This is a genomic window from Flavobacterium fluviatile (assembly GCF_010645065.1).
In the GTDB taxonomy this organism is placed as follows: Bacteria; Bacteroidota; Bacteroidia; order Flavobacteriales; family Flavobacteriaceae; genus Flavobacterium; species Flavobacterium fluviatile.
The window spans coordinates 57,672-115,342 of the sequence record NZ_JAADZW010000002.1; the positions used below are offsets into that span (position 1 = coordinate 57,672).

Consider the following 57,671-nt stretch of genomic DNA (forward strand, 5'->3'; position numbering starts at 1 on the left):
AACGCAGTCCACCGGAGAGCGTAAGTTGAGTGAATTGTCTAAAGAAGAACTTTTTGATAAATTACAGAATTATAAAAAATTACTGGATAATGGTTTAATTCTCCAGGGAGAATATGACACTTATAAAAAAGAAATTTTAAGTTATATGTAATAAAAAAATCCGAAGCTTAAACTTCGGATTTTTTTAGTTTATATCTTTTTTGCTTACCATTCATTGACTTTATTGGCATCCATTTTTAAGAATATAAAAAGCAAAATGGTAAATCCCCACAAACCTGAGCCTCCATAAGAGAAGAAAGGCAGAGGTACGCCGATTGTTGGAAAAATACCGACTACCATGGCAATATTTACAAAGAAATGAATGAATAAAATACCGGCAACACAATATCCGTATACCCTGCTGAATTTTGTTTTTTGCCTTTCGGCTAAATAAATTATTCTTAGAAGCAATCCGGCAAATAAGGCGATAACAATAAAGGAACCAACAAACCCCCATTCTTCACCCACAGTTGTAAATATATAATCAGTATGCTGTTCCGGTACAAAACCACCTTTTGTCTGAGTTCCTTCTAAAAAACCTTTTCCAAGCCAGCCCCCGGATCCGATAGCAATTTCCGATTGATTAGTGTTGTATCCGATACCTTTCATATCGACAGTTTTTCCCAGCAATATGTTGAAACGGTCTCTGTGATGCTGCTTAAATACATTTTCAAAAACATAATTTACAGAGAAAACAAAAGCCGAAATAATGGCCAGAAGTATTGTGCTTAATAGAAAATTGCGGTCAACAGCTCTTCCTTTAAAATGTATGATAATCAGTACTGCTAATGCAAGTAAAATTACAACATACGGTTCTAAAATGAGTGTTAATACAAATAAAAGAATCGTTATAAAACCTGTCCAGATATACCACACAGGAAGTCCTTCCCGATGTAAAACAATAATGAAAATACTATAAATCAAAGCACTCCCGGGATCAGGCTGAGGTAAAATCAAAATTACAGGCAATAATATGATGGAAAGAGCCTGAATTTGACGATTCGTTTCTTTAAGATTAATTTGTGTATCGCTCAGATATTTGGCTAATGCCAATGAAGTAGCCGCTTTTGCAAATTCTGAAGGCTGTAGTGTAAAACTTCCTATTGCATACCAGCACCTTTGTCCTGCAATTGTTTTTCCAAAGAGAAATAATCCGGCCAGTGATAATAAGGAAACGCCAAAAATGATACTGGCATATTTTTCATAAAATTTACCATCAACAAACAGCACAACAAAAATTAATGGTATAGTACAGGCGATAAATATTAACTGCTTTTCATAGGTTCCTTCTGTTGAGGATAATGATGAGGAATATATATTTAGCCAGCCCAAAATAACCAGGACAATATAGATAATAACACTTATCCAGTCAATATTATTTTTTACGCTTTGATTTTTCATTTTAAATGAATCCCTGATTAATTTCGTTTGATGGAATCTGTTTTAGTTTTTGGAATTACTCTTTTGCTTTTTGCAATAGAGTCTTTTCGTTTAATTTCTAACCTGGCAACATTTGCAATGGAATCTTTTATTCTTATTTCTTTTTTAACACTTTCAGAAAGGCCGCCTAATTTTGCGTATTCACTTTGAAGACTTTTGTTTAAAACCCTGACTTCCAAATCAGTTCTGGAAATTTTCTTTTTTAAATATTTTTCTATCATTAAACTGGCAATAGGTCCGGCAATCGAGGCTCCAAATCCACCATTTTCAATCATAATCGCAATCGCAATTTTTGGATTGTCTTTTGGAGCAAATGCAACAAATATGGAGTGATCTTCAAGCTGGACTCTTTTACCGCCAATTTTTGCAAAATTTTCAGCTGTACCGGTTTTTCCACAAATGTCAATACCTTCAACTTTTAACCTGCTTGCGGTTCCCATATTATAAACATCAAATAAGCCGCTTATGATTGGAGGGAAATATTTCTTGTCTATGGATGTTGTGTGCTTTGTTGTAAATTTTGCATCAATTTTTTTTCCTTCAATCTTTTTTATGATGTGAGGAGTGTAATAATATCCCTGATTCGCAATTGTTGCCATCATATTTGCCAGCTGAATTGGCGTCATTACAACTTCTCCCTGCCCAATAGCATTGGAAACAATAGCTGTACTTCTCCAGCCGCCATTAGGATACATTCGTTTATAGGTTTTAGAAGTTGGAATTTTTCCTCTTTTTCCGGTTGGTAGATCATAACCCATAAATTCACCTAACCCAAAAGTTTTAAGGTGATTACTCCATACATCTACAGCAGCAGCTGGTTTTGTATATTTATTAATTGTTCGCATGTAAGCTGTTGCAAAATAACTGTTACAGGACTGGTAGATGGCTCTGTGCAATTGCAATTGTCCTCCACTGCAGTGACATCTCATAAATCGTCCTCTTGCATAACTGAAACCATGATGACAGGAAACAGAAAAGTTTTCATCAACCACTCCTTCCTGCAATGCCACGAGTCCTGTTAAAATTTTAAAAGGAGAACCGGGTGGATATTCTGCCAAAAGTCCTCTGTCGTATAGGGGTTTTGCTATAGAATCGTGGTATAAAAGTGTATAATTTTTAGAACGCTGTCTCCCGACTAAGATGCCCGGATCGTATGATGGAGCGGTTACTAGTGCTAATATTTCCCCTGATTTAGGTTCAAGAGCCACAATACCGCCTCTTTTATTGATCATCAATTCTTCACCGTATTTTTGAAGTTCAGCATCGATAGTTAAATTAATGTCTTCTCCCTGGACAGCGATAGTGTCATATTTTCCGTCTTTATAAGAACCAATTTCTCTGTTGTATTTGTCTTTTTGGATATATTTTACACCTTTTATACCTCTGAGTATTTCTTCATAACTTTCTTCAACACCTTGCCTGCCAATTAAATCACCGCTATTGTAATAAGGGTTTTTTGCAATCTGTCTTTCATTTACCTGTGTGATAAAACCAAAAATATTAGCGCCACAATCAACTTCATAATCGCGCAGGGAACGTTTCTGAAAATAGAAGCCTTCGTATTTTCTGATTTTTTCCTGAAAAGCGGCAAATTCTGCCTTGTTAAGCTGAGATAAAAAAACAGAAGGCAATCTTGGGCTGTAAACCTTTGCCTTTGCTACTCTTTTTTCGTACTCTTCTTTTGTAATATTCAATAGTTCGCAGAATTCAGCAACATTCAGATCTTCTTTAATATCCCTTGGGATTACCATAATATCATAAGACGACTGATTTGCAACAAGCAGTTTTCCGTATCTGTCGTAAATATATCCGCGTTCAGGATAATCATATTTTATTTTAATAGCATTATTTTCTGATTTTAATTTGAAAGAATCATCAATAACCTGCAAATAAAATATCCTGATCACTAGCAAAGATGCTGCAATAATAATTAAAGTGGGCAGCAGGACTTTTCTCATCGTTTATTTGGCTTAATAAGATATATGATTGTAATAGAAATGAGTATAGTGAAAATAGAACTAAACAAGGTTCGAAGTAAAATATCCCAAATGAACTTAAATTGAAAGGCTTCCAGGATAAATAGGACTATGTGATGCAAGAAAACGGAAACCAAAATAAATGAGAAGCGCTCAGGTGTTAGGGATTCGTTTAATTTTATAGTCTGGTATTCGTAGCTTAATCCGAATGAGAACTTAAAAATGTATGGCCTGTAATAGGCTAAAATGACACAGGCTGCCGCATGGATACCCCCTGAGTTACAAAACATATCCATTGTAATACCCAGTAAAAAACTGGAAATGATTAAGCCGGACCTATTGCTGTTTACGGGATATAAAATTAGATATAAAATATATGGGAAAGGACTTATGTACCCTAAGAAATTCATATTATTAAAAATAACAATCTGAATTGCCAGTAACATGATAAATCGAAAAATATTGACTAACAGTGCGCTATTCATCTTTTTCTTTGTTTTTGTTTTCTAAATTAATCAGTTCTTCTCTTCCCTTACTTTTAATAATATAAACATGTCCCAGGTTAGTCATGTCGTTAAATAACTTAACATTGATGGTGTAGAAAGTAGTTTTTTTGTCGGTATAAATATTTTGAATTGTTCCGATATTGATTCCTTCCGGGAAAATAACAGATTGTCCACCAGTGACGATAGTGTCTCCTTTTCTGACTGAAGCCAATCTGGGAACATCGGTTAACTGAACAAATCCTGTACTTTTTCCATTCCATGTAAGTGAACCAAAGTGATTTGATTTCTTTATCTTGGCATTGATTTGTGATTTCATATTCAAAATACTAACAACGGTAGAGTAATTTGGGGAAGTATTATCTACAATACCAACAATACCTAAACTATTTATTACTCCCATATCTTGTTTTACCCCTTCTTTCGATCCGGAATTCAGAGTAAGATAATTTTCGTGTGTACTATATGAGTTATGGATAACTTTTGAAACAATAATGTCAGCCGGTTTTACACCTTTGATGCTGTCTATCATTGGTGCTTTTGTGGTATCCTCCTTGTTGAATAATAGACTTTTTAATCTTGCGTTTTCAAGTACCAGTTCGTCATTTTCAGTTCTCAAATTCAAATACTCATTTACGTTGTTTATTTTTTCATAAACGCCGCCGCTAATAAAGTTAGCAGAGCTGATGATTCTGCTTCTGTGAAAGGAGTGAGATTGGATTGTGAGTGCCAACGAAATACCTAAAAGCAGCAAAAACAGCAATCGGTTACTGTTTCTTATAATAAAATTAAAAATTTGCTGCATTTCTTGTTCGGTTATTTTGTTTCAGGATATGCTTTGGATTCAAATTTATCAGAGCCGAATGCTAAATTCGACTCTGAAATTTTTTTGATTTGTTATTTTGATCTTATTTAATTAAAATGCTTTTGAATTTTGCAATGTTTTTAAGTGCCATTCCTGTTCCGCGGACAACAGCTCTTAACGGATCTTCGGCAATATAAACAGGTAAATCAGTTTTTTGCGAAATACGCTTGTCTAAACCTCTTAACATCGAACCACCACCGGCAAGATATATACCTGTATTGTAAATGTCAGCGGCTAATTCAGGAGGTGTCTGAGATAAAGTTTCCATTACGGCATCTTCAATACGCTGAATTGATTTGTCTAATGCTTTAGCAATTTCTCTGTAAGAAACATCAACTTGTTTTGGTTTTCCGGTAAGTAAATCTCTTCCCTGAACAGACATATCTTCCGGAGGACTTTCTAAATCTTCGATAGCAGCCCCAATCTGAATTTTTATTTTCTCTGCAGTACTTTCCCCAACAAAAAGGTTGTGTTGTGTACGCATGTAATAAACAATGTCATTTGTAAAAACGTCACCTGCAATTTTAACAGATTTGTCGCATACAATTCCGCCTAATGCAATAACGGCAATTTCAGTGGTACCACCTCCAATATCCACAATCATATTTCCTTTTGGCTGCATGATATCGATACCAATACCAATTGCTGCTGCCATTGGCTCATGAATCAGATAAACTTCCTTTCCGTTTACTCTTTCGCAGGATTCTTTTACCGCACGCATCTCAACTTCAGTAATTCCGGATGGAATACAAACTACCATTCTTAAGGCGGGAGTAAACATTCTTTTCTTTAACGCCGGAATACTTTTAATGAACATATTGATCATTTTTTCTGAAGCATCAAAATCGGCAATTACACCATCCTTCAAAGGCCTTATGGTCTTGATGTTTTCATGTGTTTTACCTTGCATCATGTTGGCTTCTTTACCAACAGCAATGATTTTGCCGGAAATTCTATCGCGTGCAACGATAGAAGGGCTATCAATAACAACTTTATCATTATGTATGATTAAAGTGTTTGCGGTACCAAGGTCTATCGCAATATCCTCAGTCATGAAATCAAAAAATCCCATAAGTTTTTTAGGGGTTTAAAATGTTATAAATAATTTTATTGAACAAAGTTAAACAAATTAATGTTTAAAATGACGTGTTCCTGTAAATACCATTGCAAGATTATTTTCGTTGCAATAATTTATGCTTAATTCATCTTTTATCGAACCGCCTGGCTGAATTACTGCTGTTATTCCTGCTTTTTTGGCTAATTCAACACAATCCGGAAAAGGGAAAAAAGCATCGCTTGCCATAGAAGCACCGTTTAAATCAAATCCGAAAGCTTTTGCTTTATCAACTGCCTGAATCAAAGCATCAACTCTGGATGTCTGACCAGTTCCGGATGAAATCAATGTTCCGTTCTTTGCAAAAACAATCGTATTTGATTTTGTATTCTTGCAAATTTTAGAAGCAAAGATCAAATCCTCTATTTCCTGAGCAGTAGGCTCTGTAGTTGTAACGGTTTTTAAATGCTCTTTAGTATCAGTAATATTATTTCTGTCCTGAATTAACAAACCATTAAGACATGTTCTTACTTGTCTTGAAGGTAATTCAACTTCATTTTGAACTAATATGATTCTGTTTTTCTTTTCCTGCAAAACTGTAATTGCCTCATCGTCATAAGCCGGAGCGATTACAACTTCGCAGAATAATTTGTTGATTTCCTGTGCAGTTTCTAAATCAATTTTTGAGTTAGAAATTAATACTCCGCCAAAAGCAGAAGTTGGGTCACAAGCCAAAGCTGCTAAATAAGCCTCGCTGATTGTTTTTCTTGAAGCTAATCCACAAGCGTTATTGTGTTTTAGAATAGCAAATGTTGGTCCGTCTGTTTTAAATTCTGCAATTAAATTAACAGCGGCATCAACATCTAATAAATTATTGTATGACAATTCTTTACCATGAACTTTTTTGAACATTGCGTCAAAATCTCCAAAGAAAAATCCTTTTTGATGTGGGTTTTCGCCATATCTCAAAACCTGACCATCTGCAATGCTCTCTTTGTAAATAGTCTCGTCTGTGTTGAAATAATTAAAAATAGCTCCGTCATAGTGAGAAGAAACGTGGAAGGCTTTTGAAGCAAATAATCTTCTGTTTTCAAGAGTTGTGCTTCCGTTTTGTTCTGTGATTAGGTCTAAAAGTAAGCTGTACTCATTAACAGAAGCAACAATAACTGTGTCTTTGAAATTTTTTGCACCGGCACGGATTAGTGAAATTCCGCCAATGTCAATTTTCTCAATAATATCTTGTTCACTTGCACCGGAAGCAACTGTTTTTTCAAAAGGATACAAATCAACAATTACCAAATCAATCTGAGGAATTTCAAATTCTTTCATTTGCTGAACGTCACTTTCGTTATCCTGACGGTTCAAGATACCTCCAAAAATCTTTGGATGTAAAGTTTTAACTCTTCCACCAAGAATCTCAGGAAAAGATGTAATGTCTTCAACCGGAACTACAGGTATTCCTAAGTTTTTAATAAAATCTTCAGTTCCTCCAGTTGAATAAAGTGTTACATTTTGTTCGTGTAATTTTCTAACGATTGGTTCTAATCCATCTTTCGAAAAAACAGATATTAACGCTGATTGTATTTTTTTAGTTGTGCTCATTGTGTAGTTATGATTTTCAGACTGCAAAAGTAGTTTTTTTATATATTATTTTAAAGAAAATTAATGTAACATTATGCTAAAAAAATCTACTGATGAGCAGGTTAACTTTTATTAGGTTTTTGTTTTTAAAATATTGAATTTTACTTAATTGAAAAATACGATTATATGCTTCTTTATCTAAGATTGTTGAAAGAAAGTCTGAGCTTTGCTATTAATGCTTTACGAAATAATAAATTGCGTACTTTGCTGTCGCTGTTAGGGGTTACAATTGGAATTTTTTCAATCATTGCCGTATTGGCCGCAGTCGATTCTCTCGACAGGAAAATATCTAAAGATTTGAGCAGTTTGGATAAAAATACGATTTATTTAATGAAATATAACTTTGGACCTTCGGAAATTCCACAATGGAAAAGAGAACAGTTTCCAAATGTGAAATATGATGAATATGTTGCCTTAAAAAATTCTCTAAATAATACTGATCAGGTGGGATATCAGCTTTTCGTAAATCGTGAAACTTTAAAATACGATTCGAAAACTGTTGCTGATGTAAATATGATTCCTTCTTCATTTGAAATGGTTGATATTGACGGACTGAGTTTTGATAAAGGAAGATTTTATAATGAATCGGAATCAAATTCAGGAACTCCGGTAATTGTTTTAGGCTATGATATTGCCAGCGGACTCTTTGGAGACAGTGATCCTGTAGGAAAAAATATTCGTTTGTACGGACAGCGTTTTACTGTTATTGGCGTAATGGCAAAACAAGGTGCCGGATTTTTTGGAGACAGTAATGATACGTCTGTTTATTTTCCGGCTAATTTTTTACGCCGAATGTACGGGGATAGTGACGCAATGACGCCTGTAATTGTTTTAAAACCGGTAAAAGGTGTCGATATGGATGCTTATAAAGCCGAAGTTGCACAAAAACTACGAGCAATTCGTGGAATGAAAGCAGGGGAGATGGACAACTTTTTTATCAACGTGCTTTCCGGTTTTACAGATTTTATAGATGGAATCTTAGGTCAGATGAATGTTGTAGGATGGATTATCAGCGGATTTTCTCTTTTAGTCGGAGGTTTCGGAATTGCCAATATTATGTTTGTGTCAGTAAAAGAAAGAACCAATCTAATTGGAATCCAGAAATCACTGGGAGCTAAAAACCGATTCATTTTATTTCAGTTTTTATTTGAAGCTATAATTCTTTCTGTAATTGGAGGAATTATCGGTTTACTGATGGTTTGGGGAATTGCATTTATCTTAACAAAAGCACTCGATTTTGAATTTGTCTTAAGCTTTGGAAATATAATTTTAGGAACAACCCTGGCTGCACTTATCGGGTTAATATCCGGAATTCTTCCGGCAATTTCTGCTGCTAATTTGGATCCTGTTGAAGCTATTCGGACGGGGATGTAGATCTTAGAAGGAATGCGCTGGATTCTAAGGTGTTTGTTGAGGCTTTAAAATTGGTTTTATGAAAGGAAATGTAATTCTGTTTTTGTCCCATTTAATTTCTTCAGAATAATAAGAAATATTATTTTTCTTATATTTCAATACTGTGTCTTCTTCTTGAGTTGTTCTTCTTATGAAATAAAAATCATTTTCTTTTAAAGAAGATTCAATTGCTTTAACTAAGACAAAATAGTTTTCTGATTTTAAAGTATCCAGTTTTGACGAGATAAAGGTTAAATTTCGAAAATCATCTTTATAGTTTAATTTTACAAAATCAGAAATTGCATTATTGGGTATTTCAATTAGGTCTTTGGGTTGCAAGTCTATAAAATAGGGAATTGTATCAAATCGACCATTTATACAAATACGTCCAATTTTATTTCTTTGGAAATAATAGATTTTTGAATCAGTATCAATGATGAAAGTATTTGTTCCATAAGCTAGCCATCCTGGTATTGGTGGAGGTGGAGGAATGTTTTTGTCTCTTGGTTTGTTGGAGATATTAGTGAGAATGTCTTTTTTAGAAATTACATACGGAGTGTTGAGGTTGGTGTTTTCTTTTTTAGAACAATTCATCATTATTAAACAAATTAATAAACCGGAAAATATTTTTTTCATAGTATTGATTTAAAATAAAGATATAAAAAAATCCCATTTACAAAATTTGCAAATGGGATTTGTATTTTTAAATAGCATAATGCTATCTAATATCATTATTCTGAATCAAATCGATATATAAGTTGATTTTATCTTTCAATTCTTTTCTAGGCGTGATAAAGTCTAAGAAACCGTGCTCTAATAAGAACTCAGCAGTTTGGAAACCTTCCGGTAAATCTTTTCCTGTAGTATCACGTACAACACGAGGTCCGGCAAAACCAATCAAAGCACCCGGCTCAGAGATGTTAATGTCTCCTAACATTGCGTAAGATGCAGTTGTTCCACCCGTTGTTGGGTCTGTACAAAGAGAAATATAAGGTAATCTAGCTTCAGCTAATTGAGCCAATTTTACAGAAGTTTTTGCTAATTGCATTAAAGAATAAGCAGCTTCCATCATACGAGCTCCACCAGATTTAGAAATCATAACAAAAGGCAGTTTGTTTTTGATCGCGTGATCAATACCTCTTGCAATTTTTTCACCTACAACCGCACCCATAGATCCGCCAATAAAAGCGAAATCCATACAGCAGATTACAAGTTCTCTTCCTTTAGATTTTCCTACTCCCGTACGTACAGCGTCTTTTAGATGAGTTTTTTCCATAACATCTTTCAATCTTTCTGCATATTTCTTTGTGTCCACAAAGTGCAAAGGATCTTTTGATGTCATGTTTTTATCTAACTCAACAAATTCGTTGTTGTCGAATAAAATTTCAAAATAGGTTGCGCTTCCAATCCGAACGTGAAAATCATCTTCAGGGCTCACGAACAAATTTCTCGCCAATTCGTCAGCATCAATAATTTTTCCAGTAGGAGATTTGTACCACAATCCTTTCGGAACGTCCATCTTATCTTCAGTAGCGGTCGTAATCCCTTTTTCCTGTCTTTTAAACCAAGCCATTTCTTTTAGTATTCAGTGTTCAGTAATAAAATTTCAGTTTTCAGTTGTAATCAGTTTTAAGTATTCAAACACTGAACACTTAAAACTGCATACTGAATACTTGTTATAACGTATTTACATTATTCAAATCAGCAAAAGCTTGTTCCAATCTTGCATTGAACGTTACTTCGCCTTCACGAACCCATTTTCTTGGATCGTAATGTTTTTTATTAGGTACATCAGCTCCTTCCGGGTTACCAATTTGAGTTTTTAAGTACTCAACATTTTTTACCATATAATCGCGGATACCTTCTGTAAAAGCAAATTGTAAATCTGTATCGATGTTCATTTTGATAACTCCGTAGCTGATACCTTCTCTGATTTCTTCAAGTGTAGAACCTGATCCTCCGTGGAAAACGAAATCTACCGGGTTATGTCCTGTGTTGAATTTTTGTTGTACGAAATCCTGAGAATTTTTTAAGATTTTTGGAGTTAATTTCACGTTTCCTGGTTTGTAAACACCGTGAACGTTTCCAAATGCAGCAGCAATAGTAAATTTAGGGCTTACTTTAGATAATTCTTCGTAAGCATAAGCTACTTCTTCTGGCTGAGTGTATAATTTTGAACTGTCAACATCAGAGTTGTCAACACCATCTTCTTCACCGCCTGTAATACCAAGCTCGATTTCTAATGTCATGCCCATTTTGCTCATTCTGGCCAAATATTCTTTACAGATCTCAATGTTTTCTTCGATTGGCTCCTCAGACAAATCGATCATATGAGAACTGAATAATGGTTTTCCTGTTTCTGCAAAATGTTTTTCAGATGCATCCAACAAGCCATCAATCCAAGGCAATAACTTTTTTGCACAGTGGTCAGTATGTAAAATTACGGTAGCCCCGTAAGCTTCTGCTAAAGTATGGATGTGTTTTGCTCCAGCGATTCCTCCGGCGATTGCTGCTTTTTCACCTGCATTCGATAATCCTTTTCCAGCGTTGAATTGGGCTCCTCCGTTTGAAAATTGAATGATAACCGGAGCATTAAGTTTTGCTGCAGTTTCAAGAACTCCATTAATTGTGCTGGATCCGGTAACGTTTACTGCCGGAAGTGCAAATCCTTTTTCTTTTGCATAATTAAAGATTTCCTGTACCTGATCTCCTGTAGCCACTCCTGGTTTGATATTGTGTGCCATTGTAATTTTTTTTAGTTGTTTTTAGGTTTTTAGGTTGCAAAAATAAGAATTAATTAGCATTAGAATGGATAATTTATCCCAAAATTTAAAACGGAGTGTCCAAAATTATACTCTTTAAACCACCTGTCTCCCTTGTCATGCGCCGGATTATAAGTCTTGAAGCCTAAATCTAAACGAATAACAAAAAAGCTCAAATCATAGCGTAAACCAAATCCGGAACCTAAAGCAATTTCATCGAAATCGTTTAAGCTGGAAAATTTTGCTTTTTCATCCGTCACATTGTCGAGCACATTCCAGATATTTCCGGCGTCAGCAAAAATTGCTCCTTTGACATCTCCAAAGATTTTAAACCTGAATTCACCACTAAGGGCGAGTTTCATATTGGCTTCATTAAAATCATTTACAGCATTTGTACTTCCCGGACCTAAGGCATAAGGCTGCCAGGCACGATTGTCATTTGATCCTCCGGAATAATAACTTCGCGAAAAAGGAATGTAATCTGAATTTCCAAAAGGAATAGCAATACCAAAAAAACTTCTTACAGCCAATACTTTTTCTTTGCCAAAATCCCAGTGCTTGATGTAGTCAAATTCGGTTTTTATGTATTCTGAATATTCCAGGTTAAAAATATCGTAATTGCCATTTGAATTTTTAGGCAGGCTTGCCACACTTGAAATGGCCGATAATAAAGTCCCCGCTGATTCTATTTTGGTTTTAAACTGATAAAAAGTATTATCAGCTAAGTCCTTTTTAGTTGTTTTTGTGAAGGTATAACTGGTAGCCAGAATAAAGTCATTTTCGGTAAGCCGGACTCTTCTTTCTTCAATGCTTTCTACTTCTTGGTATTCACTGTCTTGTTGCCTTAAAGCTGTTCTGTCATTTATTACATCGTCAGTAAATCCTGTAGTCCCCTCGTTTATTTTTAGATTTCCATTACTATCAACATAATCCGGGTTGATGTTGTAAACGCTTCCTATATTATTTAATTCATCATAAGAAGAAGTATAAACCATAAAATAATTGTCAGGGTTAAGGTTACGGACATATTGAGCATTTAACAGGTCTAATTTTGCAGTATTGTATCTTTTTGGAGACCAAAGATAGGAAAGCCCGCCAGTGAAGCTTTCTTTGTCCAGTCCGATGTTTCTTTGTTTAGAAAAACCTGCCGCTATTGATGTAGAAGGAATCATGCTTTTCGGAATAATTTTTTCAGTTCCAAAAGGCATTAAAATTCTAGGGAAATTAAGCTTCATGTCAAGCCCGTATTCTGAAACATTAAAGAAATTATCATTAGGATTGGCCATGTCTTTTGATGAGCCTACGTTTACACGTGCAGAAATTTCTAAGGTTTCTGCCCTGTTAAATACATTCCGGATTGTTTCTGAAATACTGGCTCCAATTCCGAAATCCTGAATGTTGGAATGAGTTAAATCTAAAGTAGCTCCAAAGCTGTATTTTTTTCTTGGAGTCAAATAAACCTTTGCTATTAAGGATTGTGCTGTCGAATCTCGTTTGTCAACCTCGTATTGTATAGATGGATAATTGAAAATTTTCAGATTATTCAGATAACGTGAGGAAAGAGTAGTTCTGAAATCGGCATAAGTACCTCCCTTTGAGATAAAAATAGCATCTGTAATAGCGCGTGGCTTGTATTTTAATTTGTCATAACTGTATAAATTAAAGTTGTTGTAAGTTGTACTGTCTTTAATTTTGCTTTTTGCACGTGCTGGAGAATAATCGGTATAAATGTTAACGTCACTTATTTTATATAATTTAAAAGGTTCTGTCCTGCTGGAATCTTTTTCCTGTATGCTGTTATCCTTGATGATTAAATTGATATCTGCTTTGTTTTTTTTGCCAATGGTATCAATGTCAAAAGTAACATATGTAGGCTGGAAATAGTAGGCTCCGTGATTTCTAAAATAGGTCGTAATACGATTTTTTTCTTCTTCAAAATCACTGGTTTTAAATTGATTTCCTGATTTTAATATAGAAGGCTCGGGGTTTGTTTTATACAATGAATCTAAAGCGGGTGTGCTAATGCTTCGTCTGATAGAATCCAAAGTATAAGCAGTTCCGGTTGTGATATTGTAATTTATTTTTGCTCTTTTATAACCAACACTGTCGATATCATAATTCATGGCTACATTGAAATAACCATTGTTGAAATAATAGGATTTTAAGCGAAGTAAGGTTTTTTTAGTTTTTGAAGTATCAATAATAACAGGAGGCTCGCCGGTTCTTTTTAAAAACTCATGAACTCCTTTATATAAAAAAGACTGTCCAAGACGATCTACCTGTTTAGCAGATAATATTTTAGACTGACGCTCATATTTGCCCGGGTTGTTTTTAAATTTTGCCTGATAGGTAGAATCAGGATTTAATTTTGCCAGATTATATAAATTTAAACGCAGACGATACCCTAATAAATTACTGTTTGGTTTTTGATACATCTGATTGGAGGCAGTTTCATCATTAGAGGATTTGCCGTTTACGATAATATCATTTTTTATGAGTAAATTTTTTCCGTCCGGAACTCGTTTCACAGCATTACAGGCGCAAATAAGTATTGCTATTAGAATAAATGCTGTTATTTTTGTAAAAATCTTTTTCAAGTGTTTTTAAATATTTAATTCAAAAGTACATTATATTTTATGATTAGTAAAAACCAAATAAAACTTATAACAGGTTTACATCAAAAAAAGCAACGTTTTGCTAATCAATTGTTTTTTGCCGAAGGAATAAAGGTAATTCAGGAATTGCTGCAGTCCAATTTTGAATTAGAGTATTTATTCACAACACTAAATGATTTTGAAACAGCTGGCTCAAAACGCATTCCTATTACAGAACAAGAACTTAAAAAAATAAGTGCTTTATCCACTCCAAATACATGTTTAGCCGTATTCAAAATTCCTGCCGAAAAAAAAATAATCAATTCAGACTTAATTTTAGCTTTAGATGATATTCGGGATCCGGGAAATTTAGGAACCATTTTAAGGCTTTGTGACTGGTTTGGAATTCAACAAATTATTTGCTCAAAAGAAACGGTTGATATTTACAATCCAAAAGTCGTGCAGGCGACAATGGGTTCTATTGCCAGAGTAAATGTCAATTATGTTGACTTGAAATCTTTTATAACAAACACAAAATTACCTGTATTTGGAACTTTTATGAATGGCGAAAACATTTATCAATCTGTATTGCCTCACAACGGAATCATTATTATGGGTAATGAAGCCAATGGCATTTCTGCAGAGATTGAAAAAACAGTAACAACCCGACTCACAATTCCCAGATTTGGTAAACTACAAAAAACCGAAAGTTTAAATGTAGCCACCGCCACCGCTATTGTTCTCAGTGAATTTAAACGAAATAGTTAGGAATTTGTTTTAATGAAAAGTGAAATTTATTAAAATGGCTCTCGATTTCATAGAATCAATGTTGTCGGTCCATGGGCTGGCCTGACCCGGATTATCACGAATTAATTCATCGGTTATGCCAAACATTCCTCTTATAGAAGGAGAAAAGATAAAATATTCAGAAAAAATATCGATACCGAAACCAATTTCATAGGCAGAACTCCAGGCTTTAGTTCTGAATGTTCCTTCAAAGTTATCATCTTTAGATTTTGAATTACTGGATAAATTCAGAGTGGTAGAAAATCCGCCTGTTAAATACGGGCGAATGTTTCCGGTACGCAAAGCCGAAAACTTTAATAGTAACGGAAAATGAATATAAGTACTGTTAACCTCTCTTAAATAATCACTTTCTAAAGGCATTTCAGGATAATACAAATCACGTTTTGTGTAGTATAAACCTGGTTCGAAACGTAAATTTATGTATTCCTGCAGTCTCAAATCTGCAACAACCCCAACATTAAATCCTGTTGTTTTTTTTACCTGAATATCCTGAGCAACTTCTTTGTAATCAAACTTAAAATCAAAGCTGTTAAAACCTAAATAATATCCAAAGTAAAGGCGTTGTTTTTGCCAGTTTTCCAGGTTAATAATAGGATCTTTGCTAAACATACTTTTAGCAAATTGTGAATATCCCTGTGCCGATAATACTAATAAAATTAAGACTACTGTTTTTTTCATACTATTTTTTAGAAGCAGAATATAGGGTTGCAACTCCAAAAGTCTGAGGCATTGCCACAACATCTATAAACCCAATTTTTCTCAAAATATTGTTCAGAGCTTCTCCATACGGAAAAGCAGCAGCAGATTCTGATAAATATCCATAAGCAGAAGTATCTTTAGAAAATAATTTTCCTATAACCGGAAGTATATTTTTGGTGTAAAAACGATATCCTTGTTTGTAGGGCGTTTTATCAGGAACTGAAGTTTCGAGTATCACAAATACCCCGTTTGGTTTTAAAACTCTTAAAATTTCAGCAAAACCTTTTTCTAAATTCTCAAAGTTTCTGACACCAAATCCAACGGTAATGGCGTCAAAATAATTGTCCTCAAAAGGTATGTTCTCAGAATCCCCAAGAATCAGTTCAATGCGGTCAGAAAGTTTTTTTTCTTCTATTTTTTTTCTTCCCACTTCCAGCATCCCGGCAGAAATATCTAAACCGATAATTTTTTCAGCATTGCTTTGTGCCATCAAAATAGCCAGGTCTCCGGTTCCGGTAGCGATGTCAAGTATGATTTTAGGTTTTGAACTGGAGACTATTTTCAAAACTTTTTTACGCCATTTTACATCTATTCCAAATGAAATCACACGATTTAAATTATCGTAGTTTCCTGATATAGTGTCAAACATTTGTGCAACTTGCTCTTTTTTGCCTAATGTTGAATTTTTGTACGGAGTTATTTTTTCAGACATTTTTTTTATTTACGACAAATATAGCATAAACTATTTAACTGCAATTGTGTTTCTTAAATAGGATGGAAAATGTTTTTCAGACATTGAAAGGGCTGTTTTTGTAAAATCACTAAAAGTGGGTATTGTAGGTAAAGTATTTATTGGTGAATTTAGCATCTGTAAAAATGTTAATATTTTTTCAATGATAAATAGAGGCACAATGACCCAAATCAAATGGGTGCTCCTTGCGTTTAGCATCTCATTTGTTCTTGTAAGCTGTTTTGAAAGTACTGTTTTTGAGAGCAGTATTGTATTTAAAGCGCAAAATACGTTCTTAGGATTAAATTTGTTTTTGGAAATTTTAATTTTCTTTGCCTTTAGTACCTTCGTGGTATTTGGTATTAAGGGTTTTTTTGAGATGTACTCTCAAAAAATATCAAATGTTATAATATTCCTGTCAGGAGTATTTTTAATATTTGTAATTTTTATTTTATGTTATCAAATATTGTTTCTGGAGTAGGTCATTGCTCTTATCATTGGATTTATATAAAAACATCCTCAAGTAATTGAGGATGTTTTTTTATTTTTTAATGTATGTTTCATACGTATAATCATAAAGATGGGTTTCATCTTTAAAGTTAGCTTCAGATTCTACCAGTTGCCATTCCCTGTCATTAATTTTAGGAAAAAAAGCATCTGCTTCGAAAGAGTGGTGTACGCGTGTTATTTCAATTATATCCGCATATTGTAATCCTAAAGTATAGATTTCTCCTCCTCCTATAATATATGAATCTTCATTATCAGGGCACATTGCAATCGCTTTTTCGATACTGTCAACCACTATACACCCTCCCGGATTATAATTTTCCTGTCTGGAAATTACGATATGTGTTCTGTTTGGCAATGGTTTTGGAAAACTTTCAAAAGTTTTTCTTCCCATTATGATGTGGTGATTGGTAGTAAGGGATTTAAATCTTTTAAAGTCATTAGGGAGATGCCAGACTAATTTATTTTTTTTTCCCAGTGCATTGTTTTCGGCAACAGCCGCTATCATTATAAGCATATTATATCAAAACTAAATTTTGTTTTCAGGATTGTCGTTAATGGATGACTCTAATTGGGCAATTCGTTTTTGCTGCAATACAACCAAGCGGTCAATTTGCTCTCGTTCCCATTTTTTGTTCATAAACCTGTCAGTTATATAAATTTTTATGAAGTGCAAAATAAAAATAAAAAACCAGAGTGTAATAATCCAAATGCTCCAATTTTGAGCCGTCCTGATCCGAAGACCACAAAAATTATCTGCAACAAATAAAAATAAACTCCCCAAAAGAAAAAGTACCAAATGAAAATATAATGCTTTTTTTTGCCTTATTCTTTTACGGGCATACTCGTATTGTTCGTGTACTTCTTTTTCCATAATTTATTCAAAATAAGATTATAAAGTTATAATTTATTTTGAAAACTCACCATTTTAAATAAATAATATTTTGGTCAAAACCGACTATAAATTCGAATTTTTAGATTTTAGAGCTTAAATTTAATGATACTGTAAAAAAAAAGTTCTGGATTGTCATAATGATAATTCATACCGGCAATCATTGTTTACTCAAATGAATTTGCGAACTTTGGGATATAAACCTAAAAATGAAACAGTTATGTCTTTAAAAAAGCAATTTGTAAAAACGAAACCAGTTTGTAAAGTAACATTTGCAATTGAAGCGAAAGATGCCAGTTCTGCAGCTGTAGTCGGAGATTTTAATAACTGGAATATAGAAGAAGGGACTTTGAGTAAATTAAAAAACGGAACCTTTAAAGCTACTTATGAATTAGTTAAAGATGCAATTTATGAGTTTAAGTATGTAGTTGATGGGCTGTATATTAACGACCCGGAAGCAGATGATTACAAGTGGAATGATTTTGCAGGAAGTGAAAATAGTGTTTTAGTAATATAAAAAAATCCGCTTGAATTCAAGCGGATTTCCGTTTTTTATACAGCAACACTACCCTTTATAGCAGGGTGTGGGTCATAGTCTGTAAGAGTAAAATCATTATAATCAAAATCAAAAATGTTTTTGATCTCCGGATTTAAAATCATTCTTGGCAATGGTTTTGGCTCACGTGACAGTTGGAGTTCCAATTGCTCAAAATGATTGTTGTAAATATGTGCATCTCCAAAGGTATGAATGAATTCGCCGTATTCTAAATCGCAAACCTGAGCGATCATCATGGTTAATAATGCATAAGAAGCAATGTTAAAAGGAACGCCTAAAAAAATATCAGCACTTCGCTGGTACAATTGACAGGATAGTTTCCCTCTTTTTTCTCCCTTTTCAGTATTGGGACTTGAAACATAAAATTGGAAAAAAGCATGGCAAGGAGGTAAAGCAGCCTTGTTGTTGGCTACATTTTCTTCAAATGACTTTTTTGTGTCAGGTAAAACTGATGGATTCCATGCAGAAACCAGCATTCTGCGACTATTTGGGTTTGTTTTTAATTCTGCAATCAATTCAGAGATTTGATCAATTTCTTCACTATTCCAATTGCGCCACTGATGTCCGTAAACAGGTCCAAGATCACCATTTGAATCAGCCCATTCATCCCAGATCTTTACTCCGTTTTCCTGAAGATATTTAATGTTAGTATCCCCTTTTAAAAACCAAAGCAATTCGTAAATAATCGATTTCAAATGAAGTTTTTTAGTTGTAACCATTGGAAAACCTTCATTTAAATCAAAACGCATCTGATAGCCAAAAACGCTTTTTGTTCCGGTTCCGGTTCGGTCTCCTTTTTGATTGCCGTTTTCTAAAACGTGTTTTACTAAATCTAAGTATTGTTTCATTCTAAAAATCTAAATAATTATTTCTGAAATCTAAGTCTAAAATTTAAAATTGAATTTATCTTCTTGAGATTTCGTCTCTTATTTTAGCGGCTTTTTCGTAATCTTCCTGAGAAACGGCCTGATCTAAAAGATCATTTAACTCTTGTAAACTGTGTTTAGCATACACATCTCCGGACTGGTTCGTTTCTTCTTCGTGACCAAAAGTTTCCGGATTAGAAAGTACGTCATCAATTTCCTGTGATCCCGGGTCATTTTCACCAGTATTGGACTTAAGGTAAATTCCGGCTTTATCTAAAATATTTTTATAAGTAAATATTGGCGCACTGAATCGTAATGCCAATGCAATAGCATCCGATGTTCTGGCATCTATAATTTCTTCGATTTTGTCTCTTTCGCATATTAAACTTGAATAAAATACACCATCTACAAGCTTGTGTATAATGACCTGTTTTACAACGATATCAAATCTTTCTGCGAAGTTTTTAAACAAATCATGTGTTAATGGGCGGGGGGGCTTTATCTCTTTTTCTAAGGCAATAGCAATCGACTGGGCTTCAAAAGCGCCAATAACAATAGGTAGTTTTCTTTCGCCATCAACTTCGTTCAAAATTAAGGCATAAGCGCCATTTTGAGTTTGACTGTATGATATTCCTTTTATGGATAATTTTACTAGACTCATATATGTTTGTAAAACTGGGGTTTAACCCACATTTTAATATTTTTTTTGATTGGAAAATAAAGGTGCAATTTTAATCAAAAAATGTGGAACAAAAAAGCTACCTAAAACAAAGATACAATTATCTTGTTTTTAGGCAGCTATATTTTTGAATAGATTTTAAATTAGGAATGTTGTGCTTTGAAAGCTTTTAATTTCTCTGTTAACTGAGGTACAATTTCAAATGCGTCTCCCACAATTCCGTAATCGGCAACTTTGAAGAAAGGTGCTTCAGGGTCGCTATTGATAACGACTTTTACTTTTGATGAGTTGATGCCTGCAATATGCTGAATAGCTCCTGAAATCCCTACAGCAATATATAAGTTTGTTGCAACTGGTTTCCCTGTTTGTCCAACGTGTTCTTCATGGGGCCTCCATCCTAAGTCAGAAACTGGTTTTGAACATGCGGTTGCGGCACCCAATACTGCTGCTAAATCTTCGATTAGTCCCCAGTTTTCAGGGCCTTTTAATCCGCGTCCTCCTGAAACTACAATGTCTGCATCGGCAATAGAAACTTTTCCGGACACTTTTTCTACAGAATCTACTTTTACACCAAAATCATTGTCTCCAATTGAAGGGTTAAAATCTTCTTCGGTCGCAGCTCCTGCACTTTCGAAAATACCATAAGAGTTTTTTGCAAGGCCAAGAACTTTTACATCTGTACTGATTTCTGTAATGTTGAAAGCTTTGTTTGAAAAAGCATTTCTTTTTACCTGAAACGGAGAAGTGCTTACGGGTAATCCAACCACATTCGAAGCAAAACCCGCTTCTAAAGCCACGGCTACCAATGGTGAAAGGTAAATGCTGTCTGTAGTCGAAGAAAGCAAAACTAATTTTGTTCCTTCTTTTTGAGCTGCTTGTTTAATAACATCAGCGTAAGCTTTTGCATTAAAACCAGCGAGTTTGTCATTGTTTACTTTTAGAACTTTGTCAACTCCGTATTTTGCTAATTCGCTAACATCGCTAATGTTTACAGTCAAAGCTGTAACGGTAGTTCCTAATGATTCTGCTACTTTTTTAGCATAAGAAGCTAATTCGAAAGCTACTTTTTTAAATTTTCCTTCTGCAGATTCTGCATATATTAATATTGACATACTGTTTTTTTGTTTAAAGTTTAAAGTTTCAGATTGAAAAAACTGAACACTAAAAATCTGATTACTGAATACTAGATTACCTTCGCTTCGTTGTGTAATAAATTGATTAACTCATCTAAATTATCTGCAGCAATTAATTTTACTGCTGATTTTGGAGCTGGTTTTTCAAATTTCACCGCTTTAGTATTTAAAGGAGCATCAACTGGCTCAAGAATAGTAAGCGCTTTTGTTCTTGCTGTCATAATTCCTCTCATGTTCGGGATACGTAAATCTTTTTCTTCAACAAGGCCTTTTTGAGCACCAATAATTAAAGGCAGGGTAGTGCTTACAGTTTCTTTTCCACCGTCAATTTCGCGAATTGCTTTTACATTATTTCCATCAACAGTTAAAGAAGTACATGAGTTTAAAAAGTTAGAGCCTAAAATTCCTGCAATCATTCCCGGAACCATTCCGCCATTATAATCAAGAGATTCTTTGCCTGCAATTACAAGATCATATCCGCCATTTTTAATGACTTCCGCCAATTGTTTTGCAACAAAAAAACCGTCAGTTGGATTTGCGTTTACACGAATTGCTTCGTTTGCACCAATTGCCAGTGCTTTACGTAAAGTTGGTTCAGTATCAGGACCTCCAACATTTATTACGGTAACAGTTGCTCCTTGCTGCTCCTGGAACCAGATAGCGCGTGTAAGACCAAATTCGTCGTTGGGATTAATTACATATTGTACGCCGGCTGTATCAAATTCTGAATCGCCGTTTGTAAAGTTGATTTTTGAAGTAGTATCAGGCACATGGCTGATGCAAACTAATATTTTCATAAGTATATATTTTGAATTTATAATATGCTTTTACAAATTTAGAATTTAATTTGGAATAATTATACTATGCATGCATAATATTTTAAAAACTATTACGATTTCGAAAATGGCTTATTTGCAGCAAATAAGTAAGCCTGAAACGCAGCCAAAATTTTAAATCTTATACATTTATTCATCAGATTAAATTTTTTAAAGTATGTACAATACTTAATGATAGTCAATTAATAATGTTTGCCGGGATGACATCAAAAAAGATTTTTATCTTTTTTAGAATAAAATTGATAAAAGGGAGTTTTTATAAAATATCTTTTAGTGAAAAAAAATAGCGGTATATCTATTTTGTAAATATCACAATAAACTTTAAAAAGTTAAAAGTGAAAGAAGAAGGAGAAGTTACTGCGATTTTAAACTCAATTTATGCTTTTAAGTTATTTAAAATATTTATTTTTGCTCATCAGAAAAAAGAATATAACATACAACTATGAGAACAATACAATTTAGAGAGGCCATTTGCGAAGCGATGAGCGAAGAAATGCGTCGCGATGAATCCATATATTTAATGGGCGAAGAGGTTGCAGAATACAACGGAGCATACAAAGCTTCAAAAGGAATGCTTGCTGAGTTTGGCGAAAAAAGAGTAATCGATACTCCAATTGCTGAACTTGGTTTTACAGGAATTGCAGTAGGATCTGCAATGAACGGTAACCGGCCAATTGTAGAATATATGACATTCAACTTCTGTTTAGTTGGTATTGATCAAATTATAAATAATGCTGCTAAAATGCGTCAGATGACAGGAGGACAATTTAATGTGCCTATCGTTTTCCGCGGACCAACTGCTTCTGCAGGTCAGTTAGGAGCTACTCACTCTCAGGCTTTAGAAAACTGGTTTGCAAATACTCCGGGTCTTAAAGTTATCGTTCCTTCAACACCTTACGATGCAAAAGGGCTTTTGAAATCTGCAATTCGTGATAATGATCCTGTAATTTTTATGGAATCTGAGCAAATGTACGGAGATAAAGGAGAAGTGCCGGACGGAGAATACGTAATTCCAATTGGTGTTGCTGATGTGAAGCGTGAAGGTACAGACGTAACAATCGTTTCTTTCGGAAAAATCATCAAAGAAGCTTTTATTGCTGCTGATGAATTAGCTAAAGAGGGAATCTCTTGTGAGATCATCGATTTAAGAACTGTTCGTCCGATGGATAATGAAGCAATCTTAAAATCAGTTAAAAAGACTAATCGTTTGGTAATTTTAGAAGAAGCATGGCCATTCGCAAGTATTTCATCTGAAATTACCTATATTGTACAAGAGCAGGCTTTCGATTTCCTTGATGCGCCAATTCAGCGTATTACAACGGCTGATGCTCCTGCACCTTATTCACCTGTTTTACTGAAAGACTGGTTACCTAATGCTGGTGATGTAGTGAAAGCAGTAAAAAAAGTAATGTACAAATAATAATACATACATACTCATAAAAACTTCATCATTCATTAGTCAATTGATGAAGTTTTTTTTTGCCGGAATATGAAAAGAATAATTTTACTCAGCCTGTTTTTTGTATTTGCTTTCGCAAACCATGTTTTTGCGCAAACTAAAGTGAGTGGAATTGTTTTGGATAAATCCAATCAGCCTGTTCCGTTTGCAAATGTAGTTTTCAAGGGTTCAAATACAGGGATAGTTTCTAATGAAGACGGACGTTTTTATTTAGAGTCACCAAATACTTATACCGCTTTGTTAGTCACTTCTGCAGGATTTTCAGATAAAGAGGTTCCTCTTGAAAAAGCTGTAAATTATAATTTCAAAATTGTTTTGAGCGAACCTCAGGCACTTAATGAGGTTGTTATTTTTACCGGTAAAACTTCAAAAAAGAACAATCCGGCATTAGATATTTTGAGGAAGATTTGGGAAAGGAAACGTAAAAACGGTCTATATCAATTCAATCAGTATCAGATGCAGAAGTACGAGAAAGTTGAGTTCGATATGAATACGATTGACAGTGCTTTTATGAAAAACAAACTTTTCAAAGGAATGGAGTTTGTTTTCAATCATGTGGATACTTCTGATGTTACCGGAAAAACCTATTTGCCCATTTTTATAAACGAATCGGTTTATGATGTGTATGGGGATAATAAATTAAAGAAAGTAAAAGAAAATATTACGGGGAATAAAATGTCCGGGTTCAATAACAACCAGCAAATTTTATCTTTCGTAAAAGACCTTTACTCAGACTATAATATTTACGATAATCACCTTAAATTTTTTGATAAAAGTTTTACAAGCCCGCTTTCAAAAACCGGAATTGATGTGTATAACTATGTATTGAAAGACAGTGCTTTTATTGATAAAAAATGGTGCTATAATATCGTTTTTTATCCAAGACGTAAAAACGAATTGACTTTTAAAGGAGATTTCTGGGTAAATGACACGACTTTTGCTATCAAAAAAATTAATATGGGCGTTACCAAAAGTGCCAATATTAACTGGGTAAAAGATATTTATATTGAACAGGAATTTGAAGTAGAGAATGACTCGGTTTTCCTTTTAACCCGTGATTATATGATGTCTGATTTTGCTTTAAACAAAAAAGAAAAATCAAAAGGAGTATATGGAAAACGAACGACTTTATATCGAAATCATAAATTTAATATTCAGAAACCGGAGAAATTTTATAAAGAAGAAGTTAATTTTATAGATAACGCCGTATATCAAAGACCGGATGAATTTTGGGAAGAAAATCGTTTTGAGAAGTTAAACAAAGACGAGCAGGGGATTTACAAAATGCTGGATACTTTGCAGACCGTCAAAAAATTCAAGCAGCTGTACAATATTGTCTCAATTTTGGGAAGCGGATATGTCGAATTCAAGAATTTCGATTATGGACCTATTTTCTCAACTTTTGGCTATAATGAGGTTGAAGGTTTGCGATTAAGAGTTGGAGGAAGAACCTATTTTGGGCCAAATGATCCATGGCGTATACAAGCCTATACTGCTTATGGTTTTGAGGATAATAAATTCAAATACGGTGTTTCCGGGAAATGGATGCTGGACAAGAAAAAAAGACTTATTATTTCTGGAGGAAACAGGCGCGACATAGAACAGATTGGAGCAAGTCTTACCACAACAAATGATGTTCTGGGCAGAAGTTTTGCTTCTTCGGCTTTATTTACTTCAGGAAGCAACGGAAAATTGACTAACATTAATCTGAGTAATGTTTCCGTAGAAATGGAGCCTATGAAAAACTTTATTGTTCAGGCTGGTTTGTCATACAGAACATTGGAGTCTGCTTCTAATACATTTAGTATGGATTATTATACTACTTTGCCAACTCCTGCAAACCCTGCCGGTGTTGTAGAAAGTAAAGTGACACAATCTGAGGCTAATATTCAGTTTGAATTAATGCCAAACCGTAAAACTATAGGGTATGGTGTTGAAAGAGATCTTGTTGACAGTCCGTTTAGTCATTTCTTTGTTAATTTCAGTTATGGTTTAAAAGGGGTTTTGAATAGCGATTTTGCTTATGAAAAAGTGCAATTGTATTATAAACAGCCAATTATTATCGGACCTTTAGGACGTACAAATATTATTTTGGAAACAGGAAAAACTTTTGGTACAATTCCGTTAGGCTTAATGAGTGTAGTTCCGGGTAACCAGACCTACTGGACTATTGAGAATACATTTAGTAATTTGAATTTCTATGAATTTATTACTGATCAATATACAACGGTGCAATGGAACCATGATTTTGGAGGAAGGATATTTGCCAGGATTCCATTCATGAGAAAGTTAAACTGGAGAGAGTTTGTAGGTATAAGAGCTGTTCACGGAACAATTTCTGATGAAAACCGTGCTATAAACGCTTCAGGACTTCCTTATAATGCGCCTGAAAATATATATTGGGAGTACAATGCCGGAATAGGGAATATCTTTAAGGTTTTCAGAATTGATTTTTCATGGAGAGGAAATTATTTAGATATGCCGGATGCTACGAGATTTGCAGTAAAAGGATCTTTCGGATTTTATTTTTAATATTTTAATAAAGATTAAGTAAAGTTCAAACTTTATAATCTCGCAAAGACGCCAAGTCGCTAAGTTTTTTAAATTCCTTGATTCTCTGTGTCTTTACGAAATTCTTTTTTATTTATTTTAGAAGCTAATCCCGCTATCCGTTACAATCTTTTGTGTCGAACCCCGACACAAAAGGATTTCCACTATTATCGGGGCTAAAAAAAACTTTTATGCAGGAATCGATTTTTTATAAATATATGAATCCAATATTTAAGAAAATCATCAGGAAATACCATTGACAACTATTCTAAAATGTCTTAAGGGTTTTGAAACTTTGGTATTATTAATTCTTGAACAACAGTTATATATTGATTTAGCGTAAACTACTTTTAAAAAAGACGGATAAAAAAGACACGGAAATAGATGCTGAGCAGTGAAACCCTTAGAGATCTTATGAGACCTATTTGTTTTGGCAAATTACTTAATTAAGCAAAATCGCAAGATTACCTATTAACTATCTGTTAGATAAAAGAAAAGTATATTAAATAATGAATAAAGTATATAGATTAATGCACTTTTTTCATTGTAAAAAAGGATTGTTTGGTTACTTTTGCAACCGAAACCCACAAAATTAAAATAATATTCCGATGAAATAATGTGGGTTCCTGACAACCAAAATTTAAATAGTATCGGGAACAAATTATAGAAATAATAAAAAGTAAAAATGACCGCAGACAAACTAACAACTTTCGATGTATTGATCGAAATACCAAGAGGAAGCAGAAATAAATATGAGTACGATTTTGAAATCAAAAGAATGCGTTTCGACAGAATGTTATTCTCTTCAATGATGTACCCTGCAGATTACGGATTTATTCCTGAAACTTTGGCTCTTGATGGCGACCCTCTTGATGTATTGGTTTTGATTAACGAACCAACCTTCCCAGGATGTGTAATGGAAGTTAAACCCATCGGAGTTTTCCACATGGCAGATGATAAAGGTCCGGATGAAAAAATCATTTGTGTTCCGGTTTCAGATCCAATTTGGAATAAATTAAACGATTTAAGTGATATTAATGTACACTTAGTAAAAGAAATCGAGCATTTCTTCCAGGTTTACAAAGATCTTGAAAACAAAAAAGTAGATGTAGAAGGATGGGGAGATGTAAACGAGGCATTCGCAATTATTAAAGAATGTACAGAGCGTTTTAATCAAATTGAGAACAAACCAGAAGGATTATTTAGTATTAGATAATTTTAGTCTTCATATTTTATAAAAAAAGCAATACTCCGTTAAGAGTATTGCTTTTTTGTTTAAATTCGTTTAGTTAGTTTGTTGACTATTAACCAATAACCATTGATAATTATGAATGCATTTATGATTTACCTGCCTATTGCAATGGCAGTTTTAGGATTACTTTTCATGGGAATAAAAAGGAGTTGGGTTTTAAAACAAGATGCCGGCGACGGTAAGATGAAAGAAATTTCAGATTATATCTACGAAGGTGCCTTAGCCTTCTTAAAAGCAGAATATAAACTATTGACCATCTTTGTAATTATTGCAAGTATTGCTTTGGCGGGTATTACTTTTATTCCTGGTGTAAAAACACATTTATTAATCGTAGTAGCATTTATTTTTGGAGCATTATTTTCAGCTTATGCAGGTAATATAGGGATGAAAATAGCAACTAAGACAAACGTTAGAACCACTCAGGCAGCCAGAACAAGTTTACCTCAGGCATTGAAAGTTTCTTTTGGAGGCGGAACTGTAATGGGGCTTGGAGTTGCAGGTTTGGCTGTCTTAGGTTTGACAGCCTTTTTCATAATTTTCTTTAATCTTTTCTCCGGCGGAGTCTGGAAAGATACTGATACAATGACCGTTGTTTTAGAAACTTTAGCAGGATTTTCACTTGGGGCAGAATCAATCGCCTTATTTGCACGTGTTGGAGGAGGAATTTACACCAAGGCAGCCGATGTTGGTGCCGATTTGGTGGGTAAAGTTGAAGCCGGCATCCCGGAAGATGATCCGCGTAATCCGGCAACAATTGCAGACAATGTGGGGGATAATGTAGGTGACGTTGCGGGTATGGGAGCCGATTTGTTCGGATCGTATGTGGCAACCGTTTTAGCCGCCATGGTTTTAGGTAACTATGTGATAAAGGATATGGGCGGAAGCATTAATGATGCTTTTGGCGGAATCGGTCCTATTTTACTTCCAATGGCAATAGCCGGTTTTGGAATTTTATTTTCAATCATTGGAACTACCGTTGTAAAAATATCAGATGATAGTGCAAAAGAAGCACAAGTGCAAAAAGCATTAAATATAGGAAACTGGGTTTCGATTGTTTTAACAGCTGTTGCTTGTTTCTTTTTAGTACAATATATGTTGCCGGAAACGATGCAAATGAGTTTTTTCGGTGAAGGTTCTAAGTATATTTCTTCAATGCGTGTTTTCTATGCGACTTTAGTTGGACTAGTGGTTGGTGGGGCCATTTCATCAGTCACCGAATATTATACAGGATTAGGAACAAAACCGGTATTAGCTATTGTTCAGAAATCATCGACAGGAGCCGGAACAAACGTAATCGCAGGTTTGGCGACCGGAATGGTTTCTACTTTTCCAACTGTATTATTGTTTGCTGTTGCGATATGGATTTCTTACGCTTTGGCGGGATTCTATGGAGTGGCTCTGGCGGCTTCAGCGATGATGGCAACTACAGCAATGCAGTTAGCGATTGATGCTTTCGGGCCAATTTCTGACAATGCCGGAGGAATAGCGGAAATGAGCGAATTACCAAAAGAAGTTCGTACCAGAACAGATATTTTAGATTCGGTAGGAAATACGACAGCGGCTACAGGAAAAGGTTTTGCAATCGCTTCTGCTGCTTTAACATCATTAGCATTATTTGCAGCTTATGTAACCTTTACAGGAATTGACGGAATCAATATTTTTAAAGCACCTGTACTAGCCATGTTATTTGTCGGTGGAATGATTCCGGTTGTTTTCTCAGCTTTAGCAATGAATTCTGTTGGAAAAGCAGCAATGGATATGGTTTATGAAGTACGTCGTCAGTTTAAGGAAATTCCCGGTATTATGGAAGGAACAGCAAAACCGGAATACGGAAAATGTGTTGAAATTTCGACAAAAGCCGCTTTACGCGAAATGATGCTTCCGGGAGTTTTGACTATTGGGTTTCCAATTGCGATTGTACTTTTAGGGAAATTAGTCTATGCAGACAATAATCAGATAATTGCTGAAATGTTAGGAGGGTACATGGCCGGTGTTACCGTTTCAGGAGTTCTTTGGGCAGTTTTCCAAAATAACGCCGGAGGTGCCTGGGATAATGCTAAAAAATCTTTTGAAGCAGGAGTGATGATCAACGGTGAAATGACTTATAAAGGTTCTGATGCACATAAAGCAGCAGTAACCGGAGATACAGTAGGTGATCCGTTCAAAGATACTTCCGGACCGTCGATGAACATTTTAATTAAACTGACTTGTTTGATCGGATTGGTAATTGCACCTATTTTAGGAGAAGGACATGCTCCGTTAGATATTGCCGCAAAAAGTTCCTGCTGTAAAATGGAGATGCATGCAGGAGGAATTTCTAAATGCGGAGATATGTCAGGGATGACAAAAGAAGAATGTATCAAAATGTGCAAAGAAAAAGGTTGTTCTGCCGAAGAAACTGCAAAATGTCTGGCTCACTTTGATGCAAACGGAAAATACGCTCATCAAAGAACAGATTGTTTTGATACCAGTAAATACGATAAAAAACGTGTTGAGGTTAATTTGTCTACCACAAATGGAGTTACGGTAGGAACTGTAACGAAAACCGAAAACGGTAAAACAACTACAGAAGTTTATGAAGGAACTGAAGCTGATGTAAAAGCCAAAATTGAAGCTGCGAAATAAATATTCTTTAAAGAACCATCAATCATCCAACGCTGTAAATTTTTTTTTTTACAGCGTTTTTTTATGCCAATATTGCATTGATGCGGATGTTTAACAGTGTAATAAAATATTTACATAATTATTGATAAAACATTTGTAAAAGTAAATTTAAGTTTTATTTTTGAAAATAAATTCTTACTTAAATTTTATCCCCAAATGACATATTGCACATTTTTCAGATCAGGTACACATCAATATAGGTAGCTTTACCCAAAACGTGGTTTATCATAACTTAGAATTGTCACAGAAGATGGCCGATCACCATCATTTTTCTTTTGTTTGGCAATATACCGGCAACGCGATCATCAATCCGGCAGATCAGGCAAAGGCAATCAGAACCTATCTTGGGGATGAAGTTATTTTTACCTTTAAAAGCCTTACGGGAATCCGTTTGATGAGCAAAGGAATCATTACAGAACTTTCTTCTATAGATCTTCACGGAAGTGCCGAAGGATTACATGTCAAAGGCATCAGCCACAGTATAGTACTGGCTGATATGAAAAAATCAAGAACCTTCAAGCAAAGAAGGATGGATGATATCGTGCTGGATATTTTAGCCGAAGGTCCTGGAGAATTCTATGAAAGAGATGCTATAAAATCCACCTATCTTCAGGAGTTCAAATACGTAGCTCAGTATAATGAAACCAATTTTGATTTCTTAAAACGATTAGCCAGACGTTACGGGCAATGGTTCTATTTTGACGGAATGCGGATGCAGTTCGGGCAAACGAAAACCATTCAGGTAAAACTCATCAACGGAGCTTCGCTGCATAGTTTTAAAATACAGGCGAATATAGCTTCGCATAAAATTTCTTTAGGAGGTTATGATTATAGCGGAGCCGCCAATATTCGTAATGCCTCAGCGAGAACTTCTACAGGGAGCAAAGACAGCTTCTCTGCCGTTGTAGGGCACAATCAGGGAACGGTTGCTCAAAATGATTTGAATAACGGAACTTTCACCACCAATGCCCAAAGCAGTGAAGAAATCGAAGAAATGGTCAGACTGCAAACCGCAGGAAGTGATGCCAATAGCGTATATTACAGCGGTACTTCTTATTTTCCGTTAGGACTTGGACAGGTTTTCAGTATCGTAAACCAAACCGTTGAGCATGAGCTTATCGTTATTGAATCCCAACACCGCTCAGAGGTACATGGAAACTATGCGTGTCATTTCAAAGCTATTCCGGCAGACGTTGCAGCACCACATTATACAGATGTACATACATTTGCCAAAGCAGACACACAGCCAGCCAAAGTAAAAGACAACAACGACCCGGAAGGGTTAGGACGTGTAAAAGTGCAGTTCAACTGGGCAGGCGGAAACCATTCAAGTGAATGGATTCGAATGATTCAACCACATTCAGGCTCGGGAAAAGGATTTTATTTTATTCCGGAAATCGATGAAGAGGTTTTGGTAGGTTTTGAAGGAAAAAATGCACAGAATCCGTATGTTTTAGGGACACAATATAATGGAAGTCAGTCTAGCGGTTATGCAGATGGCCAGAATAATGTTAAGGCGATTCATACCCGCTCAGGAATCAAATTTATTTTGAACGACGGAGATGGAAGTATTTTGATTGAAGATCCAAGCGGGAATAAATATTTTATGGATGGGAATGGAAATACTAATGTAAGTGCGCCAAAGAATCTGACGTTTGATGCAGGGGAGAATATCATTATTACAGCAGGTAAAAATGTTTCTGTGAGTGCAGGTGAGAATGTTGATGTTGATGCAGGTAAAGATATTTCACAAAGTGCAGGTAATGATGTAAATATTAATGCAGCAGGAGATTTTACTGAGAGTGCAAATAATAAAACAGAGATAATAGAAAAGGAATATATTAGGCATTCATTAGAATCAACACAACATGCTGAAGAAGTTACCATTTTTAGCACCAAAGAAAATATGCTTTTAGAAAGCACTAATAAAACGGTAGAAATAAATAGTGTCGAAAAATCAAATTTCTTTTAATAAATAATATTTATGGCAATTAATAAAACAGCAAAAAATTTAAATATAAAAATAAAGAATACTCACACGAATTTTTCCGGCACGTTGCAAGAAACTGCTGAAAAAGTAGAAATAATCGCAACAAAAGAAAACCTGACGTTGATTTCAGGAAAAAAGATAAATATAAAAGGTAATAAATCGTAACAAAATGAGCAATATACTATTTGGCAAACCACGATTTGTGCCGCCTAAAGAAGATAACAAAGAAAGAAATGATGTTTATCTGGGCGTTTTCTTTGACGGCACCTCAAATAACAGAGAAAATATAGAAGGCAGGCGAAAAGATCCTGAATTAAAAAATACCTATGCGTCAAATAAGGATGGGTCAAATGCCAGTTATGGAAACGATCATTCTAATGTGGACAGATTGGAAAAAGCATATCCTAAAAATAAAGGAAACCATTATTATTCAGTTTATGTAGAAGGAATTGGAACTAAAAATCCGGATAAAAATGAAGATGGGACACTTGATTATTATGGAGATTTTACCCGTGGTCAGGGATATGGAACTGGAGAAACTGGTCTTTTTGAAAAAGTAGAAAAAGGTTGTCAGGATATTGTAAAAAGATTACAAGAAAAAAAAGAATTAAATATAAGTACTTTATATGTAGATGTTTTTGGCTTTAGCCGAGGAGCTACAGCAGCCCGTATTTTTGTAAATGAATTGTATAAGGTAAAAAATCCCAAAGATAGAGATACTTATAATCAGGGGTATTTAGGCAAAGCATTTAAGGAGCTGGGATATAAAGTAAAACCCTATCGAATAAAAATACGATTTTTAGGATTATACGACACAGTCTCTTCTTACGGCAGTAATGTTTTTGATGATATTGAGGATGACAAAGTACCACTACAAATTCCTGCTGTTGGGTTTACAGTGCACCTTACCGCAGAAGATGAATACCGCGAGAATTTTCCCCTTACCAATATTGCCAGTGCGGGAGCTAACAGTATTGAGCTTACACTTCCGGGATGTCACTCAGATATTGGCGGGGGATATAAAAATGGGGAAGAAATTGTAATACTTACCGAGCATGCCACTAAAATTGAAGACGAAAAAAAACATGTTCTGGAGCAGGGTTGGTTTAATCCTGATCAATTAAAAGAATTACCTTCATTAGTTCCTTATTATTTAAAAGGCACAAGGACTCTGAGTAATAAATATAGTTTTGTAATCCTACACCTCATGGCAGAATTTGGAAAACGCAAATATAAAATTCCATGGGATTATCTAAATTTTTTAAATAAAGAAAATAAATATAAAATCCCCTCTTCTTTAGAGAATGTTAAAAAACGCATAGATGAATACGCTTTTGAAAGAAAACCTAAAATGAAATTTTATACAAAAAAACAAATAGAATCGAAACGAAAAAAAGAATGGAAAAACCAACAAGAAATTAATGATTTTAATACAATAGTCGCTGATTATTATTTGCTTCCTGATTTACGTAACAAATATCTGCACTGTTCTGCCAGTATGGACGGCATTGGTATGGAACCACAGAAGGATAATTATGGTAATGTAATTAGAAAACGAAAAAAAATTTCAGGATAGCCTTATGAAAAGAACTTTTAAATTATTTATAATAACAGCGTTGCTAAATATAACGCTCATCTCCTGTCAAGATAAAATGGAAGAAAAAAAATATAATTGGACAGCTGCTGTCTGTACACCTAAAAACTATCCTGCCGAGATTTTTTCAGGGCATTTATTATTAAGTGACCAATCGAAAAGCGGTTACGTTTATATGCCTTTTGATGATATCATAAATAGCTATGATCTTGGAGATAATGATGGATCTTCGTCCGGAGAAGCTACAGGAATAGTTCCTAAAATACTAGATATAACATGGCTTTCCTATACAGAAAACAAAAGTTATTCGGGAATTTTTAAACTCGATTCTGAAAAAATAGAAGCATTAATGATAAATGGGAGTGAAAGACCTTATTGGGATGTTGAAACCAAAAAAGTTGGTATTGTAAGAGATTATCATTTTGTTATTAATGCTGGATTGTTCCCTGGAGGTATGGTCGTTTTGTATGTATTTAGTCAATCAGACATGACTATTGTAGGGCGCTATCAGGCACACGTTGATAATAATGTTGATTGGAAAGTTGCTCGTGAACAGATGGAAGATAATAGTGAAATGGATAAAGATGTAGCAGATTTAGTGAGCAGATTGCCTCAAGAAATAAAAGACCAGATTAAAAACGGGACAATCCCTTTTTGGTATTGGGAAACTCTTTTTAAAAAATATCCTATTACGCCAATTGTTAAAAAAGAAGACAAAGTAGAAACTATCGGAATTAATTATATTAATGGAGAGTTCGAATCGATTTTTTTGAGTTTAAACGGCAATGTAATGCCAATAAAAGAACGAGCAGTTCCCCGAAAAATAAATATTGTCTGGCATGATGTTAATGACAGACGCATGGAAAGTGATATTTTCTTTGATGAAAAAAAGTCCAAAGCCATTTTTGAGACTATCAAAGCAGAAGAAAAAATCAAGTTTATAATTGAAATAGACCGGAATACAAAACCCCGGGAAACAAAAGGAATTTCGATAAAACTAAAAACAGCAACTGCAGAAATAGATATGAAAGATGCTATTATTTCGCAGGAATCGTTTACTAAACCTACTCCTTATTAATTTTTTTAAATGACAGATTGTTTATGATAATTTACAAAGGGGTTAAATCAGCAGATGAAAGTTAAAGATTATTAGCGGGAAATAGCAGAACAAAATGATTTGCGAAAACTGCGTAATCAATATTTACACTGGTCAGCAGATAATGGCTCTCTCGGAATGGAGCACGCAAAAGATAGAAATCGGAAGACGTTTTAGAAAAAAAATGCCTCAATTGACCAAAATGTAATCGAGGCATTTTGCAACACTATCCCAAAAAGTGTGTAAGTTGAAAAGTTTAGCTCCTGTATTTAGTTAGTGAGACACTACCTTTAAAAACCTATTTTTAATCTGCCAATTCAAAATCAGATTTTAGTTTAATATCTGCCGATGAAGCTCCGATCATAACTTCGAAATCTCCCGGTTCAGCTTTCCATTCTAATTTATCATTGTAGAAAGAAAGTTTCTCTTTGTCAATTGTAAACTCAATAGTTTTAGATTCTCCGGCATTTAATTTTACTTTCTGAAAATCTTTTAATTCTAAAACAGGACGTACTACAGAGCCAAATTTATCCTGTAAATAGAGTTGAACCACTTCTTCTCCTGTTACTTTTCCGACATTTGATAATTGAAACGAAACTTTAATGGTTTCTGTATTTTTCATTTTTAGAGAAGATAATTTTAAATTGCTATAATCAAATTTTGTATAGCTCAACCCGTAACCGAAAGGAAATTTAGGCGAGTTTTTTAAATCGATATAAGAAGAAACATAGCCTTTCGCATCTTCATTCGGAGCCGGTCTTCCCGTACTGAAATGATTGTAATAAATAGGTATTTGCCCTATTTCTCTAGGGAAAGTCATTGGCAGTTTTCCAGAGGGATTATAATCTCCAAATAAAACATCAGCAATTGCATTTCCTGCTTCGGTTCCTAACCACCACGTGTATACAATCGCAGGAACATTATCTGCTGTCCAGTTAAAAATAAGCGGTCTTCCGGCATTTACCAAAACTACAACCGGTTTTCCTGTTGCCTGAATTGCTTTTACTAAATCTTCCTGAACTCCCGGCAAATGCAAATCACTTCGGCTTTTTGCTTCTCCGCTCATGTCATGTCTTTCACCAATGCTCAGAATAACAACATCTGCTTGTTTTGCTGTGGCAACTGCTTCGGCAAAACCATCTTTATTGTCTCCGGTAACTTCACAACCTTTTGCATAAAGTAATTTGGTATTCTTGCCTACTTTATTTTGCAAACCATCCCATTGCGAAACCACCCATTTGTCATAATTGACTTCCGGTAAATCAACAGCCCAGAATCCCATGTTGGCTTTGTATTCTTTAACCATTGGACCAATAAAAGCGATTGTTTTTAAGTTTTTGGAAAGTGGTAAAGTTTCGTTTTGATTTTTTAGCAAAACAATACTTTTTTTAGCGACATCCAGCGCTGCTTTTCTGTTTTCAGGATTGTTCAGTTCTTTTGTCTCTCTTTTGCCGTCAGAGTATCGGTAAGGATCATCAAATAATCCTAATTCGAATTTTTTACGAAGAATTCTTTTTACCGCATCATCGATTAAATCAACAGAAACTTTTCCCTCCTTAACCAATTCTGCTAAATTATAACGGTAGGCATTACTTTCCATATCCATATCGCTTCCTGCAGTAATGGCAGAATAAGCGGCGGCTTTAAGATCTTTTGAATAACCGTGAGCCACCATTTCACCAATAGATCCCCAGTCAGAAACTACAAATCCCTGAAAGTTCCATTTCCCTTTTAAAATATCTCTTTGCAAATGTGCATTTCCGGTAGCCGGGATTCCATTCAAATCATTAAATGAGTTCATGAAAGTGGCTGCACCGGCATCTAAAGCGGCTTTAAAAGGAGGGAGGTAAGTTTCCCATAACATTCTTTCACTCATGTCAACTGAATTATAATCTCGTCCGCCTGTTACTGCACCATACGCTGCAAAGTGCTTTACACAGGCCAAAACCGAATTTAGATCGCCTAATTTATTTCCCTGAAATCCTTTTACTCTTGCATACGCAATTTTAGAACCCAGATAAGTATCTTCTCCTGCACCTTCCATTACTCTTCCCCAACGCGGGTCACGCCCAATATCAACCATTGGTGCAAATGTCCAGTGAATACCGCTTGCTGCAGATTCTGTTGCCGCGACTCTTGCTGCCAATTCAATAGCTTCTAAATCCCAGCTTGCAGCTTCTGCCAGCGGAATTGGAAATGTGGTTTTGTATCCGTGAATCACGTCCTGGCCAAATAACAACGGAATTTTAAGACGGGATTGCATTGCCAGCTCCTGATATTGTCTGGTATATTTTGCCCCGATAATATTAAGCATCGAACCGATTAAACCTTGTTTGATTTCGTTTTGCTTGTTTGGGTTAATAGTAATGGGCCCGGTTGCCTGATTATCTCCTGTGTACTGATTAAGCTGACCTATTTTTTCTTCCAGCGTCATCTTTTTTATTAACGAATTTATTCTTTGGTCTATTGTTTCTTGTTGAGCTGATGCCAATAAGGAAATCATCAACAAGGCTATCGCAGTTATTTTTTTCATTTAAATATATATTAAGGTTGTGCTTTTATTTTTCTGTATTAAACTCCAGGTAATTCAGATTAAAACCTCCTTTTTCGAAAATTGCTTTAATTTTATTTGTTCCGGAATTTAAAACTACGTTTGATAAAATAATGGTTTTCCAATTGTCATCAGAACCTGTAGGAGTAAGAAGAATACTTTCTGATTTGCTACCGTATTCAGTTTCCAAATGAAGTTTCCCTTCTGATTTTGCGCTAGAATACCGAATAGCGACGTTAAAAACTTTTTGTTTTGAAACTTCTGTAGTAAACAACAGCCATTCGCCATCTTCAATAAAGGAGACCTGATATCCGTTTGTCTCAGTGTCTTTGCAGGGCAAAATATCTACACCGTCATTCCGCATGGAATTTCCTCTGTTCCATTCTTCAAAATCCCCTGTTTCTACTCTGTAATTCACAAAGTCATTATCCTTATAAGCATATTCATTTGTTCCTAAATCATATTGAAAGGCAAAAATTTTCCCTGGGATAGAGTGTTTTTTGTATGGTTTGGTGTTGTTGGTCTGAACCTGCCTGAACATCGCATCAATCACATCCGGTTTTACCGTTACGTTTTCCATTTTGTAATTATCTGCTATTTTCATTAAAGTTTTCCTGGCAAAATCTGCAGAAGGTTTCTCACCACCATTTTTCCAGTACTTTAATAAAACATCATATTCAGGAATTTTGTTAACTGAAGTTACTCCTGCAATATTTTCTATTTTTTTCATTGGCCAGAAAGCCCAGCCGATATTGTTCTTTTCCACTAAAGAAATGACATCCTTAAACCAGACATTTGAGTTTTCGCCACTTTCTCCGAGCCAGATCGGAACATTATATTGTGTACGATAATCCAGCATTTTTTGGATCGAAGCAGTAGTGTTATAATTCCAGTATTTATGAAAACTCAATGCCATGTTTTCATCCCATAAAGGAAAAATTCCGTTGTAGTTGTTCCCCCAGCAATTTCCTTCAATAAAAATTAAATGATTAGGATCTTCTTCCCGAATTGCTTTAGTAACCGCTACCATCAATTCCCTTAATGGGGCATTTGAAGTTTCATCGCAGCCGTTTTTGTTTTCACCGGTAAAATTCCAGTTGGGTTCATTAATAATGTCGTAAGCTCCAATCCACTGATTATCTCTGTAACGTGAAGCAATTTTTTTCCATAAGGCAATCATCTTTTTTTGATTAGCTTCACTTTCCCAAAGTGAAGGTTTGGAAGTATCATAATCTGAAATTGCTGCATCATTGCCTTGTCCGCCTGGAGCAGCATGCAAATCTAAAATAAGATACATTTTGTTTTCTGTACACCATTTCAGCAAATTGTCAGTCATGGTAAATCCTTCTTCGATCCAGGTAATTTCGCCATTTTTTTCTGCTTCAACAGGAGGTGTATATAAATTGTAATGCATTGGCAAGCGGACAGAATTAAATCCCCATACAGCTAATGAATCGATATCCCGTTTTGTAATTCCGTTTGCTTTGTAAGCGGCATAGAATTCTTGTGTGTTTTTTTCGCCAATCAAATCCTGAATTTTTTGCTTAATCTGATATTGCGGACTGGCGAAAGGCTGCGTTTGGAGCATGTATCCTTCCTGAACCATCCATCCTCCCAAGCCTAAACCTCTCAATAGGATATTATTTCCTTTGCCATCGACAATTTTTTGTCCTTCTCTACGCAAAAAGCCCTGTCCGGAAAAAACTATTGAAAACAACAGTGACAGTAAGGTTAAAATTAATTTTGTCATAATCTTTACTTGAATAATATGTATATGAAATCAGCAAAATTCTGTCTGCTCTAATTTTATTTTAGCGAAAAATCTTTTTTTCAGATCTGCAACCCGAATAGTAAAAGTTCCTTTTTCAGAAACTCATTTTAAATCTTCGTTAACAAATGAATTTTATTGTTTTGTTTTCATCTGGCTCTAAACTGATTTTTTCAAATCTTTTTAATGCTAAGAAAGAAAGGGCTGAATAACTAAACAAAAAAATTAATAAATTAAAGTTTGTATTGCGTGTGCGGGTATTTTTACGACAGTTTTTTCAGTTGCGACAATTAAATTATAAGTGATTTCATTATCTGTGTGATTCATTACTACAGTTGCCATGGTTCCATTTTTATTTAAGAAAGAAGTACTGGACAAATAACTTCTGCTTACGGATGTGCTGACCCTAACGGCATCCGGGCGAATGAACTTAGAAAAATGACCAATATAAAAATAAGACGGCGTATAAATTAATTCGCCGGTTGTGGTATCTGCATGGATTGGGGCAAAGCAAAAATTACCAACGTGATTTGGTCCTCCAAACTGGTCTAAAAGAATATTCCAGTCGGTCCAGGCCACAGTTCCGTTATTGAAATCATTAATCATCGAGGTTCCGTATCTTTCGGCATTTGGCCAAAACTGATATTTTGCAGCATCGAATCTTTCGACACAACCTTCGGTAAATATTAATTTTTTATCAGGGTAGGCTTCGTGAACCCTCGCTACATTTTCAAACATTGGTTGTGCTCCGGTCCATGTTTCATACCAGTGAAAACCCATTCCCCAAACGTATTTTGAAGCTTCCGGATCTGAAAAAATCACATTTGCTCTTTGTACCATTAAGTCGCGGTTATGATCCCACGCTATAATTTTTACATTTCCTAAACCTTCTTTTTTTAATGTAGGCCCAAGAAAATTTTTGAGAAAATCCCTCTCCTCTTCAGCGGTATATAAGCAGGATTCCCAGGTTTGGGTTGCCATAGGCTCATTTTGTACAGAGGTTGCCCAGATATGAATTCCTTCTTTTTCATACGCTTTTATAAATTTTGCATACATATTAGCCCAGGGCTGATAAAATTCAGGTAATAATTTTCCGCCTTTAAGTACACTTTTATTGCTTTTCATAAAAGCATTCGGTGACCATGGTGTTGCATAGGCAGGTATTTTTCCTCCGGCAGCTTTTATAGCTTGTTTGATTAATGGAATTCTAAATTCTTTATCATGTTCAATAGAAAAAGTCTTTAATTCGCTGTCGCCTTCCTGAATATAAGAGTAGCTTCCACTGCTAAAATCAGAGCTTTGTATCGTTGTTCTTAGCAATGAATAACCAATTCCTTTTTGAGTATCATAATAAGCATTTAGGAATTCTGTTTGTTTTTCTTTTGAAAGATTAGCAAATATTTCGGCACTTGCATCCGTAATAGCACCTCCAATTCCCATAAACGTCTGAAACCTTTTGGAAGGTTCTACAAAAACTGAAATTTCAGTTTCTACAGGTTGTTTAGAAGGTGAAAATTTTAAATTATCCGTAAGGGTTAGCCTTAAATTTGTGTTGTCAGCAGTGGTGTATACTGTGATCGTTTTATTATTTGTAGTAAATTCTTTTTTCTGCTTTGGTTTTTTATGTTGTGGATACCCAGAAAAAGATAAACATAAACAAGTAATAATAAAGCCAATTTTTTTCATTTTTATGTTTATTGTTTGAAGATTTTAATCATTTAGAGTAGTATAAAAACCGATTAAAAAATAGCCCATAATCAAAAAAGAATATGGGCTATTTAAACAACCAAACTTAAACTCTCTTTAAAATTGTATTAATTTTTAATAATTCAGCCTGATGATTCGAAAAAGGGAATTAGATTTCCCTTTTCGAGATCAAAACTAACAAACATTATTTATTGGGGTTTAAAAACGAATGTCCATCCGGTACCTGGATCTTTTACATTTTTATTTGGGACATATAAAACTAGTTTGTCTTCGGTAAGCGTAATAATTGTATAGATATTATCAGGACTTGCTGCTTCATATCCTAAGATTTTAGAATCTTTGATAATCAGTTTTTTATTAGCTACGTCTAATACAAAACTTCCTTTTGTAGGTGTTGCAGAAGCTGTGGCATAATGATTATAATTGGCTGCACCATCTAAGTCAAAATGCATTTTTCCGCTTGCATCAACTGGAGGACAGCAATCACCTGCATTCCACCAGGCAGACATAGCCGAATCAGTATTATCAGGAGGAGACATAAACCACCAGAACTTTCCGGAGCCGGCTGCACCATCAAAAACCCATGTCTTACCAGCGGATGTATTAGTACTTACTAAGTCGTACCAATCCTGATCTAATGGTGTGTCAAGCTGATCAATTTGAACATCAATTGTTTTGGTGAAAAATTGAGAACCTAAAGTTCCTACATAGGTAAATGTAGATTTACCAGGTATTGGGTAAACAAATGTTACCTCATTTGTAAGTGCAGTACCTAAATTATAATTCCAATATCCTGTAATTCCGGGTGAAACCATACTAATTGTAACTTTATTACCTCCCGGGGTACTTTGTCTGGCTACCAGTTCAACTCCCGCAACATCAGTCGAATCAGTTAAACTTGCTTCATCCACGATGGGATCACATGCTGTAAAAACAAGCAAAAATGAAGCAAGGATGAGATATATTATTTTATTAATTTTCATATTCTAGTTATTAATAGTTATTAATTTTACCACCCTGGATTTTGATTGTAATTTCCATTTGCTAATCTCATTTCTGTTTCAGGAATCGGTACTAAACCTTTCGTTTCAGTTCTGTATTTTGCAGTATAATTGGCAGCAGTACCCGAATTTACTACAGGAATAACATCATTGAATGCCGTTTCGACATCTCCCCAGCGAACGAGGTCAAACCAATGCAAGCCTTCGAATGCAAATTCATGTAAACGTTCTTCTTTTAGCGCTTCTATCGAGTAACCAACAGGTGGCAAACCTCCTGCTCTCTGTCTTACAGCATTTATTCCCGTAGCTGTTTTAGTAATTTCTGAATGCATCAGCAGCACATCAGCGTAACGCATAAGGATAAAATCCTGTGCATGCATTAGCTGCATATCAGTATTTGCCCAGTCGTACAATTGGATAAACATACCTACGTTAGCTCCAGCAGCGGTTGGATATTGCAATGAAGCATATTTTTTATTAAAGAATCCTGTTTCATGATCTCCTTTTCCTGCAGCATAAGTATCTGTGCGCTGATCAGCCTGACCAACCTGAAGTATAGAGCCTTTTTTTCTTGGATCAACATCATCCCAGCCACCCCATAATTTAGGATTTACTGTACACCATCCCCAGCCTTCTCCAAAAGGAACTAATGACTGTCCACGCATTGAATTAAACAAAGCAAGCCTGTTGGTATAAATGTTACCATTTGTCCATCCCCAGTCACCAAAAGAAAATCTTTGTACAAACATGGACTCTTTATTGCCGGCACCAAACCTTGATGTTAAACCGTCTTGTCCGGCCCATGATAAATTTTCAGTAGCAGCCCAAGGCAATATTGTTGTACCTGCAGCTATGTTTAAATAAGAGTATGGCCAAAGATTTCTAAAATCGGAAACTAATGCATGACCACTATTAGACATACAATCATCCAAATACGCTGCAACATCTGTAGCACTCAATGTCCCTCCACCGGCTAATGGCAATGTTTCTGTGGCTTGTTTTTCTATATTGGTCATGTAGCCTGTATAATACAAGTAAACACGCGCTAGATACGCTTCGGCCACCCATTTGTTAGCATGTCCATAACTGGAACTTGGAATACTTGTTACTGGTGTAGCCGGCATGGTTTCGATAGCCAGCTTTAAATCAGCAGCAATTTGGGCATACGTTTCGGTGTAAGATGATCTTGGTACTTTTCTGTCTCCGTCAAATGTCACAACTAAAGGAACGCCACCAAAGAATTTAGCTAATCTAAAGTAGAAAAAGGCTCTCATAAATAAAGCTTCACCAATGGCTTGTTTTTTGAAATTCTCTGCTTCAGCAGGAGTATTAAAATAAGTACTAAAATCAGCATCAGGTGTTCTTTCAATTATCGCATTTGTTCTTGTGATCCCTTTGTAGGACTGCAGCCACATGTCATGATACGTATCTTCTGCAGGGTCTTCAAAATTATCTACCCATTTAGCAGTTTTATCATCAGCACCACCACCGCCAAACATCATGTTGTCCATGAGATTAGCAGCCATTTGCTCTTCACTGTGAATATTTACAGTATAGATTGCATTGTAAACACCCGACATGGCTTCATTAATATCTGTAGGCGTCTTGTAGAAGGTCTCCAATTCTTTTTGGTAAATATTCTCAGTATCGATATAATCTTCGCAACTTGAGGCAACAAAAAGTGCTGAAATTGCTATTAAATATTTTATATTTTTCATTTTATAATGTATTTTTATTAAAAATCTGCACTTAAACCAAACATTACTGTTCTGGATTGCGGATATAAACCAAGATCAACTCCTGAAGCCCAAGGAAAGTCTTCATCATCTCCTCCAAAACGAACCTCTGGATCCATACCATCATACTCTGTAAAAGTGTATAAGTTGTTTACAGCTACATAGAACTTTAAATTTGATATGAATTTTATGTTTGCTAATACCTCATTAAAATTATATCCTATTGTTAAGTTATTAATTCTTAAATAATCAGCATCGTGCATGTAGATGTCTGAAATTTCATTGGTGTTTCTGTTTGATACTGAAGACAATCTCGGCATCTTGTTTGATGTCCCTTCACCATGCCAGCGATCAAATACATCAGAAGTATAGTTTTGTTTCGGACTGTCAGAGAAAGATCGGTACGATTGTATAATCTGTCTTCCAAATTTACCGGCCATTGTTGTATTTAGATACACATTTTTATATTCAAAATTCAACTGAATACCTAACTCAAAATCCGGGTTCGGTTTTCCTAAATACCCTTTATCAAGTTCGTCAATTTTTCCATCCTGGTTTTGATCTACAAAACGAACATCTCCGGGGCGCTGGTCAGCAAAGTAAGGTTGTCCAGTTGGACCAACATAAGCATCTGCTTCTTGTTGGTTTTGAATAATGCCATCTGTTTTGTAACCGTAGAAATAACCAATTGGTTGCCCCAATGATGCTCTGGAAATCTCAGAAGTTCCCTGAGACAAAACATGAGATTTTCCATGAAGTATTCCATCAGCATTGCTTACTTGCGTTACTTCATTTTTGTTGAAAGCACCACTTACTGTAGCACCATATTTAAAATCACCAATTTTATCTTTCCAGTTTACCGAAAATTCAAATCCGGAGTTTACAATAGTACCGCCATTGACAACAGGGGGTTCTAATCCAGTTGTTCCTCCGATAGCACCTTTAACTAACCATCCTTTAGTCGATTTTTTGTACCAGTCTAAGTTTACACCTAATCTTGAGTCTAAGAGTGCAAGATCAAGACCAAAATCTAATTGCTCCGATGTTTCCCATGATATTAAAGGATTAGGAAGATATAGAGGATAGGCGGTAGCACCTGAAACTGGTTTGGTGTCTCCGAAAAAATATCCAGGGAATGCATAAGCAATACTTGAATTATAATAGAAGGCATTATCTATATGTTCGTTTCCATTTTGTCCCCAGCTCGCTCTTATTTTGGCATAATCAAGAATGCCGGACGTGCCTGACATAAAATCTTCTTTTGTAATTACCCAGCCTCCAGATACAGATGGGAAATAAGCTCTTCTATTCTCTTTTGAAAAATTTGAGGATGCATCAATACGCATCGTACCAGAAAGAAGATATTTTTCTTTATAGTCATATTGCGCTCTTCCAAAGTAGGACATGATACCACCTCCTCCAGCTGCCTTATCCTGACCGTTAGCATTGATGTCATTTATTGATGCAGGAGATTTTGTATTGTTTAAATACGCATATTTAGGATCAGTACCAAATAACAAACCATTTCTGGACGCACTAATTTCATTATTGAGATCATATTGAATTAATTCTGTCCCTGCAACAGCAGTAATTTTGTGATCTCCAAATCTTTTTTCGTATGAAATAGTATTGGTCCAGGTCGAGTTGATACCCATATACTGATTCTGCGAAGCCCCATCAATGGCATCATTATAAAGTACTCCTAAATGATAGGTAGGATTCATGGATCTTCCATATCCAAACCAGGAGTCAATTCCATAACTTGACCTGAATTTTAAATTCAATATTGGTTCAACTTCTGCAAATACATTACCAATAATTTTATTATCTCTTGGGTAGCTAAAATTGCTTCTGTAATATAGTACCGCTAATGGATTCGTTTGAGTATTATGGATTCCATCTAACGTTGGGGTAAATCCTAACGGGCTTATATTTCTGTCTTTTGATGTTTGCCAATAGGCTGGCATTAGGGGATTTTGAACTAAGGCGTTATGCAAATCATTTCCATAAATATCTCCATTTGATACACTTCTGTTTTGAGTGTTTGTGTAAGTAATATTTTCTCCAACAGTAATTATATTATGAAGATCATTCTTTTTTAATACCATTTGAGTATTTAATCTTGCAGTTAATCTTTTAAAACCGGCATCTACCAAATTTCCTCCAATAATACCATCCTGATCAAAATAGGACACCCCCATTGAGTATGTTATGTCTTCGCTGCCTCCTGTAATATTAATAGCGTGACTAACGACAGGAGCATCTTTTTTAGACATCTCATTAATCCAATTGGTACCTTTCCAGCCGTTTTGCAGGTTATTCCAGATTTCATCACCTAATTGTGTACCGGCACCTGGATAATTGGTGTTCAGCCAGGTATTATTAGTTAACATCGCATGCCAGTCATTTGGAGCTTTACCATCATTAACATTGCCCTCATCCATAATGTACATATACTCCTGCGCATTTAGAGGATCCAGGTTTTTATAGATATTTTGAATACCATAATAATAATCATAACTAATTTTTGCAGGCCTTCCTTTGCGTCCTTTTACCGTTGTTACTAAAACCACTCCATTTGCCGCTCTTGAACCGTAAATGGCAGCAGAAGCCGCGTCTTTCAAGACATCAATGGACTCGATATCTGCAGGGCTCAGGTAATCTATGTTTCCAACAGGTACCCCGTCAACAATGTACAAAGGATTTGAATTACCGTTTGTACCCATACCACGAATAGTTACTTTTGTTCCTGCACCAGGGGCACCACTATTTCTGGTAACAGCAACTCCGGGCGCAATTCCCTGAAGTGATTCCATTGCTGTTCCCATATTTAGTTCCTGAAGTGCTTCTCCTTTAAAGTTAGCAGTAGAACCGGTAATCAGACCTTTCTTTTGAGTACCATAACCAATAACTACAACCTCATTTAATCCTTGTGATTCTGTTTTTAACTTAATATCAAGTTTTGTTTTTCCATTTATGGATTGTTCAATGGTATTATATCCTACAAAACTCACAACCAATGTTCCGTTTGAGGGTGCACTAATTTGATATTTTCCATCAAAATCAGAAGCTGTTGCTTTATTAGTTCCCTTTATCGAAATTGTGGCCCCAGGGACGGGTAATCCATTTTCATCATTTATAGTTCCATTTATCGTGATGTCCTGTGCCATTGCAATAACTGAAAACAATAAAGGCGAAATACAAAAAAAAAGTAATTTTGTTAATTTCATTTTTCTAAAAATTTTGGTTAATTAATTAGTAATTTGATGCAATAATAAAGTTAAATTTTAATTAAATACATTTTATTTTCTTTACAAAAACACATCAAAGTAAAAATTAATACGCTACAAAAACACATCAAAACATTTTTAAATATTTGATTTTCAATTATATAAAAATATTTTTATATTGTTATGATATTGTTAATTATTTTAAAAAAACACTACATTTATAAAAAACTATGATTTTGTAGATGACAATAAAATTTGAATACTCTAAATATTTAAAATAGTGTATAAATCACAATTAACATTAATTATAAATAGGTATAAAAGCATGAAATTTATAAATTACTTTTTTTGCGTATTATTGTCCTGTATCAGCAATAGCTTTTGTCAGGTGAAAAGCATAGGGCTGCCGGATTTGAAAAATTACAAGAGAATAGAATATAAGGGAGGTACGCAAAACTGGAATATTGATCAGGATGCGAATGGTAATGTATATTTTGCTAATAATAGTGGATTAATTCAATTTGATGGTTCAGCATGGCGAACATATACCCTCCCAAATAAAGAGGCAGTCAAAAGTCTCAAGATAGATAGCTCGGGAAACATTTTTGTGGGAGGAAACGATGAGTTTGGTTATTTTAAACCAAACAGTAAAGGAGGATTTGAATATTACTCTCTCTCCGGATTACTCAGCAAAAAGGAAAGACATAATATAAATTTAATCTGGAAGATTCATATCTATCAAGGAGAAGTTGTTTTTCAATCTTTCACAAAAGCTTTTTTTTATAAAAATAACCATTTAAGAGTCCTTAATGCTCCAAAAAAATTTCAATTCTCTTTTCTTGTCAAAGACAGACTTTTCTTTCAGGATAAAGGTTCTGGTATTTTGGAATATAAAAACAACAGATTATTTAAACTAAAAGGAACTTTATCTTTAAATGACAAGGAAGTTTGGGGTATTTTTTCATTTCAGAACAATAAATTACTTTTGGCAACTTTAGAAGAGGGACTATTTTTATATGATTACAATAATTTAATACCATGGGAAACCGAGGCAAATGATTTTATTAAAAAAAACAGTTCCCTTGGTGGTTCTATTATAAAAAATAAATTCATCATTTTAAATTCGGTACTCAATGGAATGATCGTTTGTGATTTAGAAGGAAAGATTATTCAGCATTTAAATAGACAAAAAGGACTTCAGAATAATACCATTTTAACATCTTTTATCGACAATAAAAATAACCTCTGGCTTGGACTTGATAATGGAATTGCTTTCGTTAACGAAAGTTCACCATTTACATATTTCGGATTTAGTTATAATATAAGTACCGTTTATGCCTCAGTTCTGTATGAAGGGAATTTGTATGTTGCAACAAATCAGGGCGTGTTTTATCATTTATGGAACGACAGTTTTAAAGAGGATATGTTTAAACTTGTTGAAGGCACCACTGCTCAGTCATGGAATGTACAGGTGCTGGATAATGAACTTGTTTGTGCAAATAACAGAGGTGCATTAGTAATCAAGAATGGGAAAGTAATTAGGGTAATTGATTCAAAAGGATATTATGGATTTAAAAAAATACCAAATCGTCCGGGGTTTTTTATCGGTTCAAATTATGACGGATTTGCCATTTTTCATAAAACAGACAAAGGATTACAATTCAGCAATCAGGTTTATGGATTTGATAAATCATCTGGTGATTTTGAGATTGATCAATCTTATTTATGGCTTAAAAGAAACAAATCTTTGTATCGAATGACTTTAAGCGAAGATTTAAAAAGTTTTTTAAACATTAAGGAAATAGTTAGTCTCAATAATAAGTTCAAGAATATAGGCAGTATCCAAAAAATAGAAGGTAAAATTTATTTTCAGACTAACAATCATTTTTATAAGTACTCAACTGAGCAGGAAACATTTTATGAAGATAAAAAAATGTCTTCTCTATTTAAAAATATTCCCATTATAAATGATCTAAAAGAAGATTCAAAATCAAATTTATGGTTTACTTATAATGAATCTTTGGGGGTTATGATGAAAGAAAAAAATAAATATAAAAATATTGATGCGTTATTTTCAAAGCTGACAGGAAACATTGTCAATAATGATTTTTCCGTAAATACAATTGATTCTAAAAATATTTTTATTGGGCTAACGGAGGGTCTTGCGCATTACGACTCTGAATTGTTTGATAACTATATAACCAAACCACGAGCCTTTATCCGCACTTTTTCTTTTCCCGGTGATACCATCACTTTAAATAATAGTAATCAAAATAAAATTGATAATATACGAATTCCATACTCTTCAAACCATGTTCGATTTACATTTTCATCTCCAACTTATGAGAATCTCGAAAATTTACAGTTTTCTTTTCAATTAGAAAACTTTGACGAAAAATGGAGCAACTGGTCTGCCATTTCAATTAAAGAATATACTAATCTTAGGGAAGGTAATTATATAATGAAAGTAAAAGTTAGAGATAGTTATGGCGTTGAGTCTGAACCTTCAGTTGTTTCATTTAAAATTTTGCCACCCTGGTACAGGCATATCACAGCTTACTTACTTTATCTGTTGATTGTCTGTTCCGGTATTTATTTTATTTCAAACAGGATTAAGCTAAAAATCAGAAAAAATAAATATTACGAAACAATTGAGCAAAGGCGTTTGTATCTTGAAAAGGAAGCCAAAATCAGGCATGAACAGCACGAACTCGAAAAAGAAATTGAAAAACTGAAAAGTGATAAACTTCAAATTAAGATTCTGGCAAAAGACAAAGAGCTTGTGAATAATTCGTTGCAGGTGGTAAAGAAAAATAAAACCCTGAATACCATAATAAGCAAGCTGAAAGATATCGATACCAGTATATTGGATGATTCAACGAAATCTGAATTCAATAAGCTTCATAAAAGTATTGTAAAAGAGGTCAATACCGACAAAAGCTGGAAAGATTTAGAAAAACATATTAAAAATGTACATTTCGATTTCCTGAAAAGACTAAAAGAAAAATACCCTACCATTTCTCCACGAGAACTGGATTTGTCAACCTATTTACTGATGAACATGTCAACCAAAGAAATTGCAGAAATTATGAATATATCGAATGGCGGAGTAGAATTGGCCCGATACCGATTGAGAAAAAAACTTGGTTTAAATAAGAAAGAAAATCTTATTGGGTTTTTGATGAGTATATAAAAAAGGAATGCCTCATCAGAGAAAAGTGATGAGGCGTTTTTATTTGTGTACTATTTGGAAATATATTCCTAAAACAATCCATTCAGTTCAGCATCAATCCGGTTAATGATGTTTCCTAAATCTTCAGGGTTGTCAACAAAATTAATGTTGTCAACATCAATAATCAGTAATTTACCCTTGGCGTAAGTCTGAACCCATGCTTCGTACCTTTCGTTGAGGCGGCTCAGATAATCAATAGAAATTGAGTTTTCGTATTCGCGTCCGCGTTTGTGGATTTGCCCGACTAAATTTGGAATAGAACTTCTTAAATAAATCAGCAAATCAGGCGGTTTTACCAGTGATTCCATTAATTCAAATAAAGAAGTATAATTTTCAAAATCACGGGTGGTCATTAAACCCATTGAATATAAGTTGGGAGCAAAAATATGGGCATCTTCATAAATCGTTCTGTCCTGAATGATTTTTTTTCCGCTTTGACGAATCTGCTGCACCTGACGAAAACGGCTGTTTAAGAAATAAATCTGCAGATTAAATGACCAGCGTTCCATCTGGTGGTAAAAATCATCCAGATACGGATTATCAACAACATCTTCATAATGAGGTTCCCATTTAAAATGTTTGGCCAGCAATTTAGTCAAAGTTGTTTTTCCAGCGCCAATGTTTCCTGCTATTGCTATGTGCATTACGGTATTACGATTTTATAATTGGTAATTTCTTTAGGTGTAAAAATAGATAAAATTTGGTCTTTGTAATAAAATTTATGTAATGATTTTTCTGTGATTCCAATTTCAGAAACGGTTTCAGATCCATCGTTTTGGATGTCTTTAAAATACAGTAAATTAGCTTTGCTGTAAATATATTGTTTCGGACTTAAGATCAGTATTTTATCAAAATCATCTATTTTTCCTAATGATGATGTTTTGCCAAAGATATCGCAGGAAAACCAGTTGTTTTTTTCATCAATCCAGTAAAAGGTATTGAAATCGGTCTGGTAAAATTTAATGTTTTCTGTAAGCGGAGTTGAAACCGTTTTGTAGTCGTTTTTTAAATAATCGAAAAGGCCAATCTGCTGGTTAAGGGAGTTGTAAATCCAGAGCTGATTTTGAGTTGACATGCCAGTGGCCGTGACTACAATAGGAATATTGTTTTGAGAAAAATTAATCTCACTAATTTTATTTAATTGATTGTCAAGCAAAACCACACTGTTGAAATCTTCGTAAAACAATACAATTTTAAGTGGATTCAGAATATCTGCTTTTGTGATTTTTCCTAATGAGAGGTTTTTATATTCAAAAAACTCTTTCCCTTTTATTTTACTAAAAACATTATCTTTTATCTGATATGAAAACCCAAAAGAGTCATAACCTAAAAATTCATCAGCATTAATACTGAAATTTGTAGTGCGTGTGGCAGTTATATTTTGATTTTGCGCAAAAACGACCGGAAAAGAACAGGCAATAAAAACCAGGATTAAAATTATGCGTTCAGTTTTGCTCATTTGAATTGGATTTCTGAACGCCAAATTACAAAAATCTACTGTAGAAAGCTTTTTAAAATGCTTTTTAGTTGATTTTGACATTTAAACTTTTTAAGATTCTAATGGTCTAAGTAATAAACAATTTTGTCTATACCTTGCCCGTATTGATATATTATATTTTCGACATCTTAAAATTAATAATACATTTGGATGTAAGTTTTATCGGATTACTCAATCTTTAAAAGAAAACAATGAAAAAAATATCATATTATTTGCTTTTAGTACTTGCTTTCAGTCAGGTACAGGCACAGAAAGATTTTCAGGGAATGGCTGTTTATGAGTCAAAAACTCAGGCGCCTAAATTTGATGGAATGCGCGCCGGAAATCGCGATATTACACCTGAAATGCAAAAAACGATGGAAGAAAGAATGAAAAAAATGTTAGAAAAAACATTTATTCTGAACTTCAATAAGTCAGCTTCTATTTATAAGGAAGAAGAAAAATTAGAAGCTCCCGGACAACAAGGCGGCGGAATGAGAATGATGTTCAGCTCTATGATGGGCGGTGGAGGCACTTTCTACAAAGATGTAAAAACTAAAACCTATACAGTCGATAAAGAATTTATGGGGAAAGAATTTCTGGTTAAAGATTCGCTGCCAAAACTAAACTGGAAACTAGAACAGGAAACCAAACAAATTGGCGGCTACACCTGTAATAAAGCAACGGCTGTAAAAGAAACCAGTAAAACCGATTTTAGAAACTTAAGGCCTAAAAACAATGATGATAAAAAGGATGAGGCAAAAAAGACATCAGGAGAAACAAAAACCAATTTTGAAGATAATTTTGAAATGCCAGAAGAAATAGTTGTAACGGCATGGTACTCGCCGGAAATTCCAATTAATCAGGGACCCGAAAATTATTGGGGATTACCAGGTTTGATCTTGGAAATTAATGATGGAACCACAACAATTTTATGTTCAAAAATCGTTTTGAATGCCAAAGAAAAGGCTGACATAAAAGCGCCGGCTAAAGGGAAAGAAGTTTCTCAGAAAGAATATGACGAAACGGTGGTAAAAAAGATGAAAGAATTTAGGGAAATGAATCGCGGCCGCGCCGGTGGACCTCCGGTAATGGGAAGATAAAAACTATAAAATCCAAATTTTTTTAAAAACAAATTCCAATCTTTTATAATGAACAAACTACTCTGTTTCATAGTTTTTTTATGTACTTCATTTAGCTTTTCCCAGAGTATCCGTTTTGATGGTTTCATTCAGGATGACCAGAAAAATCCGTTGGAAATGGCCAATATTATTGCGCTTAACAACGGTACAAAAGCAATGGATTCTTACGGAATTACCAATGATAAAGGAAAATTTCAGCTAACGTTAAAACCAAATACTGCTTATACTATTAAGGTCAGTTATTTAGGAATGAAATCTAAAGAAATTGCAGTCTCTACGAAATCTGAAAATATTACCCAGAATATTGTTTTAGATGGCGCCGGAATCGAGTTGGAAGGCGTCGAAATTGTGCGTGAAATGCCGGTTTCTATAAAAGGCGATACCATTGTCTATAATGCCGATTCTTTTAAATCCGGTACCGAAAGAAAACTGGAAGATGTCCTGAAAAAATTACCGGGTGTAGAAGTAAATGCCGACGGAGAAATTGAAGTAGAAGGGAAAAAAGTCAGCAAATTAATGGTGGAAGGCAAAGACTTTTTTGACGGAGACACCAAATTAGGGGTCAAAAATATTCCGGCTGATGCCATCGATAAAGTTCAGGTTTTACGGAATTACAACGAAATTGGTGCGTTAAAAGGTCTGGAAAATGATCAGGATAACGTGGCTATGAACATTAAACTAAAAGAAGGAAAAAAGAACTTCTGGTTTGGTGATGTAACAGCTGGAACAGGGGTTGCAGAGCTTGACAGCAGGTACATTATCAATCCGAAATTGTTTTATTACAGTCCGAAATACAGTATCAATCTGATCACAAATTTTAATAATATCGGAGAGTTGCCCATTACCGCTCAGGATTATTTTAAGTTCACAGGCGGTTTTAGAAACATGATGAGAAAAGGCGGAAGCAATTTTAATGTTTCTTCAAATGATCTCGGAATTTCGCTTTTAAGAAATAACCGGGCCAAAGAAATCGAAACGAAATTTGGAGCGACCAATTTTGCTTATTCTGTCACAAAAAAATGGAATATAAGCGGTTTCGGAATTCTTTCGGCTTCAAAAACCGATTTAGAAACCAAATCTCAGACTACTTTTTTAGATTCAGGCAATCAGGATAAAAGAGAAGAACAAACGCATCAAAAAAACAATCTCGGTCTTTTTAAATTGAGTTCAACTTATAAACCGAACGATAAATTTCAGTTTGATTATGATATTTTGACTAAACTGACAAAACAGGATGAAGATACAGATTTGCTGCGTGAATCGGTTGTAAATAATGTTTCTGATCTTGAAACAATCTTCACAGGTAAAAAACAAAATCCAACTTCAATAAACCAAAATCTGAGTTTGTATTATACCCAAAGCGACAAAAATATTTTTGCTTTCGAAATGCAGCATTTATATCAGGATGAAAATCCTTTTTATAATGCTAATCTGCGAACACAGCCTTTTGATTTATTAGGTTACACTTCAGGTCAGCAAAGAAATGATCTCAATCAGAATCGTTTTGTGAAAACCAATAAACTGGATGCCAAACTGGATTACTATTATATGGTAACGCCAAAAAGCAACATCAATATTACATTAGGAAATACGTATTCGTACCAGAATTTCAATTCTCACATTTTTCAGATTCTGGATAATGGAGACACAAATGATCTAAATGATCCGTCAAATAATAATGATGTCAACTACAATTTTAATGATACCTTTTTAGGATTTCATTACAAGATTTTAGCCGGAAAATTTACCCTTACACCCGGAGTTAGTCTGCATTCGTACAAAATGACAAATACACAATCAGGAACAGATTATTCGCAGAATTTTATAAAGATTCTGCCTGATTTCTTTGCGCTTTATCAAATCAAAAAATCAGAAACGCTGACTTATAATTTCTCTCTTACGAATGATTTTACCGATATCAACCAATTAGCAGAAGGATATGTTTTGTCCAGTTACAGCAGTCTGTTCCGTGGAAACCGTTCCTTGGAAAATGCGACTTCACAAGTGCATTCGCTTCGTTATTTTAAGTATAATATGTTCAATTTCGAGAATATTTTTGCCAATTTGACCTACACGAGAAAAGTAGATGCCATTAAAACCAAAGCCGATTTTGAAGGAATCAACCAGTCATCTGTGCCTTATAATTCTAATTTGGCAGACGAAACACTTTCAGGAATGGGAAGTTACGGACGTTCGTTTTTAAAGAATTACAAAGCTTCGGCAACAGCAAGCCTGAATTGGTCAAAATTCAATAACATTAGAAATGAAGAATTAACGACAACAGAAAGTTTTACTCAAAGTTATACCGTAAAAGCTTCTACAAATTATAAAAATCTGCCGAATATTGAGTTTGGTTATAATATGGTAGTCAATAAATACAGCGGTTCCACTTACTATACAGACAAGCCATTTGCGAGATTAGACTATTATTTCTTAAACAGTTTTTCTTTTGTTTCAGAGTACGAATTCTATCATTATTACAACGAAAACAAATCAGTCGATAACGAATATGATTTTTTAAGTGCCAGTTTAATTTATCAAAAGAAAAACAGTAAATGGGAGTATAAAATCGCTGCGACCAACCTATTAAACACAACTTATCTGAACGACGACAGCTTCTCGCAATTTTCAACAAGGGTTTCTCAATACACAGTCCAGCCTCGCTATATTATTTTTTCTATGAAGTATAATTTGTAGTTTTATTAGAAGCTAATCCTGCTGTCCACTATATCTTTCCTGGCTAAAGGAGCCAGAAAAAGGATGCCGTTTCCATCAGGGCTAAAAACGAATTTACAGGTATTTAGAATTTTATAAATATTCTAACAAAAAACAACCCGACAAAAGTGAAATCATGTCGGGTTGTTTTTTAGTTTTTAATACCAACCATTCCTTTAATTTGATAATTTTCAGGAGTTTTTTTGTTGTTTTCAATACTGCCGTCTGCACTCAAATAAGTTAGTAAAATAGTATATTTTGAATTTTCAATTCGTTGCTCAATTTTTTTGCTTGCGTCATAATTGTTTCTAAAACGAGAAGTAGCATTGATGAAATCATTTATTTTTAATGGGATAGTATCTTGATTGATTATTAAATCCTGACCATAATCTGTAGCTTTTGATTTAATAGAATAATTAGTCTTATTAATAGTTAAACAGTTGTTGCACTCGTACGGACGGTTTTTATATAAAACGATTATAAAATCATAACCGTGTATGTCAACTATTTCATCGGTATCCTCATAGAAATAATAATTAAAAGAATCATTAGCCTCATCTTTTCGGTCGTATTGAGATCGATACTCGAAGCCTAAGCTTTCCATAATTTTAGTTGACCCTGGATCTTTGTCTTTTTTGTAAAGAGCATCTAATTTTTTATGCGCATATGGAAGCATACTTTCAAAACCATAATTTCTATCTAAAAAGTAAACAATACTGCTCAATTCCTGTTCTTGTTCAAAAGTTAATTTTTTGCCGTCGTATTTTTGAAGATAATTTTCAAATCGGTATAATTGACTGTATTTTGAAACAGAATCAGCACTTTGCGGTCCCACAATAGAAAACAGTCCTGCCAGACACATGCTTATAGGTATGAATTTTATTTTTGGATGTTTTGAAATTAGAAAATAAGCCACAACAACTGTCAGCCAAATTGATAATAAGAAAACATAATATCGTTCGTGCGTAAATCCGTAAAGATTGATTCGGTAGAGAATCGCCCAAAATAATAATGCCAATAAAGGAATTAATAAGAAATAAAACCAGCGATTGAAAGTTCGCATCCACAAATTTCCGTTTTCATCTGCAATGGGATGGATTAGCAAAAAGGAAAGAATTCCGGTAATAGCAAATGCCAAAACAAGATAAGAAACCCAGCCGACTGGTAACGAAAATGTAATTAGAATTTTGGCTTCGTAACAAACTAAAATAGCCAAATAAACACTTATTAATGGTAATAAAATATATTGTGTAAAATTTTTAAGTCCTTTTGGATAGTTTAAACGAAGTGGAAATTCTTTACTATTGGTTTCAGGAATGCCGTTTAAAAAGAAGATAGTATTAAATATTCCTGCAATGGTAATAAATAAATACCCGTAGATTTTACTATCAAATTCAACTTTAAATAATTGATCTACAGCTAATATTGCTAGTGCCAACCCGCCATAAAGAACAAAGCTGTACAATCCAGACGTAAGTATTCTTAAAAAAAGCTGTTTGTTAAACTCCCAAAACTCTTCCTGATTATAGGCTTTTGTTAAAAATCCTGAAAACGAAACAAGTAAATGCAAGGCAAGACTGAGTACAAAAAACTGTTGTGCTTCTACTTCAGATATTCTAGTTGAAAAATTAAATACAAACGTTATTAATAAGGGAGCAAAGCCTAAATTGATAAGGTATCGTATAATATTATTTTTTTGTTTAGCTGCAAAAAACAAACTTACAGACAGAGACCAGACCAGACATAACGAGCAGCTCAAAATCGTTTTTTCATAAAACTCTCTCTGAGTGTTGTCGTAATTTAAATCGATAAGAATAATAGCAGAAATGGTTCCGATGACAGCGGTTATGATTTCTAAAGGAAATCTTAGAATAGTTTTTTTCGTCGCAATCAGGACATTATGTAATGAAGGAAGTTTGCTCATTTTTAATCAGTTATTTTGTACTAAGAAAAGTAAATACCACCAAATAACCAAATAAAAACCCCGAACTCTAAAGGAATAGATTTCGGGGATATGTAAGACTAAAAAATATTATCGTATATAGCTATGAATTACAATCCAAATGCAGTTTTCACCTGGTCAACAAAATCAAGTTTTTCCCATGTAAACAACTCCACAGTAACTGTTTTTTCGTTTCCGCCTGGAGCAGAGAAAGTTTTAGTTACAGTTTCCGGTTTACGTCCCATGTGTCCGTAAGCAGCAGTTTCGCTGTAAATTGGGTTTCTTAATTTTAATCTTTGCTCAATAAAGTAAGGACGCATATCGAAGATCGCTTCTACTTTTTTAGCAATTTCGCCATCAGTTAAGTTTACTTTTGCTTTACCGTAAGTGTTAATGAAAATTCCCATTGGTTCAGCAACTCCAATTGCGTAAGAAACCTGAACCAAGATTTCGTCAGCAACACCTGCAGCAACTAAGTTTTTGGCGATATGACGCGTTGCATAAGCAGCACTTCTGTCAACTTTACTTGGATCTTTTCCGGAGAATGCACCACCACCGTGAGCACCTTTTCCACCGTAAGTATCCACGATAATT

The 57,671-nt window shown here is 34.6% G+C and carries 43 protein-coding genes (2 of these 43 cut by a window edge); 15 read left to right on the plus strand and 28 right to left on the minus strand.

Features of this window, described 5'->3' with window-relative positions; all coding sequences use genetic code 11:
* On the plus strand, positions 1–151 hold the end of the coding sequence (locus GXM17_RS03580) for a PH domain-containing protein (protein WP_163397927.1). It extends 551 nt beyond the left edge of the window; 151 of the gene's 702 nt are visible here — the last part of the coding sequence; the start codon falls outside the window, past its left edge; the stop codon is at positions 149–151.
* 53 nt (positions 152–204) lie between these two features.
* On the opposite strand, the gene rodA is transcribed toward GXM17_RS03580, so the two are convergent.
* The 6 genes from rodA to purH all read right to left on the minus strand — a co-directional run bounded on the left by rodA (position 205) and on the right by purH (position 7,479).
* Complete coding sequence (gene rodA / locus GXM17_RS03585) at positions 205–1,440, minus strand: rod shape-determining protein RodA (RefSeq protein WP_163397928.1); 1,236 nt, start codon at positions 1,438–1,440, stop codon at positions 205–207.
* Between the two features lie 17 nt (positions 1,441–1,457).
* Positions 1,458–3,437, minus strand: coding sequence for a penicillin-binding protein 2 (mrdA, locus tag GXM17_RS03590; protein WP_163397929.1), 1,980 nt, complete (start codon positions 3,435–3,437; stop codon positions 1,458–1,460).
* Positions 3,434–3,940: a rod shape-determining protein MreD gene (locus tag GXM17_RS21765; RefSeq protein ID WP_163397930.1), complete on the minus strand. Its 507-nt coding sequence runs from the start codon at positions 3,938–3,940 to the stop codon at positions 3,434–3,436. Before GXM17_RS21765 ends, mrdA begins: the two co-directional genes overlap by 4 nt.
* Positions 3,933–4,763 carry a rod shape-determining protein MreC gene (mreC, locus tag GXM17_RS03600; protein ID WP_163397931.1) on the minus strand — a complete coding sequence of 277 codons (831 nt, stop codon included), beginning with the start codon at positions 4,761–4,763 and terminating at the stop codon, positions 3,933–3,935. Before mreC ends, GXM17_RS21765 begins: the two co-directional genes overlap by 8 nt.
* A 103-nt stretch (positions 4,764–4,866) precedes the next feature.
* The gene (locus tag GXM17_RS03605) at positions 4,867–5,895 is read right to left on the minus strand and encodes a rod shape-determining protein (RefSeq protein ID WP_031454266.1); all 1,029 of its coding nucleotides are present in this window, start codon (positions 5,893–5,895) and stop codon (positions 4,867–4,869) included.
* Positions 5,896–5,952: 57 nt separating this feature from the next.
* The gene (purH, locus tag GXM17_RS03610; RefSeq protein ID WP_163397932.1) at positions 5,953–7,479 is read right to left on the minus strand and encodes a bifunctional phosphoribosylaminoimidazolecarboxamide formyltransferase/IMP cyclohydrolase; all 1,527 of its coding nucleotides are present in this window, start codon (positions 7,477–7,479) and stop codon (positions 5,953–5,955) included.
* Positions 7,480–7,644: 165 nt separating this feature from the next.
* On the opposite strand from purH, the gene GXM17_RS03615 reads away from it, so the two are divergent.
* The gene (locus tag GXM17_RS03615) at positions 7,645–8,892 is read left to right on the plus strand and encodes an ABC transporter permease (protein ID WP_163397933.1); all 1,248 of its coding nucleotides are present in this window, start codon (positions 7,645–7,647) and stop codon (positions 8,890–8,892) included.
* A gap of 24 nt (positions 8,893–8,916) precedes the next feature.
* Here GXM17_RS03615 and GXM17_RS03620 read toward each other — a convergent pair whose 3' ends face one another.
* The 4 genes from GXM17_RS03620 to tamL form a co-directional block, all read right to left on the minus strand.
* Positions 8,917–9,546: a hypothetical protein gene (locus GXM17_RS03620; RefSeq protein WP_163397934.1), complete on the minus strand. Its 630-nt coding sequence runs from the start codon at positions 9,544–9,546 to the stop codon at positions 8,917–8,919.
* An 82-nt stretch (positions 9,547–9,628) separates the two neighbouring features.
* Positions 9,629–10,483, minus strand: coding sequence for an acetyl-CoA carboxylase, carboxyltransferase subunit beta (gene accD, locus GXM17_RS03625; RefSeq protein ID WP_163397935.1), 855 nt, complete (start codon positions 10,481–10,483; stop codon positions 9,629–9,631).
* A gap of 103 nt (positions 10,484–10,586) precedes the next feature.
* Positions 10,587–11,654 (minus strand): class II fructose-bisphosphate aldolase, encoded by a 1,068-nt coding sequence (fbaA, locus tag GXM17_RS03630; RefSeq protein ID WP_163397936.1) that lies wholly within the window; start codon positions 11,652–11,654, stop codon positions 10,587–10,589.
* Positions 11,655–11,713: 59 nt separating this feature from the next.
* Entirely contained in the window at positions 11,714–14,269 is a 2,556-nt protein-coding gene (gene tamL, locus GXM17_RS03635; protein WP_163397937.1) for a translocation and assembly module lipoprotein TamL, read from the minus strand.
* 39 nt (positions 14,270–14,308) lie between these two features.
* Between tamL and GXM17_RS03640 the strand changes: the two genes are divergently transcribed.
* Entirely contained in the window at positions 14,309–15,034 is a 726-nt protein-coding gene (locus GXM17_RS03640; RefSeq protein ID WP_163397938.1) for a TrmH family RNA methyltransferase, read from the plus strand.
* Positions 15,035–15,043: 9 nt separating this feature from the next.
* Here GXM17_RS03640 and porT read toward each other — a convergent pair whose 3' ends face one another.
* The 4 genes from porT to GXM17_RS03660 all read right to left on the minus strand — a co-directional run bounded on the left by porT (position 15,044) and on the right by GXM17_RS03660 (position 17,883).
* Positions 15,044–15,751 carry a type IX secretion/gliding motility protein PorT/SprT gene (gene porT, locus GXM17_RS03645; protein ID WP_163397939.1) on the minus strand — a complete coding sequence of 236 codons (708 nt, stop codon included), beginning with the start codon at positions 15,749–15,751 and terminating at the stop codon, positions 15,044–15,046.
* A gap of 1 nt (position 15,752) precedes the next feature.
* Complete coding sequence (gene ubiE / locus GXM17_RS03650) at positions 15,753–16,484, minus strand: bifunctional demethylmenaquinone methyltransferase/2-methoxy-6-polyprenyl-1,4-benzoquinol methylase UbiE (protein ID WP_163397940.1); 732 nt, start codon at positions 16,482–16,484, stop codon at positions 15,753–15,755.
* Between the two features lie 559 nt (positions 16,485–17,043).
* Positions 17,044–17,526: a dihydrofolate reductase gene (locus tag GXM17_RS03655; RefSeq protein ID WP_163397941.1), complete on the minus strand. Its 483-nt coding sequence runs from the start codon at positions 17,524–17,526 to the stop codon at positions 17,044–17,046.
* Between the two features lie 12 nt (positions 17,527–17,538).
* On the minus strand, positions 17,539–17,883 hold the full coding sequence (locus GXM17_RS03660) for a 2TM domain-containing protein (RefSeq protein ID WP_163397942.1): 345 nt from the start codon (positions 17,881–17,883) through the stop codon (positions 17,539–17,541).
* A gap of 238 nt (positions 17,884–18,121) precedes the next feature.
* Between GXM17_RS03660 and GXM17_RS03665 the strand changes: the two genes are divergently transcribed.
* Positions 18,122–18,418 carry an isoamylase early set domain-containing protein gene (locus GXM17_RS03665; protein WP_163397943.1) on the plus strand — a complete coding sequence of 99 codons (297 nt, stop codon included), beginning with the start codon at positions 18,122–18,124 and terminating at the stop codon, positions 18,416–18,418.
* A 35-nt stretch (positions 18,419–18,453) separates the two neighbouring features.
* Here the strand turns inward: GXM17_RS03665 and GXM17_RS03670 are convergent, their stop codons facing one another.
* The 4 genes from GXM17_RS03670 to GXM17_RS03685 all read right to left on the minus strand — a co-directional run bounded on the left by GXM17_RS03670 (position 18,454) and on the right by GXM17_RS03685 (position 21,932).
* A complete protein-coding gene (locus GXM17_RS03670) occupies positions 18,454–19,305 on the minus strand; it encodes a thymidylate synthase (RefSeq protein ID WP_163397944.1) in 852 nt (283 codons plus the stop codon).
* A gap of 55 nt (positions 19,306–19,360) precedes the next feature.
* Positions 19,361–19,984: a bifunctional nuclease family protein gene (locus tag GXM17_RS03675; RefSeq protein WP_163397945.1), complete on the minus strand. Its 624-nt coding sequence runs from the start codon at positions 19,982–19,984 to the stop codon at positions 19,361–19,363.
* 161 nt (positions 19,985–20,145) lie between these two features.
* On the minus strand, positions 20,146–21,114 hold the full coding sequence (locus GXM17_RS03680) for an electron transfer flavoprotein subunit alpha/FixB family protein (RefSeq protein WP_163397946.1): 969 nt from the start codon (positions 21,112–21,114) through the stop codon (positions 20,146–20,148).
* A 71-nt stretch (positions 21,115–21,185) separates the two neighbouring features.
* The gene (locus tag GXM17_RS03685; RefSeq protein WP_163397947.1) at positions 21,186–21,932 is read right to left on the minus strand and encodes an electron transfer flavoprotein subunit beta/FixA family protein; all 747 of its coding nucleotides are present in this window, start codon (positions 21,930–21,932) and stop codon (positions 21,186–21,188) included.
* A 481-nt stretch (positions 21,933–22,413) separates the two neighbouring features.
* On the opposite strand from GXM17_RS03685, the gene GXM17_RS03690 reads away from it, so the two are divergent.
* The 8 genes from GXM17_RS03690 to GXM17_RS03725 all read left to right on the plus strand — a co-directional run bounded on the left by GXM17_RS03690 (position 22,414) and on the right by GXM17_RS03725 (position 34,558).
* Positions 22,414–23,391, plus strand: a complete 978-nt coding sequence (locus GXM17_RS03690) for a pyruvate dehydrogenase complex E1 component subunit beta (protein ID WP_163392137.1) — start codon at positions 22,414–22,416, stop codon at positions 23,389–23,391.
* Between the two features lie 69 nt (positions 23,392–23,460).
* Positions 23,461–25,962, plus strand: a complete 2,502-nt coding sequence (locus tag GXM17_RS03695; RefSeq protein WP_163397948.1) for a DUF5686 and carboxypeptidase-like regulatory domain-containing protein — start codon at positions 23,461–23,463, stop codon at positions 25,960–25,962.
* 703 nt (positions 25,963–26,665) lie between these two features.
* Positions 26,666–27,196: an inorganic diphosphatase gene (locus tag GXM17_RS03700; protein WP_163397949.1), complete on the plus strand. Its 531-nt coding sequence runs from the start codon at positions 26,666–26,668 to the stop codon at positions 27,194–27,196.
* A 111-nt stretch (positions 27,197–27,307) separates the two neighbouring features.
* On the plus strand, positions 27,308–29,857 hold the full coding sequence (locus GXM17_RS03705; RefSeq protein WP_163397950.1) for a sodium-translocating pyrophosphatase: 2,550 nt from the start codon (positions 27,308–27,310) through the stop codon (positions 29,855–29,857).
* Between the two features lie 256 nt (positions 29,858–30,113).
* Positions 30,114–31,868: a type VI secretion system Vgr family protein gene (locus tag GXM17_RS03710; protein ID WP_244307333.1), complete on the plus strand. Its 1,755-nt coding sequence runs from the start codon at positions 30,114–30,116 to the stop codon at positions 31,866–31,868.
* Between the two features lie 12 nt (positions 31,869–31,880).
* Complete coding sequence (locus GXM17_RS03715) at positions 31,881–32,051, plus strand: hypothetical protein (protein WP_163397951.1); 171 nt, start codon at positions 31,881–31,883, stop codon at positions 32,049–32,051.
* Positions 32,052–32,055: 4 nt separating this feature from the next.
* Entirely contained in the window at positions 32,056–33,462 is a 1,407-nt protein-coding gene (locus tag GXM17_RS03720) for a T6SS phospholipase effector Tle1-like catalytic domain-containing protein (protein ID WP_163397952.1), read from the plus strand.
* Positions 33,463–33,538: 76 nt separating this feature from the next.
* Positions 33,539–34,558 (plus strand): DUF2931 family protein, encoded by a 1,020-nt coding sequence (locus tag GXM17_RS03725; protein ID WP_244307334.1) that lies wholly within the window; start codon positions 33,539–33,541, stop codon positions 34,556–34,558.
* 322 nt (positions 34,559–34,880) lie between these two features.
* Here the strand turns inward: GXM17_RS03725 and GXM17_RS03730 are convergent, their stop codons facing one another.
* From GXM17_RS03730 to GXM17_RS03755, 6 genes are all read right to left on the minus strand, one after another.
* Positions 34,881–37,109, minus strand: coding sequence for a glycoside hydrolase family 3 N-terminal domain-containing protein (locus tag GXM17_RS03730; protein WP_163397954.1), 2,229 nt, complete (start codon positions 37,107–37,109; stop codon positions 34,881–34,883).
* Between the two features lie 25 nt (positions 37,110–37,134).
* A complete protein-coding gene (locus tag GXM17_RS03735; protein WP_163397955.1) occupies positions 37,135–38,877 on the minus strand; it encodes a cellulase family glycosylhydrolase in 1,743 nt (580 codons plus the stop codon).
* A gap of 243 nt (positions 38,878–39,120) precedes the next feature.
* Positions 39,121–40,581: a glycoside hydrolase family 30 protein gene (locus GXM17_RS03740; protein WP_163397956.1), complete on the minus strand. Its 1,461-nt coding sequence runs from the start codon at positions 40,579–40,581 to the stop codon at positions 39,121–39,123.
* Positions 40,582–40,790: 209 nt separating this feature from the next.
* Positions 40,791–41,585: a hypothetical protein gene (locus tag GXM17_RS03745; protein WP_163397957.1), complete on the minus strand. Its 795-nt coding sequence runs from the start codon at positions 41,583–41,585 to the stop codon at positions 40,791–40,793.
* Positions 41,586–41,611: 26 nt separating this feature from the next.
* Positions 41,612–43,321: a RagB/SusD family nutrient uptake outer membrane protein gene (locus GXM17_RS03750; RefSeq protein ID WP_163397958.1), complete on the minus strand. Its 1,710-nt coding sequence runs from the start codon at positions 43,319–43,321 to the stop codon at positions 41,612–41,614.
* Positions 43,322–43,338: 17 nt separating this feature from the next.
* Positions 43,339–46,569, minus strand: coding sequence for a SusC/RagA family TonB-linked outer membrane protein (locus tag GXM17_RS03755; protein ID WP_163397959.1), 3,231 nt, complete (start codon positions 46,567–46,569; stop codon positions 43,339–43,341).
* 325 nt (positions 46,570–46,894) lie between these two features.
* Between GXM17_RS03755 and GXM17_RS03760 the strand changes: the two genes are divergently transcribed.
* Positions 46,895–49,762 carry a helix-turn-helix and ligand-binding sensor domain-containing protein gene (locus tag GXM17_RS03760; RefSeq protein WP_163397960.1) on the plus strand — a complete coding sequence of 956 codons (2,868 nt, stop codon included), beginning with the start codon at positions 46,895–46,897 and terminating at the stop codon, positions 49,760–49,762.
* Positions 49,763–49,830: 68 nt separating this feature from the next.
* Here the strand turns inward: GXM17_RS03760 and GXM17_RS03765 are convergent, their stop codons facing one another.
* Entirely contained in the window at positions 49,831–50,445 is a 615-nt protein-coding gene (locus GXM17_RS03765; RefSeq protein WP_163397961.1) for a deoxynucleoside kinase, read from the minus strand.
* Entirely contained in the window at positions 50,445–51,341 is an 897-nt protein-coding gene (locus GXM17_RS03770) for a hypothetical protein (protein WP_341872899.1), read from the minus strand. The genes GXM17_RS03765 and GXM17_RS03770 overlap by 1 nt, the downstream gene beginning before the upstream one ends.
* 149 nt (positions 51,342–51,490) lie before the next feature.
* Between GXM17_RS03770 and GXM17_RS03775 the strand changes: the two genes are divergently transcribed.
* The gene (locus GXM17_RS03775; protein WP_163397962.1) at positions 51,491–52,381 is read left to right on the plus strand and encodes a GLPGLI family protein; all 891 of its coding nucleotides are present in this window, start codon (positions 51,491–51,493) and stop codon (positions 52,379–52,381) included.
* 48 nt (positions 52,382–52,429) lie between these two features.
* Complete coding sequence (locus tag GXM17_RS03780; protein ID WP_163397963.1) at positions 52,430–55,117, plus strand: carboxypeptidase-like regulatory domain-containing protein; 2,688 nt, start codon at positions 52,430–52,432, stop codon at positions 55,115–55,117.
* Between the two features lie 169 nt (positions 55,118–55,286).
* On the opposite strand, the gene GXM17_RS03785 is transcribed toward GXM17_RS03780, so the two are convergent.
* Together GXM17_RS03785 and metK are read right to left on the minus strand one after the other, a co-directional pair.
* On the minus strand, positions 55,287–57,059 hold the full coding sequence (locus GXM17_RS03785) for a DUF4153 domain-containing protein (RefSeq protein ID WP_163397964.1): 1,773 nt from the start codon (positions 57,057–57,059) through the stop codon (positions 55,287–55,289).
* A gap of 128 nt (positions 57,060–57,187) precedes the next feature.
* A protein-coding gene (metK, locus tag GXM17_RS03790; RefSeq protein ID WP_163397965.1) for a methionine adenosyltransferase crosses the window boundary here: on the minus strand, positions 57,188–57,671 show its end. 767 nt of this gene lie beyond the right edge of the window; 484 of the gene's 1,251 nt are visible here — the last part of the coding sequence; its start codon lies beyond the right edge, outside the window; it ends in the stop codon at positions 57,188–57,190.

What these genes read in the sequence shown, in the direction of transcription:
- GXM17_RS21765 (WP_163397930.1), bottom strand. Translation starts at nt 3,940, where the DNA reads ATGAATAGCGCACTGTTAGTCAATATTTTTCGATTTATCATGTTACTG.
- GXM17_RS03725 (WP_244307334.1), top strand. Translation starts at nt 33,539, where the DNA reads ATGGAAGAAAAAAAATATAATTGGACAGCTGCTGTCTGTACACCTAAA.
- purH (WP_163397932.1), bottom strand. Translation starts at nt 7,479, where the DNA reads ATGAGCACAACTAAAAAAATACAATCAGCGTTAATATCTGTTTTTTCG.
- accD (WP_163397935.1), bottom strand. Translation starts at nt 10,483, where the DNA reads ATGGCTTGGTTTAAAAGACAGGAAAAAGGGATTACGACCGCTACTGAA.
- GXM17_RS03750 (WP_163397958.1), bottom strand. Translation starts at nt 43,321, where the DNA reads ATGAAAAATATAAAATATTTAATAGCAATTTCAGCACTTTTTGTTGCC.
- GXM17_RS03690 (WP_163392137.1), top strand. Translation starts at nt 22,414, where the DNA reads ATGAGAACAATACAATTTAGAGAGGCCATTTGCGAAGCGATGAGCGAA.
- fbaA (WP_163397936.1), bottom strand. Translation starts at nt 11,654, where the DNA reads ATGGCACACAATATCAAACCAGGAGTGGCTACAGGAGATCAGGTACAG.
- GXM17_RS03785 (WP_163397964.1), bottom strand. Translation starts at nt 57,059, where the DNA reads ATGAGCAAACTTCCTTCATTACATAATGTCCTGATTGCGACGAAAAAA.
- GXM17_RS03665 (WP_163397943.1), top strand. Translation starts at nt 18,122, where the DNA reads ATGTCTTTAAAAAAGCAATTTGTAAAAACGAAACCAGTTTGTAAAGTA.
- GXM17_RS03745 (WP_163397957.1), bottom strand. Translation starts at nt 41,585, where the DNA reads ATGAAAATTAATAAAATAATATATCTCATCCTTGCTTCATTTTTGCTT.
- GXM17_RS03675 (WP_163397945.1), bottom strand. Translation starts at nt 19,984, where the DNA reads ATGAGTCTAGTAAAATTATCCATAAAAGGAATATCATACAGTCAAACT.
- GXM17_RS03655 (WP_163397941.1), bottom strand. Translation starts at nt 17,526, where the DNA reads ATGCTTATAATGATAGCGGCTGTTGCCGAAAACAATGCACTGGGAAAA.
- mreC (WP_163397931.1), bottom strand. Translation starts at nt 4,763, where the DNA reads ATGCAGCAAATTTTTAATTTTATTATAAGAAACAGTAACCGATTGCTG.
- GXM17_RS03720 (WP_163397952.1), top strand. Translation starts at nt 32,056, where the DNA reads ATGAGCAATATACTATTTGGCAAACCACGATTTGTGCCGCCTAAAGAA.
- GXM17_RS03715 (WP_163397951.1), top strand. Translation starts at nt 31,881, where the DNA reads ATGGCAATTAATAAAACAGCAAAAAATTTAAATATAAAAATAAAGAAT.
- GXM17_RS03730 (WP_163397954.1), bottom strand. Translation starts at nt 37,109, where the DNA reads ATGAAAAAAATAACTGCGATAGCCTTGTTGATGATTTCCTTATTGGCA.
- GXM17_RS03755 (WP_163397959.1), bottom strand. Translation starts at nt 46,569, where the DNA reads ATGAAATTAACAAAATTACTTTTTTTTTGTATTTCGCCTTTATTGTTT.
- GXM17_RS03765 (WP_163397961.1), bottom strand. Translation starts at nt 50,445, where the DNA reads ATGCACATAGCAATAGCAGGAAACATTGGCGCTGGAAAAACAACTTTG.
- GXM17_RS03640 (WP_163397938.1), top strand. Translation starts at nt 14,309, where the DNA reads ATGATTAGTAAAAACCAAATAAAACTTATAACAGGTTTACATCAAAAA.
- GXM17_RS03620 (WP_163397934.1), bottom strand. Translation starts at nt 9,546, where the DNA reads ATGAAAAAAATATTTTCCGGTTTATTAATTTGTTTAATAATGATGAAT.
- GXM17_RS03605 (WP_031454266.1), bottom strand. Translation starts at nt 5,895, where the DNA reads ATGGGATTTTTTGATTTCATGACTGAGGATATTGCGATAGACCTTGGT.
- GXM17_RS03615 (WP_163397933.1), top strand. Translation starts at nt 7,645, where the DNA reads ATGCTTCTTTATCTAAGATTGTTGAAAGAAAGTCTGAGCTTTGCTATT.
- GXM17_RS03705 (WP_163397950.1), top strand. Translation starts at nt 27,308, where the DNA reads ATGAATGCATTTATGATTTACCTGCCTATTGCAATGGCAGTTTTAGGA.
- GXM17_RS03760 (WP_163397960.1), top strand. Translation starts at nt 46,895, where the DNA reads ATGAAATTTATAAATTACTTTTTTTGCGTATTATTGTCCTGTATCAGC.
- GXM17_RS03770 (WP_341872899.1), bottom strand. Translation starts at nt 51,341, where the DNA reads ATGTCAAAATCAACTAAAAAGCATTTTAAAAAGCTTTCTACAGTAGAT.
- ubiE (WP_163397940.1), bottom strand. Translation starts at nt 16,484, where the DNA reads ATGTCTGAAAAAATAACTCCGTACAAAAATTCAACATTAGGCAAAAAA.
- mrdA (WP_163397929.1), bottom strand. Translation starts at nt 3,437, where the DNA reads ATGAGAAAAGTCCTGCTGCCCACTTTAATTATTATTGCAGCATCTTTG.
- GXM17_RS03660 (WP_163397942.1), bottom strand. Translation starts at nt 17,883, where the DNA reads ATGGAAAAAGAAGTACACGAACAATACGAGTATGCCCGTAAAAGAATA.
- GXM17_RS03670 (WP_163397944.1), bottom strand. Translation starts at nt 19,305, where the DNA reads ATGAAACAATACTTAGATTTAGTAAAACACGTTTTAGAAAACGGCAAT.
- rodA (WP_163397928.1), bottom strand. Translation starts at nt 1,440, where the DNA reads ATGAAAAATCAAAGCGTAAAAAATAATATTGACTGGATAAGTGTTATT.
- GXM17_RS03775 (WP_163397962.1), top strand. Translation starts at nt 51,491, where the DNA reads ATGAAAAAAATATCATATTATTTGCTTTTAGTACTTGCTTTCAGTCAG.
- GXM17_RS03780 (WP_163397963.1), top strand. Translation starts at nt 52,430, where the DNA reads ATGAACAAACTACTCTGTTTCATAGTTTTTTTATGTACTTCATTTAGC.
- GXM17_RS03700 (WP_163397949.1), top strand. Translation starts at nt 26,666, where the DNA reads ATGACCGCAGACAAACTAACAACTTTCGATGTATTGATCGAAATACCA.
- GXM17_RS03695 (WP_163397948.1), top strand. Translation starts at nt 23,461, where the DNA reads ATGAAAAGAATAATTTTACTCAGCCTGTTTTTTGTATTTGCTTTCGCA.
- GXM17_RS03680 (WP_163397946.1), bottom strand. Translation starts at nt 21,114, where the DNA reads ATGTCAATATTAATATATGCAGAATCTGCAGAAGGAAAATTTAAAAAA.
- porT (WP_163397939.1), bottom strand. Translation starts at nt 15,751, where the DNA reads ATGAAAAAAACAGTAGTCTTAATTTTATTAGTATTATCGGCACAGGGA.
- GXM17_RS03740 (WP_163397956.1), bottom strand. Translation starts at nt 40,581, where the DNA reads ATGAAAAAAATTGGCTTTATTATTACTTGTTTATGTTTATCTTTTTCT.
- GXM17_RS03685 (WP_163397947.1), bottom strand. Translation starts at nt 21,932, where the DNA reads ATGAAAATATTAGTTTGCATCAGCCATGTGCCTGATACTACTTCAAAA.
- GXM17_RS03735 (WP_163397955.1), bottom strand. Translation starts at nt 38,877, where the DNA reads ATGACAAAATTAATTTTAACCTTACTGTCACTGTTGTTTTCAATAGTT.